61 protein-coding genes, 2 tRNA genes and 5 pseudogenes (2 of these 68 running past the window's edge) are annotated in these 57671 nt (G+C 37.6%); 50 read left to right on the forward strand and 18 right to left on the reverse strand.

Annotated features, from left to right (window positions below; translation table 11 throughout):
- The 4 genes in view from FGL31_RS01400 to FGL31_RS01415 are tightly spaced (at most 19 nt apart) and all read right to left on the reverse strand, a layout consistent with a single transcriptional unit that may run on beyond the window.
- A protein-coding gene (locus tag FGL31_RS01400) for a CapA family protein (RefSeq protein ID WP_099369456.1) crosses the window boundary here: on the reverse strand, positions 1–770 show its 5' portion. The gene continues 352 nt to the left of window position 1, outside the view; the window shows 770 of its 1122 coding nt (coding positions 1–770); its start codon is at positions 768–770; its stop codon lies off the left edge, out of view.
- Positions 748–1032, reverse strand: a complete 285-nt coding sequence (locus tag FGL31_RS01405; protein ID WP_138089495.1) for a hypothetical protein — start codon at positions 1030–1032, stop codon at positions 748–750. The genes FGL31_RS01400 and FGL31_RS01405 overlap by 23 nt, the downstream gene beginning before the upstream one ends.
- Before the next feature lie 19 nt (positions 1033–1051).
- Entirely contained in the window at positions 1052–2122 is a 1071-nt protein-coding gene (locus tag FGL31_RS01410) for an asparagine synthetase B family protein (protein ID WP_138089496.1), read from the reverse strand.
- On the reverse strand, positions 2122–3576 hold the full coding sequence (locus FGL31_RS01415) for a lipopolysaccharide biosynthesis protein (RefSeq protein ID WP_099369458.1): 1455 nt from the start codon (positions 3574–3576) through the stop codon (positions 2122–2124). Before FGL31_RS01415 ends, FGL31_RS01410 begins: the two co-directional genes overlap by 1 nt.
- A gap of 124 nt (positions 3577–3700) precedes the next feature.
- On the opposite strand from FGL31_RS01415, the gene FGL31_RS01420 reads away from it, so the two are divergent.
- Positions 3701–4624, forward strand: a complete 924-nt coding sequence (locus FGL31_RS01420) for a glycosyltransferase (RefSeq protein ID WP_099369459.1) — start codon at positions 3701–3703, stop codon at positions 4622–4624.
- On the opposite strand, the gene FGL31_RS01425 is transcribed toward FGL31_RS01420, so the two are convergent.
- Complete coding sequence (locus FGL31_RS01425; RefSeq protein ID WP_099369460.1) at positions 4621–5313, reverse strand: FkbM family methyltransferase; 693 nt, start codon at positions 5311–5313, stop codon at positions 4621–4623. The two genes, FGL31_RS01420 and FGL31_RS01425, sit on opposite strands and share 4 nt — an antisense overlap.
- A 183-nt stretch (positions 5314–5496) precedes the next feature.
- Between FGL31_RS01425 and FGL31_RS28660 the strand changes: the two genes are divergently transcribed.
- From FGL31_RS28660 to FGL31_RS01460, 9 genes are all read left to right on the forward strand, one after another.
- Positions 5497–5745 (forward strand): glycosyltransferase, encoded by a 249-nt coding sequence (locus FGL31_RS28660; protein ID WP_317130933.1) that lies wholly within the window; start codon positions 5497–5499, stop codon positions 5743–5745.
- Positions 5732–5938, forward strand: a complete 207-nt coding sequence (locus FGL31_RS28665; RefSeq protein WP_317130934.1) for a glycosyltransferase family protein — start codon at positions 5732–5734, stop codon at positions 5936–5938. The genes FGL31_RS28660 and FGL31_RS28665 overlap by 14 nt, the downstream gene beginning before the upstream one ends.
- Positions 5935–6249: a glycosyltransferase family protein gene (locus FGL31_RS28670; RefSeq protein WP_317130935.1), complete on the forward strand. Its 315-nt coding sequence runs from the start codon at positions 5935–5937 to the stop codon at positions 6247–6249. Before FGL31_RS28665 ends, FGL31_RS28670 begins: the two co-directional genes overlap by 4 nt.
- Entirely contained in the window at positions 6230–6466 is a 237-nt protein-coding gene (locus FGL31_RS01435) for a DUF3820 family protein (RefSeq protein WP_171017514.1), read from the forward strand. Before FGL31_RS28670 ends, FGL31_RS01435 begins: the two co-directional genes overlap by 20 nt.
- 90 nt (positions 6467–6556) lie before the next feature.
- Positions 6557–7528 (forward strand): oxygen-dependent tRNA uridine(34) hydroxylase TrhO, encoded by a 972-nt coding sequence (gene trhO, locus FGL31_RS01440; protein WP_099369463.1) that lies wholly within the window; start codon positions 6557–6559, stop codon positions 7526–7528.
- An 85-nt stretch (positions 7529–7613) separates the two neighbouring features.
- Complete coding sequence (locus tag FGL31_RS01445; RefSeq protein ID WP_099369464.1) at positions 7614–7955, forward strand: TM2 domain-containing protein; 342 nt, start codon at positions 7614–7616, stop codon at positions 7953–7955.
- A gap of 29 nt (positions 7956–7984) precedes the next feature.
- Entirely contained in the window at positions 7985–8365 is a 381-nt protein-coding gene (locus FGL31_RS01450) for a DUF2752 domain-containing protein (RefSeq protein WP_232046164.1), read from the forward strand.
- On the forward strand, positions 8341–8784 hold the full coding sequence (locus FGL31_RS01455; protein ID WP_138089498.1) for a magnetosome magnetite crystal formation protein family: 444 nt from the start codon (positions 8341–8343) through the stop codon (positions 8782–8784). The genes FGL31_RS01450 and FGL31_RS01455 overlap by 25 nt, the downstream gene beginning before the upstream one ends.
- Positions 8781–9590: a M48 family metallopeptidase gene (locus FGL31_RS01460; protein ID WP_138089499.1), complete on the forward strand. Its 810-nt coding sequence runs from the start codon at positions 8781–8783 to the stop codon at positions 9588–9590. Before FGL31_RS01455 ends, FGL31_RS01460 begins: the two co-directional genes overlap by 4 nt.
- Positions 9591–9598: 8 nt before the next feature.
- Here the strand turns inward: FGL31_RS01460 and FGL31_RS01465 are convergent, their stop codons facing one another.
- Positions 9599–11905, reverse strand: a complete 2307-nt coding sequence (locus tag FGL31_RS01465) for an outer membrane beta-barrel protein (protein ID WP_138089500.1) — start codon at positions 11903–11905, stop codon at positions 9599–9601.
- A 103-nt stretch (positions 11906–12008) separates the two neighbouring features.
- On the reverse strand, positions 12009–12338 hold the full coding sequence (locus FGL31_RS01470; RefSeq protein ID WP_138089501.1) for a carboxypeptidase-like regulatory domain-containing protein: 330 nt from the start codon (positions 12336–12338) through the stop codon (positions 12009–12011).
- A gap of 370 nt (positions 12339–12708) precedes the next feature.
- Here FGL31_RS01470 and FGL31_RS01475 point away from each other — a divergent pair, with 370 nt between their 5' ends.
- From FGL31_RS01475 to FGL31_RS01500, 6 genes are all read left to right on the forward strand, one after another.
- A complete protein-coding gene (locus tag FGL31_RS01475) occupies positions 12709–13248 on the forward strand; it encodes a TetR/AcrR family transcriptional regulator (protein WP_099369469.1) in 540 nt (179 codons plus the stop codon).
- Between the two features lie 89 nt (positions 13249–13337).
- A complete protein-coding gene (locus tag FGL31_RS01480) occupies positions 13338–15044 on the forward strand; it encodes a glycoside hydrolase family 3 protein (RefSeq protein WP_099369470.1) in 1707 nt (568 codons plus the stop codon).
- Between the two features lie 95 nt (positions 15045–15139).
- Positions 15140–16567, forward strand: coding sequence for an L-serine ammonia-lyase (locus tag FGL31_RS01485; RefSeq protein WP_099369471.1), 1428 nt, complete (start codon positions 15140–15142; stop codon positions 16565–16567).
- Between the two features lie 51 nt (positions 16568–16618).
- Positions 16619–17110 carry an RNA polymerase sigma factor gene (locus FGL31_RS01490; RefSeq protein ID WP_099369472.1) on the forward strand — a complete coding sequence of 164 codons (492 nt, stop codon included), beginning with the start codon at positions 16619–16621 and terminating at the stop codon, positions 17108–17110.
- Positions 17111–17255: 145 nt separating this feature from the next.
- Entirely contained in the window at positions 17256–18296 is a 1041-nt protein-coding gene (locus tag FGL31_RS01495; protein WP_197734050.1) for a peroxiredoxin family protein, read from the forward strand.
- A gap of 184 nt (positions 18297–18480) precedes the next feature.
- Positions 18481–19080, forward strand: coding sequence for an MBL fold metallo-hydrolase (locus FGL31_RS01500; RefSeq protein ID WP_232046165.1), 600 nt, complete (start codon positions 18481–18483; stop codon positions 19078–19080).
- Positions 19081–19317: 237 nt separating this feature from the next.
- On the opposite strand, the gene FGL31_RS01505 is transcribed toward FGL31_RS01500, so the two are convergent.
- The 8 genes and pseudogenes from FGL31_RS01505 to FGL31_RS01540 form a co-directional block, all read right to left on the reverse strand.
- On the reverse strand, positions 19318–19608 hold the full coding sequence (locus tag FGL31_RS01505; protein ID WP_138089502.1) for a S1 family serine peptidase: 291 nt from the start codon (positions 19606–19608) through the stop codon (positions 19318–19320).
- Positions 19609–19615: 7 nt separating this feature from the next.
- Complete coding sequence (locus FGL31_RS01510) at positions 19616–19969, reverse strand: hypothetical protein (RefSeq protein ID WP_138089503.1); 354 nt, start codon at positions 19967–19969, stop codon at positions 19616–19618.
- A gap of 227 nt (positions 19970–20196) precedes the next feature.
- On the reverse strand, positions 20197–21069 hold the full coding sequence (locus FGL31_RS01515) for a S1 family peptidase (protein ID WP_138089504.1): 873 nt from the start codon (positions 21067–21069) through the stop codon (positions 20197–20199).
- A 117-nt stretch (positions 21070–21186) separates the two neighbouring features.
- The gene (lipB, locus tag FGL31_RS01520) at positions 21187–21885 is read right to left on the reverse strand and encodes a lipoyl(octanoyl) transferase LipB (protein WP_138089505.1); all 699 of its coding nucleotides are present in this window, start codon (positions 21883–21885) and stop codon (positions 21187–21189) included.
- Between the two features lie 9 nt (positions 21886–21894).
- Positions 21895–23085, reverse strand: coding sequence for a GTPase HflX (hflX, locus tag FGL31_RS01525; protein WP_138089506.1), 1191 nt, complete (start codon positions 23083–23085; stop codon positions 21895–21897).
- A 93-nt stretch (positions 23086–23178) separates the two neighbouring features.
- A pseudogene (gene recG, locus FGL31_RS01530) lies at positions 23179–25287 on the reverse strand (ATP-dependent DNA helicase RecG).
- Between the two features lie 80 nt (positions 25288–25367).
- Positions 25368–25721 (reverse strand): hypothetical protein, encoded by a 354-nt coding sequence (locus FGL31_RS01535; protein ID WP_138089507.1) that lies wholly within the window; start codon positions 25719–25721, stop codon positions 25368–25370.
- A 459-nt stretch (positions 25722–26180) separates the two neighbouring features.
- On the reverse strand, positions 26181–26567 hold the full coding sequence (locus FGL31_RS01540) for a RidA family protein (RefSeq protein ID WP_138089508.1): 387 nt from the start codon (positions 26565–26567) through the stop codon (positions 26181–26183).
- Positions 26568–26644: 77 nt separating this feature from the next.
- Here FGL31_RS01540 and nagA point away from each other — a divergent pair, with 77 nt between their 5' ends.
- The 27 genes and pseudogenes from nagA (at position 26645) to FGL31_RS01620 (ending at position 49631) form a co-directional block, all read left to right on the forward strand.
- On the forward strand, positions 26645–27706 hold the full coding sequence (gene nagA, locus FGL31_RS01545) for an N-acetylglucosamine-6-phosphate deacetylase (RefSeq protein ID WP_232046166.1): 1062 nt from the start codon (positions 26645–26647) through the stop codon (positions 27704–27706).
- A 124-nt stretch (positions 27707–27830) separates the two neighbouring features.
- Positions 27831–29279, forward strand: a complete 1449-nt coding sequence (locus tag FGL31_RS01550; protein WP_232046167.1) for a family 10 glycosylhydrolase — start codon at positions 27831–27833, stop codon at positions 29277–29279.
- A 26-nt stretch (positions 29280–29305) separates the two neighbouring features.
- The gene (locus FGL31_RS24185; protein WP_232046168.1) at positions 29306–29476 is read left to right on the forward strand and encodes a hypothetical protein; all 171 of its coding nucleotides are present in this window, start codon (positions 29306–29308) and stop codon (positions 29474–29476) included.
- A 413-nt stretch (positions 29477–29889) separates the two neighbouring features.
- Positions 29890–30498, forward strand: a complete 609-nt coding sequence (locus tag FGL31_RS27300; RefSeq protein WP_262709013.1) for an exo-beta-N-acetylmuramidase NamZ domain-containing protein — start codon at positions 29890–29892, stop codon at positions 30496–30498.
- Positions 30459–31070, forward strand: coding sequence for an exo-beta-N-acetylmuramidase NamZ domain-containing protein (locus tag FGL31_RS27305; RefSeq protein WP_262709014.1), 612 nt, complete (start codon positions 30459–30461; stop codon positions 31068–31070). Before FGL31_RS27300 ends, FGL31_RS27305 begins: the two co-directional genes overlap by 40 nt.
- Before the next feature lie 151 nt (positions 31071–31221).
- A complete protein-coding gene (locus FGL31_RS01560; protein WP_232046169.1) occupies positions 31222–34629 on the forward strand; it encodes a SusC/RagA family TonB-linked outer membrane protein in 3408 nt (1135 codons plus the stop codon).
- 81 nt (positions 34630–34710) lie between these two features.
- The gene (locus tag FGL31_RS01565) at positions 34711–36270 is read left to right on the forward strand and encodes a RagB/SusD family nutrient uptake outer membrane protein (RefSeq protein ID WP_232046170.1); all 1560 of its coding nucleotides are present in this window, start codon (positions 34711–34713) and stop codon (positions 36268–36270) included.
- Positions 36215–36568: a hypothetical protein gene (locus tag FGL31_RS24190; protein ID WP_232046171.1), complete on the forward strand. Its 354-nt coding sequence runs from the start codon at positions 36215–36217 to the stop codon at positions 36566–36568. The genes FGL31_RS01565 and FGL31_RS24190 overlap by 56 nt, the downstream gene beginning before the upstream one ends.
- Positions 36569–36626: 58 nt before the next feature.
- Positions 36627–37478, forward strand: coding sequence for a metallophosphoesterase family protein (locus tag FGL31_RS24195; RefSeq protein WP_232046172.1), 852 nt, complete (start codon positions 36627–36629; stop codon positions 37476–37478).
- 134 nt (positions 37479–37612) lie between these two features.
- Complete coding sequence (locus FGL31_RS24205) at positions 37613–38254, forward strand: PQQ-binding-like beta-propeller repeat protein (protein ID WP_232046173.1); 642 nt, start codon at positions 37613–37615, stop codon at positions 38252–38254.
- Positions 38255–38266: 12 nt separating this feature from the next.
- Complete coding sequence (locus FGL31_RS24210) at positions 38267–38461, forward strand: outer membrane protein assembly factor BamB family protein (protein ID WP_232046174.1); 195 nt, start codon at positions 38267–38269, stop codon at positions 38459–38461.
- Positions 38462–38474: 13 nt separating this feature from the next.
- The gene (locus FGL31_RS01575) at positions 38475–40262 is read left to right on the forward strand and encodes a glycoside hydrolase family 9 protein (RefSeq protein WP_232046175.1); all 1788 of its coding nucleotides are present in this window, start codon (positions 38475–38477) and stop codon (positions 40260–40262) included.
- Between the two features lie 183 nt (positions 40263–40445).
- Entirely contained in the window at positions 40446–40724 is a 279-nt protein-coding gene (locus tag FGL31_RS24215; protein ID WP_232046176.1) for a polysaccharide deacetylase family protein, read from the forward strand.
- Between the two features lie 303 nt (positions 40725–41027).
- The gene (murQ, locus tag FGL31_RS01580; RefSeq protein ID WP_138089509.1) at positions 41028–41846 is read left to right on the forward strand and encodes an N-acetylmuramic acid 6-phosphate etherase; all 819 of its coding nucleotides are present in this window, start codon (positions 41028–41030) and stop codon (positions 41844–41846) included.
- Positions 41847–41859: 13 nt separating this feature from the next.
- Positions 41860–43345: pseudogene (locus tag FGL31_RS01585) on the forward strand (sodium:solute symporter).
- A gap of 91 nt (positions 43346–43436) precedes the next feature.
- Positions 43437–44252: a purine-nucleoside phosphorylase gene (locus FGL31_RS01590; RefSeq protein ID WP_138089510.1), complete on the forward strand. Its 816-nt coding sequence runs from the start codon at positions 43437–43439 to the stop codon at positions 44250–44252.
- A 56-nt stretch (positions 44253–44308) separates the two neighbouring features.
- Positions 44309–44608: a hypothetical protein gene (locus FGL31_RS24220; protein WP_232046177.1), complete on the forward strand. Its 300-nt coding sequence runs from the start codon at positions 44309–44311 to the stop codon at positions 44606–44608.
- Positions 44590–45177, forward strand: coding sequence for a putative porin (locus tag FGL31_RS27310; RefSeq protein ID WP_262709015.1), 588 nt, complete (start codon positions 44590–44592; stop codon positions 45175–45177). Before FGL31_RS24220 ends, FGL31_RS27310 begins: the two co-directional genes overlap by 19 nt.
- 32 nt (positions 45178–45209) lie before the next feature.
- Positions 45210–45722 (forward strand): putative porin, encoded by a 513-nt coding sequence (locus tag FGL31_RS27315; RefSeq protein WP_262709218.1) that lies wholly within the window; start codon positions 45210–45212, stop codon positions 45720–45722.
- Entirely contained in the window at positions 45673–46293 is a 621-nt protein-coding gene (locus tag FGL31_RS27320) for a putative porin (RefSeq protein ID WP_262709016.1), read from the forward strand. The genes FGL31_RS27315 and FGL31_RS27320 overlap by 50 nt, the downstream gene beginning before the upstream one ends.
- Before the next feature lie 121 nt (positions 46294–46414).
- Positions 46415–46708, forward strand: coding sequence for a hypothetical protein (locus FGL31_RS01600; RefSeq protein ID WP_138089511.1), 294 nt, complete (start codon positions 46415–46417; stop codon positions 46706–46708).
- A gap of 366 nt (positions 46709–47074) precedes the next feature.
- The gene (locus FGL31_RS01605; protein ID WP_138089512.1) at positions 47075–47317 is read left to right on the forward strand and encodes a hypothetical protein; all 243 of its coding nucleotides are present in this window, start codon (positions 47075–47077) and stop codon (positions 47315–47317) included.
- Positions 47318–48184: 867 nt separating this feature from the next.
- Positions 48185–48307, forward strand: coding sequence for a hypothetical protein (locus FGL31_RS27325; RefSeq protein WP_262709017.1), 123 nt, complete (start codon positions 48185–48187; stop codon positions 48305–48307).
- 390 nt (positions 48308–48697) lie between these two features.
- Positions 48698–49021 carry a DUF6686 family protein gene (locus FGL31_RS29545; protein WP_394366114.1) on the forward strand — a complete coding sequence of 108 codons (324 nt, stop codon included), beginning with the start codon at positions 48698–48700 and terminating at the stop codon, positions 49019–49021.
- Positions 49022–49200: 179 nt separating this feature from the next.
- Positions 49201–49278 (forward strand) — tRNA-Val (locus FGL31_RS01610).
- A gap of 11 nt (positions 49279–49289) precedes the next feature.
- Positions 49290–49364 (forward strand) — tRNA-Val (locus FGL31_RS01615).
- A 93-nt stretch (positions 49365–49457) separates the two neighbouring features.
- Entirely contained in the window at positions 49458–49631 is a 174-nt protein-coding gene (locus tag FGL31_RS01620) for a GIY-YIG nuclease family protein (RefSeq protein ID WP_138089513.1), read from the forward strand.
- Between the two features lie 193 nt (positions 49632–49824).
- Here FGL31_RS01620 and FGL31_RS01625 read toward each other — a convergent pair whose 3' ends face one another.
- Positions 49825–50541 (reverse strand): 3-keto-disaccharide hydrolase, encoded by a 717-nt coding sequence (locus FGL31_RS01625; RefSeq protein ID WP_138089514.1) that lies wholly within the window; start codon positions 50539–50541, stop codon positions 49825–49827.
- Between the two features lie 124 nt (positions 50542–50665).
- Positions 50666–51061, reverse strand: a pseudogene (locus FGL31_RS01630) (NADPH-dependent FMN reductase); the annotation flags it as partial.
- A 342-nt stretch (positions 51062–51403) separates the two neighbouring features.
- On the opposite strand from FGL31_RS01630, the gene FGL31_RS01635 reads away from it, so the two are divergent.
- From FGL31_RS01635 to lepB, 6 genes and pseudogenes are all read left to right on the forward strand, one after another.
- Positions 51404–52201: a ParA family protein gene (locus FGL31_RS01635; RefSeq protein ID WP_099372651.1), complete on the forward strand. Its 798-nt coding sequence runs from the start codon at positions 51404–51406 to the stop codon at positions 52199–52201.
- 1 nt (position 52202) lies between these two features.
- A pseudogene (locus FGL31_RS01640) lies at positions 52203–53124 on the forward strand (ParB/RepB/Spo0J family partition protein).
- Positions 53124–53492 carry a DUF5683 domain-containing protein gene (locus FGL31_RS27330; RefSeq protein ID WP_138089515.1) on the forward strand — a complete coding sequence of 123 codons (369 nt, stop codon included), beginning with the start codon at positions 53124–53126 and terminating at the stop codon, positions 53490–53492. The pseudogene FGL31_RS01640 and the gene FGL31_RS27330 overlap by 1 nt, the downstream one beginning before the upstream one ends.
- Positions 53489–53869 (forward strand): DUF5683 domain-containing protein, encoded by a 381-nt coding sequence (locus FGL31_RS27335; RefSeq protein ID WP_138089516.1) that lies wholly within the window; start codon positions 53489–53491, stop codon positions 53867–53869. The genes FGL31_RS27330 and FGL31_RS27335 overlap by 4 nt, the downstream gene beginning before the upstream one ends.
- Before the next feature lie 15 nt (positions 53870–53884).
- Positions 53885–54630: pseudogene (gene dapB / locus FGL31_RS01655) on the forward strand (4-hydroxy-tetrahydrodipicolinate reductase).
- A 3-nt stretch (positions 54631–54633) separates the two neighbouring features.
- Positions 54634–56076 carry a signal peptidase I gene (lepB, locus tag FGL31_RS01660; RefSeq protein ID WP_138089517.1) on the forward strand — a complete coding sequence of 481 codons (1443 nt, stop codon included), beginning with the start codon at positions 54634–54636 and terminating at the stop codon, positions 56074–56076.
- A gap of 61 nt (positions 56077–56137) precedes the next feature.
- Here the strand turns inward: lepB and FGL31_RS01665 are convergent, their stop codons facing one another.
- A complete protein-coding gene (locus FGL31_RS01665) occupies positions 56138–56854 on the reverse strand; it encodes a pyridoxine 5'-phosphate synthase (protein ID WP_138089518.1) in 717 nt (238 codons plus the stop codon).
- 108 nt (positions 56855–56962) lie between these two features.
- Between FGL31_RS01665 and cdaA the strand changes: the two genes are divergently transcribed.
- Positions 56963–57671 carry the 5' portion of a diadenylate cyclase CdaA gene (gene cdaA / locus FGL31_RS01670; RefSeq protein WP_171017517.1) on the forward strand. 86 nt of this gene lie beyond the right edge of the window, so the window shows 709 of its 795 coding nt (coding positions 1–709); it begins with the start codon at positions 56963–56965; its stop codon lies beyond the right edge, outside the window.

The raw sequence follows: 57671 nt of genomic DNA on the forward strand, positions 1-57671 counted from the left end.
AATGCTGATAATTTCTTTTCTTCAAATATAATTTCCAATAGCCCGCCAGTATTCCATTGAGGATGATTTGAGGGATAATCAAAATAGAAATTTCCTAAGCTGTATGCGATGAATTTGCCTTTATATTCTTCTATGCCTTGGACAACGTGCGGGTGGTGAGCAATGATAACATCAGCTCCCAAATCTATCAGCTCGTGATACCTTTCTTTCCATTCTGGAATAGGAACATCCAATAATTCAACTCCAGCATGAATTTGAACGATTAGGATATCTACCTGTTTTTTGAATTCTTGTATATCGTTGTTTACTCTTTTTGCATTTACCCAGGCATGCCCAAATTCTCGGTCACCATTCAAGGCACCATAACCATTTTCACCATAGGCTAAGAATCCATAACTCACACCATCGATTGTTTTTGTATTCAAGCTATAGGCATCCTTTTCATTTCCTACACCTAATATTTCATCCTTTGGAAATTGGTCCATTGTTTTCAATAGTGCCTCTTTACCATAATCATTGATATGATTATTGGCTAAAGAGAAGCAATTGAATCCCAATTCCTGGATCCATTGGGGTGCTTCTGAATTCTGGGAAACAAGGGGCCCGGTTTTGTCGATTGGTTTTCCAAAACCCGCTATTGGAGCTTCAAAATTGCAAGACCTAATTTCTGCAGAACGGAAAAGGTTCTGCAATTCCTCAGAAAAGTGCGGTTTTTTCTCGCAAACCACATCTCCAACAAAGATGAATTTATGCTTTTTTGATGCTTGCATTTCTTCTTAACAATAAAGTTTCGATTGGTCTAATGGTAATATAAGCAAAATAAGCTTCCAAAAGGTCGTTCTTGGCACCAAGAAGTTTGAGAACTCCTTTCACTTTTGGAGTATGCATCAAGGTTTGGAAAAGACGTTCTTTTCTGCCTATATGTTGAATCTTGGAGTTTATCCAGTTTAAATACTCGGTATTAAAGACTTCTTTCAACACATCTGTGTCTAATGGCACTAAAGATTCATTCAAAAGAGCGTAGTAGTTCAATGTGTTTTGGTAAGTGTACTTATGTTTTTCCTCTTCGAAAAGCAGGTTTTTGTTTTTTGAAGAAATCTCTTTGCCAAGCTCTGTTTTCTCTGCGATCTGCAGGGAGGTTTAGCATAGAAATGGAAATATCTTCATCTACAAATGGAGAATATCCGGGGTAGCCTAATTTTGCTGGGACGGAAATTAGATATTGTAACATCATCATTTTTGTCCTCATAGCCGTGATTATTCGATATTCAGATGATTTCAGATAATCTTTCTGTCTATCATAGATGGGCTCAACGATGCCAATATAATTCACATTCATGGCTAGTTTTGAATCGGCACTCATGCCATGGGTGTATCCCAAGGTACGATAGGAGGCAGCACTGTCTATCATTGGAACTTTTACAGCTCCAGCCCAAGCATCACCAATGATACCACTCAATAAATGCATTGGGTTTCCACCTTCTAATTGTTTGATCTTGTTATAAAATTCCATGTGATAGGTGCCAGAAGCAGCAACAGCTGGCCCAAACTGATCATACCACTGATCCATGTAAACATTGAACTTCCCTAAAGGAATGCGTTTCCATTGCGTACCCAAGCGCTTAGATAGCAGACCTGCATATACCGATTCGCGAGATTCATCTTGATTTAAGGATGTACCATAGGTGTAGGCATGAATTCTACGCTTATCCTTCAATAAAACATTCATCAAACGGGAGTCGAAACCTCCACTTGTTGGGATTAAAATATCATCATTGAAACCATCAGCCCATTGGTTGATGGCAGAACTGATCTTGTCAAGAACATCGTCTTCCTGGGTTGTTCTTCCCAATAAATTAAGAGTTTTGTCATCAGTTTCCTGAACTGAAAGCATGCCGTTCTGGAAATTTAAAACCTGATTCGGTAGAAGATAATGCACATCTTTTACTGGAGTATGCCCAAAAACACTATAGCCAAAATCTAAGTAGGCGGCCAATCCTTCCAGATCTATTTCTAGATCAGAATAATCTATAACCTCATTGATATCATGGCTGTATTTTCCATTTTTTAAATTGTAAAATAAAGTTTGATATCCTACCCAATTTCCTTTTGCAACTTCCATTAAGACTTTTTAACTAATTTCTTTTTTAATAAACTCAATATTTCCATCCATATATGATTTTTCATTATATGGTTGATGCCAATATATATTATTGCGAAGATAATGCTTTGTACGATGACTAAAGCTAAATTATGTTGCAATAGGTTGTAATATAAGGGTAAGTAAGCAACAGCAGCGGCTATGGCAGAAATAATCACTGAAGGCAGTAAATCTTTAATCTGAAGCAAAAGGTTATAACCATATACTTTTCCACTCATTATGCCAGCAATGATATAACAAAGGATGCGTACAGTTAATAAACCCACAGCAATCGTGGTTAAGCCATGTTCAATGGTAAAATAGAGCAATAGTAATGCGGATGTGACTTTAATGATTTCAAGGGAAAGGAAGAATTTTGATCTTCCTTTTATATTCAGAAAATTAACATTCAAGTCAGTAATGGATGTGAATATTCCTGCGAAACATAAGATCTGAAACAAAACTACAGATGGGATCCATGTATCTGTAAGGAAGAAAATAAAACCAGGTTTAGCAACACAGATTGCCAAAAAACTAATAGGTACCAAGATAAAAGCCAATGAAGACATGGTTTTTCTTGAAGCATTTAGAAATCTGGGTTTATCGTCCTGAATGGGAGTAAGCGTTGAAAGTGTCGTTCCTTGAATAATTGCTGTAATGGTTTGACCAGGAGTTTCGCCCCATTTATTGCCAGTGAAATAATATCCAGTGTCATCCAAGCTATAGTGTTTTCCAATGAAAAAGGAATAGAATGGAGAAAGAACCTTTCCTAACATATTGGAAACCATAAATGACAAGGAGAATGAAAAATGATTTTTTAAAGAATCAGGGCTAAATGTGAGATTAAACTTCCAATCGCCCCACATCCAGAGCATAATTGTCCTAAATAATGAATAAAATACGGGCTGAAGCAATAATGCCCATACACCATAACCCATTAAAGCTATTGCTATCACCAATATTCCAGCAAATAAGATGGATAGTACATTGACTCTCGCGGTGAGCTGAAACTGGAACTTCTTGAGGATTTTTACATATTGAACAATTCCAAAAGAATGCACTATGATCTGAAGAAATAATATCCTAGAATAGAGTGTAAGGCCTTCAATTTCATTGTATTTTTCTATTAATGGTGCCGAAAAAAATAGGATGAAATAAAGGACAACACTGATGGCGAGGTTGAAAACAAACATTGTAGAATAATCTTTTTCTTCAACGACTTTAGACCTTACCAGGGATGTTGCTAACCCACTGTCGACAAATGCGGTAGCAATAATCGAAAAGATCATAAGGACTGCCACAACACCAAAATCCTCCGGCATCAATATCCTAGCGGTGATAATACCTACTATCGTAACGATAGCTTGGTTTCCAAACCTATCTAGGGCATTCCAGAATAGTCCTTTGATGGTGATGTTTTTCGTGTTTTCGCTCATGAATTTGATTAATCAACAAATTTAGGAAAGATTCTTGTACAGCATAAGAAAAAAGCATTATACTTAATGCTTTACAAGATTTACTCATATATTTGATTTATAATACTTTGATTTTGCTTTTTTCATGTTAGCACCGATCGCATTATTTGTTTATAATAGACCCACACATACTAGGAAAACCTTAGCAGCATTAGAAGCCAATACGTTGGCGGAGGATTCTGAGATTTATATTTTTTCAGACGGTGCAAAGACGGCTCAAGATGTTGATGCAGTGAATCAAGTTCGTTCCATTATCCGTGAACCTTGGAAATTCAAACATATTTTTATCATAGAACGATCTCAAAATAAAGGTCTTGCTAACAGTATTATTGAAGGAGTAACACAGGTTGTTCAAAAGCACGGACGAATTATTGTGTTGGAAGATGACCTTGAGACTTCTGTTTATGCTCTTCAATATTTCAATGATGCCTTGAACCAATATGAAGACCAAGAAAAAGTGATGGAAATTTCTGGTTATATGTATCCTGTAGAAAAGCCTAAAAAATTGCCGCAATCATTTTTCTTCAGGGTAGCAAATAGTTGGGGCTGGGCAACATGGGATAGAGCATGGAAGCATTTCAACCCTGATATAGAAGAATTGACAAAAGGATTCACCAGAAAAGACAAGAAGGCATTCAGTGTTGACGGTTCGGAAAATTTTTGGAAACAAGTCAAACAATTTAAAGCTGGAAAGATAAATTCTTGGGCCATTCGGTGGAACCTTTCTGTTTATAATCAAGGCGGATTGGCATTATACCCTAGATATTCTTTTATCCAGAATACAGGGACAGACGGCTCCGGTACTCATTCTGATGTGGATAAAGTTTATCGAGTAGAATTGTCCAAAAAACCTGTCCGTAAGTTTCCTGTCATCATTGAAGAAGATCCATTGGCTTATGATGCCATCAAACATTTCTACAAGAATAGAAAAGGCACCTTTTTTGAAAGATTGGCCAAATTCCTTGAAAAGAAATTGTTAGAACGCAGAATGCGTAAGGTGAAACATTAGTTTTTCTCTAGATTCTTAAAGAATAATGTTCTTTTGGTCTTAGCCACAAGTGCATACTTTTTCTGTAACATCAGTTGATAGACCTCAGATTTTTCTAATTCAGCAATAGCAAGCTCTTCTTCAACCAACACAAATGTTGGTCTATAAGTTTCCCAATCATTGCTGTTTAAAACAATAAGATCAAAACCTTCGGCATCAACCGATAGAAAATCTATTTTCTTTCCTTTGGGAACATATTTATGGAGTACATCTTTTAGTGGAAGGGTTGGAACTGGGATGGTTTTAACAAGATGATATTTGGAATTTAACCCATCTCTTTTTTCTGAAACCTCCTTTGAAAATCCATTGAGTGCGGGCTCATTAAAACAATAATAAGTCAATTCCTGAGGGCTTTCACTAATACCTATATTCAAGTTTATGTCCTTGCTGCGGAACCATTTGAACCATTTCATGGCTTCGGGAGAAGGTTCAATATTTATTCCTCGCCACCCTTTTTTATAGAAATACATCGTATTGGAAAAGCGGTAAGGATGGTGTGCACCAACATCTACAAAAAAGCCCTTATAATTTTTTCTCCCTTCATAGAAGCCGCGGATTACCATATCTTCCCCTTCTTGAGAAAAAGATCGAGCATGAAAGAATTTATGAATCGGGAAGTTTTTTAAAATCGCCTGCTTTAGTTTTGACATTCGGCTTAAGTTTATACAATTGTTAATATTCAGCAGTTAAAGTACAATTAATTTTAAATAGCTGAATGGTCTCATCCAAAAATTTAAGACCTTTTTACATTTTATGCGTTTTGATTTCTTCTTTTGTTATTTTTCATTTCCTTATTTTTGTAGGGTTAACTCATATTAATAATACCCATAAGCATGGCTTATCCTAAAGTTTCTATTATTACCATTGTCTACAATAACGTTCGAGATATTGGCTATACGCTTTCATCGGTAGATCAGCAGACTTATCCCAACATTGAATATATTGTGGTGGATGGTAAGTCAAATGATGGGACTTTGGAGGTCATTGAACAGTATAAAGACACCATTAGCAAATTGGTTTCTGAGAAGGACAACGGAATTTATGATGCGATGAACAAAAGGCTTGTCCATGGCAACTGGTGATTATGTGCTGTTCTTGAATTCTGGCGATGAGCTATATTCCTCAAATACTTTAGAGAAGGTCTTTGGAAATGAAGATAACGCTGATATTTACTATGGAGAGACAAAGTTAATCAATGAAGACCGTGAAATTTTGGGAGATCGAAGGCATAAAACGCCCGAGCACTTTGATTGGCAATCTTTCAAATATGGATGAATGTATGTCACCAAGCTATCTATATCAAAAGAAGCCTGACCACACCTTACGATTTGCAATATAAATTGAGTTCGGATATTGATTGGGTTATCAGGGCGACAAAAAAAGCAGAAAAAATAGTCAATGTTAAAGACTATGTTGCTAAATATTTGGTTGGAGGCATGTCTCAACAAAGGCATAAACAGAGCTTAAAAGAAAGGTATGAAATTTTCAAAAAGTATTACGGCTTTGTTCCTAACTTGATTAACCATGCTGTCATTGCTGGCCGCTTATTGTTACATAGACTGAGGAATGGCAAAACAAGAGACTAATTTTTCGACCCTAATCTCTTGGTTGAATTGGCAAACACAAAAAATGCCATTCGGAAAATATCAGGGATATTTAATGGTTCATTTACCAGAAGCTTATTTAGCCTGGTTCAAACAAAAAGGTTTTCCACCCGGTAAAATGGGGGTTATGTTGGAGACTTTATATGAAATTAAGCTCAATGGCCTGACCTATTTATTGACTCCTTTGATCAAAAAGTGATGAATGTCAATTTTTGATTGTTCAATTTTTTTTATCTTTGCATCATAATTTTAAACATTAAACGCCGTTTGCAGCGGTATCAATGAATATATGGCACAATATCAAACATTGCTGTACTATTGTTACAGCCCTATCGAGAACGCGGAAAAATTCGCTGAAGATCACTTAGACTTTTGTAAATCACTTGGACTTGTCGGACGTATTATCGTAGCCGATGAAGGTCTAAACGGAACTGTCTCTGGAACTCCTGTTGCTGTTAAATCTTATATGGAGCATGTACATGCAGATCCAAGGTTCGCAAAGACAGAATTTAAAATCGATGATGTCGAGGAGCTCTCGTTTATAAAAATGCACTGCCGTTATAAGGAAGAAATTGTGCATTCAGGGTTGCGTAATCCATCAGAAATAGATCCTAATAAACAAACTGGTGTACATCTTGAGCCTAAGGAATTTTTGGCTATGAAGGATCAGGAAGATGTTGTTATTCTTGACGTTCGTTCAAACTATGAGCATAATGTGGGGCGATTTAAAAATGCCGTAACATTGGATATTGAGAATTTCCGCGAATTCCCTGAGAAAGTTAAAGAACTTGAACATTTAAAAGGCAAGAAGATATTAACTTACTGTACTGGAGGAATTAAATGTGAAAAAGCGTCAGCCTTATTGTTAAAAGAAGGTTTTGAAGATGTTTATCAATTACATGGCGGAATAATTAAATATGGTAAGGAAGCTGGTGGTGAGGATTTTGAAGGAGAATGTTATGTTTTCGACAACCGTGTTACAGTTCCAGTGAATTCTGTAAACCCATCGATCGTATCAACATGTAGAACCTGTGGGAAAGTTACACAGAAAATGATTAACTGCGCAAATCCGGAATGTAATGAACACTTCACCCAATGTGATGAATGTGGATGGGAATTGGATGGTTGCTGTTCCAATGAATGCCAAACACATCCTAGGAAGCGTGAATATGATGGTACTGGATATTATGTAAAAGTACCTCAACCGGTTAACATCGAGAAAATCTCAAAAAGAAAACATAAAAAGTTGATTAAAAATTAATTGTTTATTAAAATATTTCAAAAAATCCATTTATCTTTCAAATAGGTAAATGGATTTTTTTTACACCACTAAATAAATATGAAAAATGGATAGTCAAAAAGTTGACATGTTCTTAATCACTAACAACAAGTTTTTTGAATCTTATCAATTGATGGAAATCAAGGATTTGTTGACAAAAGTTGACGACAGCAAGCTGACGAATGTTCAGATACAACAGTATAAAGACCCAACAACAGTTTTGATTGTTTCATTGTTAGGTGGGACTTTTGGAATTGATCGGTTTATGATTGGTGATACAGGCCTTGGAATTGCCAAACTGTTGACCTGTGGTGGTTTCGGGATTTGGACAATCATCGATTGGTTCTTAATTATGGGGGCTACTAAATCCAAGAATTTTGAAAAATTAGTAACTGCACTAAGTTATTAGTTGTGGTCAATCAAAGAAACAGACTGTATTTGATAACAGGGATAGTTTGTTTCTTTGCCATTCTATGGCTATTGATTGATTATATCAGTTGGGCAGAAATAACAGTTTGTCCTGTAAAATTAGTGAGTGGTTATCCTTGCCCATCTTGTGGAACCACAAGGTCTATTCAAGCATTAATGCATGGACATATCGGCGAAGCATTCATGATTAACCCATTCGGGATCATTTCTGTGGCGATTTTAATAGGTGTTCTGATTTTATTGATACTAGACTTATCAACAAAAAAAGATTATTATTACAAGACCTATTGGAAAATAGAATTGTACTTGCAGAAACATAAAGTAGTAAGTGCTGTATTAATTATATTGGTTATTATAAACTGGGCATGGAACATATCCAAGGGGCTATAAACTTCAATCCAAAAGAAATTTCTGAAGATGAGCGTGAATATGCATCAAACAGCTATTTGATGTCTTTATTTGCATTATTCGTTGGCTTGCCACTACCCATATTTAACCTTATTGCAACCATAATTTTTTATTTGGGAAATAGAAAGAGACCTAAATTTGTTAAATGGCATTGTACTCAAGCGTTAATTTCACAATTCGCAATTTTCTTCTTTAATTCTGCTGCTTTTTGGTGGACTATATCTATTATTTTTAACCATAAAGAAGTAACCAATTATTATATATCTTATATAATCTTGGTGTTAGTTTTAAATACTATCGAGATTATTTCAACAATTTACACCTCAATTCAAACCAGAAAAGGGATTCATGTTCGTTGGTTCTTCTTTTCGGATTTAACTGATAAAATCATTGAGAAATGAAGATTTTTGGAAAATTACTCCTTTTAATTTGTGGGATATCCATTTTTTATTTCCTTTTAATGCAGGTGGATTGGAAAGCTGTGTTTGAATTCGAAAAGAATCACGATCGTCTTGAAGCAAAACTAGGGAAATTGGTGCTAGATCATGTAAAAGAGACTTATGAGGTTATTGATGATGAGCAACTGAATTCTACTTTAGACTCGATATTCAAACCTATTTTAAAGGAAAATTATATTTCAGATAAAAATTACGATTTATACCTCATAAAAAGTGAGGAGGTCAATGCTTTTGCTTTACCGGATGACAAAATTATTGTAACTACTGGTTTGATCAATTTTTTGGATAGTTCAAATTATCTATCTGCAATTCTGGCGCATGAAATTGCTCATTGTGAAAAAAATCATGTGATGAGGGCATTGATAACTAATTTTGGCTTGGATTTGTTACTATCTGGCTCTGGAACCGGAGAAATTACCAATTTTGTTACTGGCCAAGCATATTCAAGAAAATTAGAAAAGGAAGCTGATGAACTGGCTGTTGATTATCTTGAACAAGCTAAAATAAATCCCAATAGTATAGCTCAAGTGATGGAATTGTTTGATGTATATTTAACTTCTGATGGTGATGTAAGCTGGATATCTTCCCACCCAGCACCTGCAGACCGGAAAAAATACCTGTTACAGAAAATAAATAGATTGAATTCTGAAGATCAATTGTATAAAAACCCCATTCACACTAAAACGTGGACAGGATTTCAAAATAAAGTCACAGCATTGGATAATGAACATTCATTGCTCGACGAATAATTTTATTGTTAATCTTCTCGAGAACCTCTCCCTCCGAAATTCCTTAAATTATAGCTTACACTCAACAGAAAATATCTTGTTAGCGTATTAGAGGTGATATTTGAGATAGAAATTTCAGATACTCTTCTATTTATGTTTTTCGCATTATTGAATAAATCGAATGCTTTTAGTGATATCTCGGCATTTTTCTTTTTAAATACTTTGTAGCCAATGGAAGCATTTAATAGGTTGGTAGAAATTCCTTCTGCACCCATTACTCCACCATTGTACAGGTAAGAATAATTGTAGCTCATCGTCATATTCTTAAAGAACTCTAAAATAAAAGTATTGCTGACCCTATGATTTGTTATCTGATAATGTGAGATTTCACTCATAGGGTTGTTGGTGAAATTCATGTTCAGGTTATAGTTAAAGCCAATGATGATCTTTTTACTAAAATTGGTGTATATCCCAACATGTTGACTGAAGCCATAGCTATGGTTGGGCATCAATTCTTTGTTGAGGATGGCATAATTTCTATTGTAAAATAAGTTATTGTTTAAATTCAGATTGAACCCTAGCTTCTTTAATGGCAATCCATAATTATTGTTGGCTCTTAATTGAAATACACCATTTATGTTTTCTGGTACCGCATATTGACCTCCTGCACCTAATATAATATCATCAAACAGCGTTATTGTGCTGTCTGTGGTCATCGTATTCATAATGATTTTATCGTTGATATAATCAAAGTTTATGTTGCTTGTAAAGCTTCGGCCGTTTTTTCTATTCACATCGCGATATTGAAACCTTAATCGGTGCGATTGTTCTTGATTTAGGTTTGGATTACCGTTTCGGAGGAAAAGTTCATTGGAATTATCAATATAATCCTGAAGCTGTTCAATGGACGGGGTATTGGTTTGTTTGTTGTAGTTGAATTCTAAGTTCCGCTCTTTAGTGAAGAAATAGACCACTGTCATTTCTGGTAGAAAAGCACCAAAGTCCGCTGTGGTCTTTAGATCTATAGGAAAAGTTCGGTCATTAGTTCTTATCCCTCTTTCATAATTGATTCCGATTTGAAATCTGAAAGTGTCTTGTTTGTTGTAAGCATATGATATACCTGCACTATGATGATTGAAATCATTTCGGAACTCATTAGATAACCTTTCGTTTAATTCATCGAATTGCCCAGTTTCTGCCAAGAACTCCATGGTTTTCCTATCGGAGTAGTTGCTGGTGTTTCGAAAACCATAATTTGCCTGAAACCTTGAAATCTTAGATAAATTATAGGTGTATGAGAGCCTTCCGTTATAACCACTGCCATATCCATTGGTTGTGCTTTCCCTATTGTTGGTGTCAATTCGGTCGAGCATAGCATCTTTGTAGTATTGATTAAATGCTAATGTCCTGCCCAAGGCCTCATTGCTGCTCTTATTCCCGTCAAGGTTCAACGATATTGTTTGGCCAGATTTCCTGAATCTGTGCATATAAGTCAATGAGCCTCCAAAACTGAAATTACTGTTGTTATTGTTGAATTTTCGATCAGAATTATTCAGCGGTTCCGAACCTGCTTTCATCATATTACTAACCGATGAATTGAAAATCTCTCGGTTTGTATAAGATAAGTTCGGATTAATATCCAGTCTGTTCATGCTGTCGATATCCCATTTCAGTCTACCTCGAAGATTATGTTCTGAATTTCCGTTTTCCCCTTCTTGTTGTTGTTTTTGAAATTGGTTTGCCCGAGTTCCTGTTGTATATTCAACGTCGGAAAGCGTATTGGTAATGGTATTGCTGCTACGGAACCTATAATTTCCATTTACTTCCAATTTTTTGTCCAAGAAGGTGTTGGTGTAATTTGCAGCAGCAGCATAGGTGTCAGAAAGACCTCTATCTGTATTGTTGTTTCCTCTCCTGAACCCACCTCTACCTTGTTCTGAAAAGTCAGTTTCATTGATGTTGTTTGCCATTATGTTGATGGAAACCTTTTCATCACCTCGGAAAGCATTCACTCCAGTATTTAAGCTGAATTTATCCTCATCTCCTTTGCCAGCATTAAATTTTCCAAACAGGCCCTTTTTCTTATCAGGTTTAGTTACAATATTGATCACTTTTGACCTCTTCCCATCATCAAATCCTGAGAACTTTGATTGTTCACTTTTCTCATCGATGATCTGCAATTTATCGATGATATCCGCTGGAAGTGTCTTGAGAGCAACTTTGGGGTCTGTGCTAAAGAATTCTTTGCCATCTACCATGATTTTAGTTACTTCTTCACCATGAGCTGAAACCTTTCCATCTTCATCGATTGTTACTCCGGGTACTTGAGCGACCATCTCATCTGCGTCAGCATATTCACGTGTCGCAAAATTCCGGGAATTGAATTCTAGGGTATCACCACGAACAGCAACATTGGGTTCCGGTGCAATAGTAATCTCTTCAATTATTATTTCCCCCCGGTTCCAATTCTACCATAACAGATTGTGTTGCTTTATTAACATCTAGCTGTTGCTCAAACTTTTTGAACCCCAAGAGAGTTCCAGATATCTGATATTTTCCAGGGTTTACTCGCTCAAAGGAAAATGCTCCCTTGTCATTGGACTTTGCAGATCTCACAGTTGAGTCTTTTAAGTTCAAAAGCTGTATGCTGGCATCTTGTAAAGGATTGGCTTTAGTTTTGTCCTGCACTTTTCCAGAAACAATGCTCTGTGCTTGACTGATAGAATGACTAAATACGATGATCAATAATAATGGCAAAAGGCATTTCATGGTTAGGCCGCTGGTAAATTTTTTTCAATAATATAGCTTTTAAATGAGAGCAACTTTATAATCACAAAAAAGATACAAGATGTTCTAACAATCGTATTCTAAATCACTTATCATTGTAGTGCCACAGAAAAAAGACATTCAGAAAAAAAGAGGGCACTGAAAAACTATCCATTAAAAAAGGGCTTATGAATTTTTATGTTCATAAGCCCTTATCTTTTGTCTATTTGAATGCTTCTATATTTTTAAGTCGCAAATACTCGATTCTCAAAGGGTTTAACACATGGTTTTCAAGCATTTTGAAACCTCTAAATTTTTAAGAAGACTTTTTCAGTACCCTCGAAAAAAATGGATATATTTGCTCCATAAGTCAATGAAAGAAACAACGCTCAGTAGAAAGGAAAAGATATTGCAAACTGCTTTGCAGCTATTTGCCAGTAAAGGTTATCTTGATACCTCTACCAAGGAGATTGCTGCAAAGGCTGGAGTTTCTGAAGCGCTTATCTTTAAACATTTTGGAAATAAAGATGCGCTTTTGGCACATATTGTTAAATCTGGATATCGGAAAGTTCTTTTGCATCATAAAGGAATGATGACTTATAAAGGTGCCAAAGACTTTTTGAAAAACATGGTTCAATTTCCAAGCAAGCTTGTTGCTGATGACCCACAGTTTTGGAAATTGCAGGAGAGACTTTCACATCATAGCTTCTCAAAGTCCCAACATGAACTTTTTATAAAACCCGTACAGCCAATTGTACTCAAAGCATTCCAGGAACTCAGGTATGAAAATCCGGATTTGGAAACACAATTCTTATTGTTGATAATTGATATGCTTTGGAAAAAAGAAGCATGTGGTGAATTAGACAATGCTGCGGAATTGGCAAAATTGGTAGAGGCAAAATACAATCTCTAGACTGCGGTTTTGTGCGTGTTGTGTTTTAAAAATGCAAAATATTTTAAAAACTAACTAAAATTCCCGTATTTCGTATAAACTATATTGTGATGATTAAGAAACTATTCTGTATCGGATTGCTGTCCATTATGCTTATTTCTGCGGGATTTGCCCAAAATAAGCCCAATTTCATAAATTTTATCAACCAAAAGCATACCTGGGTCGATTCTGTATTTAATACCTTGACTCCAAAACAACGTATTGCGCAGCTTTTTTTAGTTAGAGCACATACCAATCTTGGTCAAAAATATATTGATTCTGTAAAACAAGTTATTGAAAAAGAGCAGTTAGGTGGCTTAGTAGTTTTTCAAGGGGGACCGGTTAGACATGCAAATATGTTCAATCAATATCAAAAAGTCAGTAAAGTTCCTTTGTTGATAACATTTGATGGTGAATGGGGATTAGGAATGCGTATGCCGGATTCTACAATTTCTTACCCTTACCAAATGACATTGGGAGCAATCCAAAACAACAATATGTTGTATGAGATGGGGCGCCAAGTTGCTCGCGATTTCCAAAGAATTGGCATGCATTTCAACTTTGCGCCAGTTGTTGACATCAATAACAATTCTAAAAACCCAGTAATCAATTTCCGTTCTTTTGGAGATGATAAATATAAAGTAACTGCCAAGGCTAAAGCCTATATGGATGGTATGGTTCAAGGCGGCATTTTGGCATCTTTGAAACATTTTCCAGGTCATGGAGACACAGATGTTGACTCCCACCATGACCTGCCACAGTTAAAATTTGACAAAACTAGACTAGACAGCTTAGAGTTATATCCATTCCGAGAATTAATAAAGGATGGAGCTCCATCAGTTATGGTTGCTCACATGAATATTCCTGCATTAGACGCTACCCCAAATATTCCATCATCGATCTCGAAGAAGGTTGTTACTGACCTTTTGCGTAAGGAATTAGGTTTTCAAGGTTTGACGGTAACGGATGCAATGGATATGAACGGCGTGAAAAAATACTTTCCTCGAGGAGAAGCTGATGTCATGGCTATCGAAGCCGGACATGATCTTTTGGAAGTTTCTGAAAATAGCGGCCGTGCAATTGATCTTATAGAAAAAGCAATCAAATCTGGAAGAATTTCTCAAGCATCTGTTGATGCTCGTGTAAAGAAAGTATTGGCTGCAAAATTATGGCTAGGATTAAATCAACCAAAAGTAGTTAATAAAAATAACCTTTATCAGGATTTAAATACCCCAAGTGCTCAAAGTCTTGTTCAACGTATCGCTGATGCGGCGGTAACTTTATTGAAATCTGAACGTGGTCTTAAAAGATTTGATCCAAAAAGATCTACATCCATCGTGAGTGTAGGCATTGATAAAGCTCAAGATTTTGAAAAAGGACTTGCCCTTCAATTGAGTGACTTCGAACAGTTCTTTATAAAAGGGAATGAAACCGAAGAACAACTGAAAGAGTTAATGAAAGAATCAAAAGACAATCGTCAAATTATCTTAGTTATTCATGATAATCGCAGTAGACCACGCAGTGAACTGGAATTGAATGATGCTACCAAAGAATTTATTGACAAGATTGCCGGTAGAAGAACCATATCGATTATGTTGACAAATCCGTATGCATTAAATTCAGTTGATGTGATGCGTAGTTCATCTGTTTTACTGGGCTATCAAAATGATTTCTTTATGCAAAAAGCGGTTTTAAAGGCATTGTTAAAACAAATAAAACCTGAAGGAAAGCTTCCAGTAACTATTTCAGAGAATTTAAAGAATGGAGATGGAATCTAATTCCAATCTGTTAACATAAAAATAAAGAGCCAGTAAGTTTTACTGGCTTTTTTTATTCAAAAGAAAGACTAATTTTGTTGAGTAGATTGAGTAATATGGCAAAAGAGCAGATTTCAATATTCGATATGTTTAAAATAGGAATTGGACCCTCCAGTTCCCATACTTTAGGTCCTTGGCGTGCGGCACAGCGATTTGTGGAAACTTTGGAAAAGAGAGACTTACTAAATCATATCAAGGAAGTGAAAATACTGCTGTACGGCTCCTTAGCAAAAACTGGAGTTGGCCATGGTACGGACATCGCCGTGTTATTAGGGCTTAGTGGAGACGATCCTGTAACATTCGATGTCAGTGATGTCGTACCTAAGGTCGAGCGAATTAAAGCCAATAAGAAAATGAGTATTGGGGGGAAGAAAGATATTGACTTCTCCTATCAGGATGATTTACTTTTCCTTTACGACCAAAGCCTTCCTTTTCACCCGAACGCTGTAACTTTTCAGGCATTCCTGGACAATGAAACAGCGGTTTCAGAAACATATTATTCCATTGGTGGTGGATTTGTGGTTCAAGAGAATGACACTGAAAGTGTCCTTTCTGAAATTGACCTTCCTTTCCCAATTGATACAGCACAGGAATTAATGGTTTCCTGCATGCGGACAGGATTAAAAATATCTGAACTCGTATTGGAAAATGAATGCTCTTGGAGGCCAGAACAAGAAACAAAAGAGGGTGTTCAAAAAATATTTCAAACCATAAAAGAATGTATTTACAAAGGATGTCATACTGAAGGTGTGCTACCCGGTGGGCTTCATGTTGAACGCAGGGCATCAAAACTTAACAAAAGAATGTTGAAAGGCAGATCCTACAGTGATTTTGATTCCTGGGTTGAGGCCATTCGTGCTGGGGGTAAGGATTTTGGATACATTTTGGATTGTGTAAGTTGTTTTGCACTTGCCGTTAATGAGGAAAATGCATCTTTTGGTAGGGTTGTTACTGCTCCGACCAATGGTGCTGCAGGAGTAATTCCTGCTGTTCTTCAATATTATATTGTTTTTCACGATTGCTATAAGGAGGATAAAATCATCCAATTTATTGCTACAGCATCTGAAATAGGGTCGATTTTCAAGAAAGGGGCGACGATATCTGCTGCCATGGGAGGGTGCCAAGCAGAGATCGGTGTATCTTCAGCAATGGCTGCCGGTGCTTTGACCGAGTGCCTCGGAGGATCGCAAAGACAAGTATTGATGGCTGCAGAGATCGCTATGGAGCATCATTTGGGATTGACTTGCGACCCAATCGGTGGTTTGGTGCAGATACCATGCATCGAAAGAAATACCATGGGAGCAATTAAAGCAATTACTGCTGCGCAACTCGCACTTCAGTCAAATCCAGACAAAGCAAAAGTTAGTTTAGACGCCGTAGTAAGCACAATGTGGGATACTGCACAGGATATGAATATCAAGTATAAAGAGACCGCAGACGGTGGATTAGCAATAAAAGTACCACTTAGCTTGCCAGAATGTTAGGTAAATAAATAAAAAAACTATTATTTTGCATTCTGATAGACAACCTAAAGAATGCATAACTATTTCATATTGACTGATGAGGAGCTGTTTGATTTAATCAAGCAGGATCAACAGTTGGCATTCAATGAACTCTATAATAGGTATAAAAAGCCTATGGTTGGTCTTGCATTAAAATTGGATGATGATGATGCTGTTGAAGATATTGTACATGATTTGTTTATAAAATTATGGACCAATAGAGAAAACATTCAAATCAATCAACAATTTAAATCCTATATATACCGCGCCCTGCGGAATAAAATCCTAGATTACTTCGCACATCAATTGCATGAACGGAAATACCTAGATTCATTAAGACATTTCGGAGAAACTTTTGTAGATAGTGCTGACTTTCATATTAGGGAAAAACAGTTCCTAGTAGAACTAGATAGGCTCATGGATAAATATCCGCCGCAAGATAAAATTATACTTAAAATGCGTATGGATGGATATACAAATACAGAAATTGCTGACCATTTGGGATTGTCAGAAAAGACTATCTGAAATAAATATAGCTTAATTATCAAGGCTTCAGGTGGTAAATTGAAGATTCTTACTATTTTTTATTTTTTTCTAGGGACATAAGGTTTTGACAATCGTCTTTCTATTGTTTTAACCATATTTTATCCTCGTGATAAACCGTAATTCGATGAATATTGATCAAAACATTTTGGACCGTTATTTTCTGGGCACTTGCAGTGCCGAGGAAAAGCAATTAGTTGAGACTTGGTTTGCTCAACTAGGCGATGATGATTCTATCGATACGGAAAGGATTGAAAAAATAGTCGCTCGAATAGACCATCGGATCCAACCTGTAACAGGAAATCAAGAGGAACCATTAGCTATAGATGATTATTCAGAAGAACCTAAAAAGATTAAGAGGTTCCCTATTTTGTCTATGGTAGCTTCTGCTGCTGCTATTTTATTAGTTTTTGGAATCTTATTCTTTCAGCAATTCAGAAATCAAGAACCTCAATTGGCGGATATAGCAGCTCCAACTGGTGAAAATTCAATAATTGTCTTTGAAGATAATACAGAATTGGAACTTGATAAACTAAAGGTAGAATCAACATGGAACAATACCGTTGCTAAAAACAGATTGGAATTCATTAAGAAACACCCTGAAAACACAATGAGCTTAGTATATCTGGAAAATCTAGCGAATACGAACAATCCAGAATACGATATCAAGGGTATGTTTGCTAATCTGTCAGAGGAAATCAAAACGTCTAAAAGAGCTGAACGCCTCCTGAATACTTTGAGAGCAATAGCACTTGTAGTAGGTGCTGACGCTTATGACTTTGAACAAAATGATGTTAATGGCAAACCTGTTAAACTTTCTGATTTCAAAGGTAAATATGTGCTTATTGATTTTTGGGCATCATGGTGTAAGCCTTGTCGTCAAGAGAATCCAAATGTCGTAAAAGCTTATCAAGCATATAAAGACAAAAACTTTGAAATATTGGGAGTGTCTTTGGATAGCGATAAGAAAAACTGGTTAAAAGCAATCAAAGACGATGGGTTGACTTGGACAAATGTATCTGACCTAAAAGGTTGGAAAAACGAAGTTGGCGAATTATATGCTATTAAAGCTGTTCCGACAAATTACTTGATTTCTCCTGAGGGAAAAATTATAGCTAAAGATCTTCGCGGTGCTGATTTGGAAAAATTCCTAGCCGAGAAATTATAAAATATTTGGAGTAATGATTCCTACTCCCTTGTTTGTTGTTTATAAGTAGATGAGGTCATTATCGCCCGATAATGGCCTCTTTTTTTGTCTCATTTTTCTATCTTTGCATTATGATTCGTTATGCTGCGCTGGCTTCTGGAAGTAATGGAATAGCTACTATATTGCTAAAGGTAATACGGCCGTTTTGATAGATGCCGGAATCAATAACAAGCACCTTCATCTTCGAATGGCGGCATTGGGAATAAATCCTGCATCCATCAGTGCAATCTTCGTAACACACGAACATACAGATCATATTTGTGGACTTTCAGTCTTTGCCAAGCGTTATCAAATCCCAATCTACCTGACACAAGGGACTTATGAATCATCAAGGTTACAGCTCCCAGACTATTTGGTCAATTTCATAAAGTCTAATTCTGTCGTCAACCTGGAAGACCTCTCGGTTTACGGGATACCTAAATATCACGATGCACAAGAGCCATGTAGTTTTTTGGTGTCCGATGGGCATATCAATATTTCGGTACTCACGGATTTGGGAAGGATTTGTGACAATGTCAAGAAAGCTATCCGAATAGCAGACATATTGTTTTTAGAAGCGAATTATGACGAGCAAATGCTGCTGACAGGAAGATATCCTTACCACCTAAAAAATAGAATTAAAGGTGGTTGGGGCCATATTTCCAATGATTTGTCGTTAGGGGCTTTTCTCGACCATAGATCCGAACGCCTTAAACATCTAATCTTGGGCATCTATCAGGAGAAAATAATACTGTTGACCTGGTAGAAAATTTATTTTTACCTCATTGTACAGAAATTAAGCTCTCAGTAGCAAAAAGAACCGAGTCAACAGCTTTGTTTCAAATTGCTAAACAAGTACAGGCAGAGATTCATGTTGAACATTATTCCTACCAATCTATTCAAGTAATAAATTACCAGCCATAAAAAAAACTTACTCCAGCATCGAGGGGGGTTTGATGTGGAGTAAGTAGTATAGCCGTTTTAATTTAAAGGGAAGGATAGACTAGTTGATAAGGTTCCAAATCGTACTGACTGGAACTGCTTCTTTGATAACCATCTGCAGGTTTTTCTGCTCGGATTGGTCATAATAGAATGATTTTGTTAATGACACGATACCAGCGATATTGCCTTTGTTGTCAAAGATTGGCCCACCGCTTGATTCTGCTGCATAATCAGCAGTAATTTCCATTTTTCTGCTCATGACACCCATGTCATTTTCAATCATCCTGGCAACCCTACCAGTACTGAAATAGTAATAGTAAGATCGCGGATGTGTAATCGCAAAGACATCCATGCCAGCCTTAAGATCTTGCCCTAACGGGTTTGAAGCGATCTTTTTTGCCGTTGGTGTTTGCTTTTAATATGGCGATATCGGCGGCCCTGTTATAAGTGACCACCGAATCTATAGTTAGAATAGTACCTCTGTAATCGGCTAAAATCAAGTGAATCGAAGTGTCAACCTTACTCGGATCACCCGAGCCAACACCCAAATCATCAATAATATGAAGATTGATCAAAAAATGACCATCTTCAGAAATCGGAAATGCAGTGCCAGCACCATTGATTTTTAGCTTGTTAGATTTATTGGACTCATAAACCTGTAAAAATAAATGAATATTCGGAAGCCTCTTTTCGTAGATTTCTTCCGGGTACAATACCTTTTTTCCGCCGTGGAAGGATGAAGGTCAATCTTGTGGTCCTCACGGTCAATATGAAATGTATTGTAAAACATGTTCACCTTCTTCATGTCAAACGATGGATCATTCACCTCCTGCTCAAGCTTCTCTATCAATTTGCCACTATTGATATATTCTTGAGAAAAGGTGGTGAAGCTCATCAAGATGAAAACACAAATCCCAAATAATACTTTTAATTTCATACCCTATTTTTTAATTAAAGCTTTTATCACAGAAACTGGTGCAGTCTGTCTCACGACCATTTGTAAACTCTGCTGTTTTTGTTGGTGGTAATAAAGGGATTGCGTTAGTGATACTATGCCAGCAATGTTGCCAAACTCATCGAAAATTGGACCTCCACTAGAACCAGCTGCGAAATCTGCCGATATCTCCATTTTACGAGAAAAGATATTGTCTTTGTTTTGGGTCATCCGGTTCACGATGCCAGCACTGAAATAATATAAATAGGACTTCGGATGAGCTATGATAAAAACATCATCCCCAGTTTCTAATTCATTGCCCAAAGGAAAAGCTTCGATTTTCTTGCCTTTTGTATTGGCTTTTATGATAGCAACATCGGCTTGCTCATTATAGCTACATACGGAATCAATCGGTAAAATGTTGCCTTCGAAATCAGCCAAAAAATAATATACGCTGCGGTCCACTGCCTCTGGATCTCCAGAACCAGCGTTCCATATATCAACCATATGATGATTTACACAGAAATAGCCATCTTCAGAAATAGGAAACGCAGTAGCAGCATTGTCAATGGTCCTAGCTCCAGTATTTTCATTCAGGAAAATCTTCACAAAACGATAAACATTGGCTTTGTTGGTTTTAAAGACTTCTTTTTTGCTGAGCTTTTTCTTGCGTGGAGAGATGGTCTTTACATCAACGATTTTATTCTTTTTGTCTAAATGAACAGTTTCGTAGACTTTGGTCAGTTCTTCCAATTTAAAATCGGGAGATCTAACTTGATTGACTAGTTTCATAAATAAAGCCTCCTCATCAATATACTCTTGACCATAGGAGCACGAAACAATAAGAAATGGAAATATAAGTAAAAGGGTACTTCTCATAATTTATCCGTAAATACAATAAAAGACGTACAGATTAAAAGATTGTCCCGAAAGAAATTCAAATCATAAAAAAAGCCATAAGATTTTGTCTTATGGCTTCCTTATTTTGTGGATTGGCTAATGCAGATTCATTTTAAAAAGATCTGCCAAATGCCTCTTTAGTTTTTGTTTTACTTCTTCAATATCAACTTTATAACCTAATTCCCGCTCTATAGAAGTGACATCCTTGTCGTCTATACCACAGGGAACAATATTCCCAAAATAATTCAAATCTGCATTTACGTTAAAAGCAAATCCGTGCATAGTAACCCATCTTGATGCCCTAACACCCATGGCACATATCTTTCTGGCCTTATCGTTGTCCGGATCCAGCCAAACACCAGTATAACCAGGATATCTGCCTGCCTCAATCCCATATTCTGCTAAGGTCAAGATGATTGCTTCCTCCAAAGTGCGAAGGTATAAATGGATGTCAGTAAAGAAATTGTCCAAATCTAAAATTGGATATCCTACTATCTGTCCAGGACCATGGTATGTAATATCACCCCCTCTATTAATCTTATAGAATGTGGCTTCTTTCTCTTTCAAACCTTCCTCATCCAATAAGAGATACTCGAGGTGTCCACTTTTACCTAAAGTGTAAACATGCGGATGCTCCGTAAAAATTAAATAGTTTGGAGTTGGATTCTGTTCATTATTTACTCGATTGTCATGTTTGATAGCGAGGGTTTTTGCAAAAATTTCTTCTTGCTTGTCCCACGCTTCCTGATAATCCAACAATCCCCAGTCAATAAATTCTACTTCTTTGTTTTGCATTTTAAAATCCTAATACAATAGGTTGTTATACGGATACCTGGCGTTGTGCATTTTCACAACAACCTCATAAACCTTTTCCTTGAATTCTTCCACATTAATCTTGTCGGTCGCGGAAATGAAAATTGCAGGGTCTGCATTTTTTGCCATCCACGAATTCCTGAAATCATCCAAGGTAACTTTGATCTCTTCACCGTCCTCATCTACTTCAACTGGCGGTTTGTAAGCGTCAATTTTATTGAAAACAGTAATAACGGGTTTGTCGACTGCGCCAATGTCCTTTAGAGTTTCATTAACGGCATGGATATGGTCTTCAAAATAAGGGTGTGAGATATCCACAACATGGATCAGAACATCTGCTTCTCGGACTTCGTCCAATGTAGACTTAAAACATTCTACCAAATGATGCGGTAATTTGCGGATAAATCCAACCGTATCAGACAATAAAAAAGGGAGATTGTCGATTACGACTTTCCTTACCGTAGTGTCAAGTGTTGCGAACAGTTTGTTCTCAATTAACACATCCGATTTGGAAATCATGTTCATGATCGTTGATTTACCTACATTGGTATATCCGACCAAAGCAACACGAATCATCTCTCCTCTATTCTTACGTTGGGTTTCATTTTGCTTGTCAATCGTTTTTAAACGGTCTTTTAACAGGGAAATCTTGTTTAAGATCATCCGTCTATCACTTTCGATTTGACTTTCACCAGGTCCACGCATACCAATACCACCTCGCTGACGCTCCAAGTGAGTCCACATCCTTGTCAAACGAGGTAACAAGTATTGAAGCTGTGCCAATTCTACCTGCGTTTTTGCCTGAGCAGTCTTTGCATGTTTTGCGAAGATGTCAAGGATAAGGTTTGATCTGTCGAGCACTTTAATCTCAAAATATTTTTCAATATTTCTTAATTGAGATGGTGACAGTTCATCGTCGAATACCACCATATCTATTTCCTCAGCCTTAATATATTCCTTGATTTCATCTAATTTCCCTGACCCTACAAATGTTGCTCGGTCTGGAAAAGCCAATTTCTGCGTAAAGACGCCCTTGGTTATACCACCTGCGGTGGTAACCAAAAACTCTAATTCTTCTAAATATTCTTTAGCGGTTTCATCAGAAACATCAGGAGTGATAACACTTACCAATACTGCTGTTTCTGGCTTAACTGCCGTGTCATGTATTTTAAATCTTGCCATTTATTGTTTTATGATATAACAAGTATGATTTGAAATGGTTCATACTCGTTTTAAGCTTGTTTCAGAGGAAACAAGTTTACAAAGGTACGGAATTTAGGAGATTTTGTCCCAAGAAATAGCTGGCGCACTTCGGTTAAGGTACTGAGCCAATAATTGATGCTGTGGTTCTTTTAGATTTGGATCCTCATTAAAAATCTGGATCACCAATTGCCTTGCCTCTGAAAGAATGACTTGATCTTTTGCTAGATCAGCAATTTTCATCTCCAACACGCCAGACTGTTGGGTACCTGATAAATCGCCCGGACCTCGCAGCTGAAGGTCAACCTCGGCAATTTCAAATCCGTCGTTCGTCCTGACCATGGTTTCAAGACGAGTTCTGCCTTCTTTGCTCAATTTGTTGCTGGACATCAAAATACAGAACGATTGTTCTGCGCCACGCCCAACACGACCCCGAAGCTGATGCAACTGAGAAAGACCAAAACGTTCGGAATTTTCAATAACCATTACCGAAGCATTTGGCACATTCACACCTACTTCAATTACAGTCGTAGCCACCATAATCTGGGTTTTCGCCCTTGATAAATCGTTGCATCTCGAAATCTTTATCCTTCACCGGCATCTTTCCATGAACGATACTGATTCGGAAATCCGGAAGCGGAAACTCTCGCATTAATCCTTCAAGACCTGCTTCCAGATATAGAAGATCCATTTTCTCGCTTTCCTTAATCAATGGGTAAACAATGTAGACCTGCCTGCCTTTGGCAATCTCTTCCCGCATAAATCCAAACACCCGCAGACGTTGGTTTTCAAAGAAATGAACCGTCTTAATGGGCTTTCTTCCCGCTGGGAGTTCATCGATAACAGAAATATCCAGGTCACCGTACATCGTCATTGCCAATGTTCTTGGGATAGGTGTGGCAGTCATCACCAACATATGAGGTGGGATAGTGTTCTTTCGCCAAAGCTTGGCTCTTTGTTCAACACCAAATCGATGTTGCTCATCGATAACAACAAAGCCGATGTTCTTGAATTTTACCTTATCCTCGATTAATGCATGCGTTCCTATTAATATATCTAAAGTTCCGTCCTCTAGTTCTTGATGTATGATTGCGTCTCTGTTTTGCGGGAGTCGACCCTGTCAACAGCCTAACATTGCAAATATCATCTCCCAAAAGAGATTTTAGACCATTGTAATGTTGGTTGGCTAATATTTCGGTAGGCGCCATCATACAAGCTTGAAAACCATTGTCCAAAGCTATTAACATGCTCATCAAAGCAACTACTGTTTTTCCAGATCCTACATCCCCTTGTACCAATCTGTTCATTTGAGCACCAGTATTACAGTCAAGCCGTATTTCTCTGACAACACGTTTTTGTGCATTTGTTAATGGAAAAGGCAATCTTTCATTGAAAAATGTATTGAATTTTTCGCCTACTTCATTAAAAATATGGCCCTTGTATCTTTGTGTATTTAATTGTTTGTTTTTTAAGCAGCCTCAGTTGGATGAAAAACAGCTCTTCAAATTTAAGCCTTCGTTCTGCTGCTTTCATCAGCTGTTCATTTTGAGGAAAATGAATGCTTAATAATGCCTGTTGCAAAGGCATTAAGGTATATTTTTCAAGAATATAAGGAGGGAGTGTCTCTACAACAGCTCTTAATGTTGTCTCCAGTGCTGTTTGTTGAAGTTTTTGGATTCCTTTACTGTCGAGATTGAATTTCTTCAGTTTTTCAGTTGATGAATAAACAGGCTGCATGGTCATGTTGCCTACTTTTTTTGCCTGCTGATTATATAGCTCCATTTCCGGATGAGTGATGGAAATTGTGCCATTAAATTCTGTCGGTTTACCATAAATAATATATGCAGCACCAACTTTTAATCCTTTCTTCAACCATGCCAAGGATTGGAACCATACCAATTCCATCATTCCAGTATCATCCTTGAACTGTGCTACCAAACGTTTTCCACGCTTCTCGCCAATTTCTTGAAGACTCATCAATCTTCCCAAAACCTGTGCTCCAACCATATCAGGATGCAACTCGCGGATTTTGTAAAACTTGGTCCGGTCAATATATCGAAAGGGATAGTCCTGAAGCAAATCTCCAATCGTAAAGATTTGAAGTTCTTTCTTCAGCACATCGGCCTTTTGTGGGCCTACGCCTTTCAGATATTCGATGGGAGTAATTAAAGATAAATCTGCCATAGGAATAGATAATCCCACTAAATTAATAAAATTTGGAATTCTCTAGCATGGCAGATTTATTTTCGTTGTCTATGGCAAGCCTAATTGTTGTAAATAAACTCTAGTTTACCGTCTTTACAGATAACTCCATTGGGCGCTTGAACAACAGAACAGTCAGATACGATTTTGTATTTTATATTAAATTCTTCTTCTGCCTGAGAATAATCTTCCACCATATCTTTGAACTTGTCTACATCAATAGATTTTGAATAAGCGATGTAACCTTGTGGACCTCCACACGCTTTGGAACCGTAGGGAATAAATTCCCAATCATTAGAGTCTGTACAAGGAACGGAGTTTGCCAAATCCGTGATTTCGTCAAACATGTTTCTCAATTCAAGTTCGTCCTGAGCTCTATCGTCATCAGTGTTTTTTTTCGCACGAAGTGAATCCAATAAGTAGGGTAATCAATAAAAAAAATGTCGTTCTCATAATGTAAAATGTTTAAAGGTTTATCGTCAGTGTATGGAATTATAACGTGATTAATAAGTATTGCGCTACTTACAGCAATCATAACGAGAACAATTCATATTCCCATTTCGTTGAAATTATAAACAAGGAACCTGTTTAGGTTGGAATTTATGAGAAGAAGTTTGAAAATTAAAAGTTGTTTTTTGACTAAAAAAACGAAAGGTCTCTTGATAGAGACCTTATGAGCATGATTATCTTAGGTAGATGTAGGGCAAGATTAAATATTGGATAAACATTCAATTTTATCCATTTAAAAATTGGCTTTTGTTACCTTTTCTAGAGAAATCTTGAATCAGGCGCGAAAAGTTGATTGAATCATTGATGAACAGTCGAAATTAAAAATAGTTTAAAAAAAATTTCGACTCTTTGACATAAGGTCCTGATTATGATTTCCAAGCAATTACAGAGATTTCAACATTAACCTCTTTGGGAAGAGTCTTAACTGCTACGCATTCTCTCGCTGGTTGATTGTCTTTAAAGTATTCTGCATATACTTCGTTTACAGTTGCGAAGTAATCCATGCTGCTCAAGAAAATTGAAGTCTTTACAACATCTGAAAAATCATAGCCTGCATTTTTTAAGATTGCCCCAACATTTTTTAATACTTGATGTGTTTCGTCTGCGACACCTGTTGTTATTAATTCCATCGATTCAGGAATCAAAGGGATTTGGCCAGATACATATAAGGTTTTGTCAGCTTTAACTGCTTGATTGTAAGGGCCAATCGCCGCTGGTGCTGTGTCAGTGTTTAAGATTTCTTTTTGTGCCATATTAAAAATATTGATGGTCTAATATACGATTAGACAATTGGATTTTCAACAAAAGAGAACAATAACTAACTTGCAGTATGAATCAGAAACTAGCCCTTGTAAACGGTAAGATTTATACCGAGTATCAAATTTATGATCAACATGCACTTCTAATAGATGGCGATAAAATTGAAGGAATTGTTCCACAACATGATGTCCCAGGCAATTTTCAGGTGATCGATGTACAGGGTGCGAATATATGTCCAGGATTGATAGACCTGCAGATTTATGGTACTGCTGATGATCTATTCTCAGCGGAGCTTACAGTTGAATCAATCCATAGAATTGAACAGAACCTGTTAAAACAGGGATGTACATCTTTTGTATTGTGTTTAGCAACCAATACACTCGAACTGTTTAAGCAAGCTATTCGAGTTTTTGGAATTGCGAACCCTAAGGTGGCATTGGGGTTGCACCTTGAAGGACCTTTCTTAAACGCAGCAAAAAGAGGAGCCCATCCTGCAGAGCTAATCCAAAAAGCAACCGTAGATCTTTTGAAATCAGTCGTGGAAGGGAATGAGCATATCGTGAAGATGATGACCGTAGCCCCTGAACTAACTTCACAAGCTTGTATAGACTATTTAAATGAAAACGACGTTTTAGTTACGGCGGGACATAGTGCAGCTACTTTTAAGGAAGCAACAGAAGCATTCGACAACGGAATTCCTGCAGTAACACATTTATGGAATGCGATGTCATCACTTCATCATCGTGATATCGGTCTGCCTGGAGCAGCATTTAACCATGATGAGGTATGTGCATCCATAATTGTAGATGGGATCCATGTAGATTTTGAAGCGGTGAAAATTTCAAAAGAAATGATGAAGGAACGATTGTTTCTCATTACAGATGCAGTTGCAAAATGTGATAAAGGGATCTATCAGCATGTTTTCAATGAAGACCATTACACCATGCCCGATGGAACATTGTCAGGTTCTGCGCTTAGCATGTTGAAAGCCGTAGAAAACTGTGTCAATAAAGTGGGAATTAGCCTTGATGAAAGCCTGAGGATGGCAAACACTATTTCCTTCGAGATTGATCAAAAGGAACGATTTGGGCAATTTGAACTCAGGTTCTGTGGCAAATGTACTCGTGTTTGATCAAGATTTTAAAGTGCAAAGTGTTGTTTTTCAAGGAGAACAGATTATTTAATTTATAAAGAATAAGTTACAATTAGTAGGAAACCTCACAAAAACCTTAGTTTTGTGGGTTAAGAACGAATTTATGATGAGAAGATTTATTAATCTTTGCCTTTTTGTGCTGATGGTGGCGGTAGTGCTGTCATGTAATTCCAGAAAAAGAGGGAAAGTATTGCAACAGCCAACAACTGCTGTTAACAAAGATGTACCTGCAGAAACTCCAAAACCAGTTGAAAAACCTGTAGAGCCTAAAACGAATACCAAACAGCATACTGAAAAAGCGCCCGTGAAAAAACCAGTTGAAAAACCAGTTTTCAAAGCTAATCTTCCAAATGTTCCAAGAGAGTTTAGAGCAGCGTGGGTAGCAACTGTTGCTAATATAAACTGGCCAAGTAAAAACAACCTGACTACGGAGCAACAGAAAATAGAAGCGATCAAATTGTTGGATCTATTGAAGAACAACAATTTTAATGCAGTTATTTTTCAAGTTAGACCATCTGCAGATGCATTGTATAAGTCAAGCTTAGAACCTTGGTCTTATTTTTTGACCGGAACAACAGGAAAAGCTCCTAATCCATACTATGATCCATTGGAATTTTGGGTGGAAGAAGCTCATAAACGTGGCCTAGAACTTCACGTATGGCTAAACCCTTATCGCGCACACCACAGTAATGGCGGAACAGTAACCAGTGAGTCTTTGGTCCGTAAATCCCCAAATAATGTCGTTCGTTTGAGAAATGGAATGTATTGGTTCGACCCTGCAAGCCAAGAAACTCAAAACCATGCTGCAGCAGTTGTTATGGATATCGTAAAAAGGTACGATATTGATGGAGTTCATTTTGATGATTACTTCTATCCATATGCAACCTACAACGGTGGTGCTGATTTTCCGGATGACAAAACTTGGTTTGCCTATAAAAAATCAGGCGGTAATCTTTCAAGACCTGATTGGAGAAGAGATAATGTCAACAAATTTATTAAAAGAGTATATACTGAAATCAAAAAAGAAAAACCTGCTGTTAAGTTTGGTTTGAGCCCATTCGGCATCTGGAAACCTGGATATCCTTCTGGAGTAACAGGATCTTCTCAGTACGATGAACTTTATGCTGATGCTAAATTATGGTTGAATGAAGGTTGGATAGATTATTTTACACCGCAACTATATTGGCCTATTGACCCTCCAAGACAAAGCTTTACAAGCTTATTGAAATGGTGGCAATCAGAAAATAGACATAACCGTCACCTTTGGCCTGGATTAAACACTGTAGAAGTAAGAGCTGCGAATAGGGCTGATGAAATTAAAAGACAGATTGCAGTAACTAGGGAAGTTATCCCTAATAGCGTGGGTGCAGTTCACTGGAGTATTGCAGGCTTGACAAAAAACCCTGCGTTATTAAAAGCATTGCATGATGGGACCATATTCTCAAAAAGCATTGGTGCCAGCTTCACCATGGTTGTCTTCAAATCCAATTCTGAAGCCAACGCTATTGTTGACGAATCAGCCAAGCAGCGTTTTCGTGAAATGGCTTCATAAGCAACCAGAGCAAGTGTTTAAGTGGGGTGGCATATGCTCGTTATGGCAATTCTTGGGATATCCAGATTCTGGATGGACCACAGTCTGAATTAAGTTTGCCTAAAAACAAGGATGGACATAAATTGAATGCAGTGGCCGTAAAACCAATCGACAGATTAGGTAACGAAGGCGACTATGCAGGTGAAGCTATTGAATAATAGAAAAAATTTGAAACATTGAGAATCGGCAGGATGAGAATATCATTCTGCCGATTTTTTTTACACTCGATACAAACTAGCGTAAAAGTCACATAAATGTTACTTATAGGTGTACTTTATACACATTTACGTGCAATCGGTTGCGGAGCTAAACCCATTAATCAGCTAAATTTCAACGATTCTAAGGAAATTTATTCAGAAGACCCGAACAACTTCTCTTCTGATTTAATGCGTGTTTCATGCGTATTTTTTGCCAAGTCTGACAGAATTTGCTATTCAGTTTGCTTTATTATGCGGTATTTGTTTTTAAATTTATGCAGGTTTTATAGCCAAACTAAATGAACCAAGCAATTAATTAATGGGAAACATACTCTTATATTCTGCCGTCTTAGGTCTTTTGTTAACCAGCAGTTGTGGAGCCAACAAAAACACAAATGCTGGTGCTGCTCAAAGCCAAAACTGTTGATTCTATTCAGCAACAAGCGATTGTTCCAGCTGCGGACCAACTTTCTGCCTATTTACCTTTGCTAAAAGGCAAAAAAGTAGGATTGATGGGCAATCAAACTTCTGTAGTGGGTAAACAGAATGAACACCTAGTTGATGTTTTATTAAGAGAAAAAGTTGACCTGAAATTTGGTTTCGCACCAGAACACGGTTTCCGTGGTGATATCGAAAGAGGAGAAAAGGTGAGCAACGATGTGGATTCTAAAACCGGACTTCCATTATTCACCCTGTATGGCGGCAATGAAAAACAAGATTCTATCGTACAATCCATCGATGTCATGATTTTTGACCTTCAAGATGTGGGAGCACGTTTCTATACGTATATAACTTCTTTGCATCGCGTAATGGAGCTTTGTGCAAAACACAATAAAGAATTGATCGTGTTGGATAGACCAAACCCTTGCGGTGACCAAGTTGATGGTCCCGTGCGCAAAGACGATAAATTCAAATCCAATGTTTCTTACCATATAAAATCGCCATGGTTCATGGACTTACAGTCGGCGAATTGGCAAAAATGATCAATGGTGAAAAATGGTTGGAACAAGGTAAACAATGTAAACTAACCGTTATTCCAGTTCAGAACTATACACATTCTAGTATGTATGAGCTGCCTGTAATTCCATCTCCAAGCTTGCCAAACCACCTTTCTGTCCGTCTTTATTCATCTTTATGTTTATTTGAAGGAACAGACATTTCTGTTGGTCGTGGTACAGACTGGCCTTTTCAAGTAGTAGGATACACGAATCCAGTGTATGGAGATTTTACTTTTACTCCAACAGAAAAAGCCGGTATGGCAAAACATGTGGAAGGAAAAGGAGCTGTAAACTATGGTTTGGACCTTCGTGGACTAGATGCTGACAAACAAAAATTCACTTTAAAATACGTACTCGATTTCTATAACAAAATGCCAGATAAGTCTAAGTTTTTTGCAAGAGCAGAATTCTTCGATAAACTTGCTGGAACAGATGAATTGAGAAAACAGATCCTTGCAGGAAAAACCGAAGATCAAATCCGCGAAAGCTGGAAACCTGAATTGGATGAGTACAAGAAAATGAGGAAACAATATTTGATCTACCCAGATTTCGAATGAAAAACAAGCATGTGAGGGCTCAATATTAATTGAGCCTATTCGCATTAACGAGATCTCTTAGATCCTAGAATGAATAAAACCGGTAGCCCAAAGTAATGGTGTAAAACCGAATTATGATAACAAAAATTATAAATTATTAACTATTAAAGCAATGCGAAGACTTCTACTCTTTTCTATCGCTCTAGGCTTAACAATGCCTACTTATGCGTCTTTTAACGCAAACAAAGGTGTTGTTGCACTAGGAAACCATGCTGGCTGGACAAAGGCTTCATCGGTGCTGCAAAATACCGTAACGGGTACTGTAAGCGGACCGGACGGACCTATTGCTGGAGCAACCGTATCTGTTGTTGGTACATCTGTTAGTACAGCTACCGATGACAGCGGTAAATTCTCCATTTCTGCTGCTGTAGGATCTACATTAAGATTCTCTTTCGTAGGTTTCGAATCCAAAGAAGTTACCGTAGCAGGTAACACAATGAATGTTACACTTCAATCAAGCAGCGACTTACTGGATGAGGTAGTTGTGGTTGGTTATGGTACACAAAGGAAAGGTAACTTAACAGGTGCCGTTTCGACTATTAGCGTAAAGGATAACTTGGAAGGTCGACCAATCGCTGACGTGGGTCGTGGTATTCAAGGGGTAACCCCAGGTTTAACCGTAACCATCCCTAGTGGTGAGGTCGGATCAGATCCTAAAATAAAAATTCGTGGGGCCATCGCGTCTTTGCAGGCTCAAGGAGATCCATTAATCCTTTTGGATAATGTGGAGATTCCAAGTATACAATATGTAAATCCGGATGATATCGAGTCTATCACAGTGTTGAAAGATGCTGCTTCTTCATCAATCTATGGTGCTAAAGCAGCCTTTGGTGTTATCTTGATTACTACAAAAACAGGTTCAAAAACTGAAAAAATAGATATTAGTTATTCCAATAACTTTTCGTTCCAAAACCCATTTAAGAAATATGACATGGGTAGAATAAATGCTCTAAAATATACTAAAGATGCAATGGAACGTGTTGGTTCTAATATTTCAGGAGCTTTTTATTATGTAACTCCTGAAAGTTATGAATTAGCGAAACAATGGGAAGAAACTTATGGGGGTTCGATTGGAAAGGATGACCCTACAGTTTTTGGACGTGACTGGATTGTTGACCCAACTAATCCAAATCGTAAGTTAGGTTTAAGAACTTATGACCCATATGAATATATGGTTAGAGAATGGGCGCCAACAATTACCAATAATGCCTCTTTAAATGGAAGTGTTGGTAGAACTAAGTATACAGCTACATTTGGTCATATCTCTCAAAGTGGTATGTTGAAAGCTGGTGATTCTGATAAGTTCAAAAGAGCAAATGCTGCAGTGAGGATATCAACTGACGTAAATGATTATTTGACATTGCGTGCAGGAGCTTTATTCGCTCAAAGGAACAAGACTTATCCATATGCAACAAACTCAACAACCGCTGACCCTTGGTACTACATGTACCGTTGGAGTTCTGTATATCCAATGGGTTTGGATGAAAATGGAAGCCCTATCCGCAGTCCGTGGTCAGAATATGAAGCTGCTAATGAAGCTTCAATGAAACGTAACTACATCAATTTGAATGCTGGTGCAACAGTGAACATGACTAAGGATTGGAAACTTGATGTAGACTACAACTTTACGAATGAAGATTATGATTGGTTCAGGCCAGGAACACGGTTTACAGCTGCTGATAGCTGGATTGCGCCAGTAAAACGTTTGGATGCAAACGGTAACCAAGTGTATGTAGACAATACAGGTGCGGTTGTTTCTGCAGGTGCACCAGGTGCAATTGCAGCCTATGATCTTAATACTTATCAATATACTGGGCCAGGTGCAAATCCAGACCATGTATATGCTAGGGCAGCATACGAATACAAGCATACTTTGAATGCATTCTCAACTTATAACCTAAACCTTGATCAAGGTCATGAATTCAAGTTTATTTTAGGAGCGAATTTGGTTTCTGACAATGGCAAATACAACTGGACTCAGAAAACTAACTTGCTAGATATTACAAATCCACAATTTGATCTTGCTTCTGGTGTTATTACTGGTAGCGGTGGTACGTATTGGACCAGTCAAGTAGGTTTCTTTGGACGTGTCAACTATGCGTACAAAAACAAATATTTATTGGAGGCAAATGCACGTTATGATGGTTCCTCAAAGTTCATCGATCGTTTGAAATGGAGATGGTTTACTTCTGCTTCTGCAGGTTGGGTGGTTTCTGAAGAAAACTTTATGGAATGGGCTAAACCAGCATTATCGCATTTGAAATTCAGAGCTTCTTATGGTATCATCGGTAACCAAGCTGTTCCACCAAGCCTTTATAGTCCTACTATGGAAGCATATGAATCAACATGGGTGGGTGGATCTAATAAATTCTACTCAGTTGGATCTCCAAAATTTAGTTTAAGAGAAATTAGCTGGGAAGATTTAGAAACCAAAGATATCGGTTTAGATGCTAGATTCTTGAACAATAAATTAGGGTTAGTATTTGATTATTATATCCGTACTACTAAAAACATGTTTGCACCATTTGAAGGTACAACATGGACCCTTGGTGGTGCAGCTCCTCAAGGTAACTTCGGAGATTTGAAAACCAAAGGATATGAAATTGCCGTAGATTACAACCACAGATTTGAAAATGGACTTGGCATTAATCTTCGTGCAAACTTTGATGATGCAGTATCACGATTCTATAACTACACAGCATCTCGATTGATGAGTGCTAACTATGATGGTCGTGCATATGGCGATATTTGGGGATATGAAACGGATAGATTATTTCAAAAGGATGATTTTGTACTAGATGCTGATGGTAATCCACAACTGATCAAGTTGACTGAAGATATGACTAAATATTTTTCAGATGGACAAGGTGAAACTTATCAATTATCCGATGCGAATGGCAAGCCTGTTTATCAACCTCGTTTAGAAAATTCGGCGACATTCAATTTTGGGCCTGGAGACGTGAAATTCAAAGATTTGAATGGTGATGGCGAAATTGATAACGGTGACGGAACAATCGATAATCCAGGTGACATGAAGATCATAGGTAACTTTACTCCTCGCTACAACTATGGATTCCGTATTGGTGCAGACTTTAAAGGATTTGATTTCTCTATTTTCTTCCAAGGAACCGGAAAAAGAGCTCTTTGGGGACAAGGAGGATTGGCAATTGCCGGTTTCAATACAGCTGATGGGGCAATGCCTTCAGCAATCGTGGATGATTATTGGACTCCTGAAAATACAGGCGCTTACTATCCTGCTGCATTTAATAATGCAGGAAGTAACTCTGCCAACAATATGCAAGTTCAATCCAAATATTTGTTGGATTTATCCTATACTAGGATTAAGAATATAACATTTGGGTATGTATTGCCTAAATCATTCATCGCTCCAGCGAAATTGAGCAATGTACGTGTATATGTTGCCTTGGAGAACTTCTTTACTTGGGATAAATTAAATGGTTTGCCTATTGATCCCGAGGTAGAAAATGGATTCTCAATGTTTAATGAATCAAACTTATAATGGTGGTAGAACTGGTGTTGGTACACCTACCTTCAAATCCGCTTCATTCGGGTTACAGTTGAACTTCTAATTCTAAAAACAATGAAAAAATTATCATATTTAATTTTAGGTTCGGCATTGCTTTTTACCAGTTGTGAAAAGTTATTGGATAGACCAGATCTAAATGTAATGGTAGACTCTGAAGCTACCTATTGGAGAAATGAAAACGATTTGCGTCTTTATGCAAATGATTTTTATCCAAATTACTTTGTTGGCTACAATTCAGCTTGGGGAACTGCCTATGCTCCAGTAATCGGATATAATTTTTCAGATGATTTAACATCAGAAAACCAACAATTGGCTCTTTTAGGGTCAGTGCCTACCAATTTAGGCTCAACTGCAACAGCAACTTCAACCCTAAGACCAGAGCATCCTGGGCCTAACTGGAACTTCTATTGGGTAAGAAAGGCTAATATTATGATCGATAGAATCGAGACTTTTGCAAAGCCTAAATTGACTGATGATGAATATAAGCATTGGTCTGCAGTAGGAAGATTTTTCCGAGGATTTGAATATAGCCGTTTAGTGAGCAACTTTGGAGATGTTCCATATTACGATGCGCCAGTTTCACCAGATGACTTTGAAACTCAATATAAACCACGAACAAATCGTGGCGAAGTAATGGACAAAGTATACGATGACTTTAAATATGTCATGGAAAATATGCGCGAAAATGATGGAGTAGGCTATGTGCACCGTTATGCCGCAGCTGCTCTAATTTCCAATATGATGTTATTTGAAGGGTCATGGCAACATTATCACAACCTTGATAAAACAAGAGCTAAAAAATATTTAGAATTAGCACGTGACGCTGCTCAGTATGTAATGGATTCTGGCAATTACACTTTTGACGCTGATTTTAAAAGCCTATTTGCATCTGAAAGTTTATCTAGCAATAAAGAGGTGATATTTTACAGAACTTATGACGATGCTTTAGCTATTCGTCATTCCGTAGGTTCTTATAGTAATGGTACTGAAAATCAAGCGCGTTCAGCGAATTTAAATCTAATAGAGGCATTTATTTGTAATGATGGTCAAACCTTTCAAAGCTCCACTGTAGAAAATGCCAAAAACTTTAGACTTCAAGAGTTGATTAAAACTCGTGATCCACGTTTCGAAGCAACATTTATGGACACAGTCAACGCTCCTGCTATCGGAACATTGGTATATGCTTATAAATTTGCGTCACGAGAGGCGTTGACTTATTTGAACAGTGGTAAACCATATCCACCAAAATGGGGTTCAAACACAAATACGAATGATGCTCCTGTTGCTCGCTTGGCAGAAGTGGTGTTGAACTGGATTGAGGCTAAGCAGATCTTAGCTGAGAATTATGGTGGTGCAGCCGTTTCTCAAGGAGATCTTGACAAATCGATTAATGCAATCCGTTCTAGACCATTAGATGCTGAAGCTGAAGCAAAAGGCGTGAAACAAACTGCTCCGTTGATGCTTAGCGCATTGCCAAACGATCCACTTAAAGATGCTGATGTTTCTCCTTTAATGTGGGAAATCCGTCGTGAACGCCGTATGGAATTTGTATTCGAATATGCAAGAATTCAAGATATACGCCGCTGGAAAAAAATTAACTTATCTGAACTTTGAAAAAGAGAGCTATAAATTAGGGCCATGGGTAATTGGACTGAAAGATTTCGGTGATAAAAATAACCCTGGTAAAATTTTAGCTGCATTTAAAGACAGGTTGAAAGTAAAAACAGCGGATGGTAAAATCATTACTTATGATGGTACAAATGATGCGGATATGGTCGGTTTCTATGTGGTTAGAAACTTCACTAACAGGCTCCCTGTTGAAAATAAACATTATCTAGCGCCAATGAGCATCAACTTGATGCAAGAGTATGCTGATAGAGGTTACACCTTAACCCAAACTCCTGGATGGTAGTTTAATATTACTTAAGCAAAAGGTCGAGAAATTGACCTTTTGCTATCATATCTATGCTATGAAAAGAATTCTATTTTTGCTGTTCCTATTACCTTTTACCTTATTTTCTCAAAATTTCAAGTTCGCTCAGGTAACCGATACACATGTGGGCGGTGCTACAGGAGCTGATGATTTACGCAGAACCGTTCTGGACTTAAATCAACAGCAGGGCATTGACTTTGTGATTCTCTCCGGAGATGTTACTGAGTTCGGATCTGACGACGAGCTGGCATTGGCCAAACAGATCTTGGATAGTTTGAACTTGCCGCTGTATGTGATTCCTGGAAATCACGACAGCAACTGGTCGGAAAGTGGAGCAAATAGTTTCAGGAAGGTTTTTGGAGCTGAAACGTTCTTTTTTGAACATAAAGGAATACAATTTATAGGAACCACCTCAGGTCCCAATATGCGAATGAGTCCGGGTCAAGTGCCTCGGGAAAACCTCGTCTGGATGGATTCTGTGTTTCAGGCTAACCCTGACCAGGGAAAGCCATTGATTGCCGTCAACCATTACCCCCTAGATTCTTCACTCAATAATTGGTATGAAAATATCAATCGTATCAAAACTCGGAATGTACAATTGGCTTTGTGTGGACACGGCATAACAAACCATCTATATGATTGGGAAGGGATACCGGGCGTCATGTCTCGATCGAACCTTCGTGGTAAAGAAGAAGTTGGAGGCTATAATATCATTACAATTTCTCCAGATTCTGTGTTCTTTCAAGTTAGAAAACCGCAAGTCGCTACTGAAAACTATTGGTTGAAATTGCCGCTGCAAAAGATCAATCCGAATGCTTCCGAAAATGTCAAAAGACCAAATTATGATCTAAATAACAACAGTCAGGCTAAGGTGGTTTTGGGAATATGAAGACCATGGCGATATCGGCGCAGGAATATCTACCGATGGCAGATCCATGTTCACCGCGAATACAGTCGGCGAAGTTTATGCCTTGGACTTAAAATCGGGTCAAAAGAAATGGTCATTTAAAAACAGGCGGGAAAGTGTATTCTACACCTGCTTACCATAAAGGGGTTGTGATTGTAGGTTCTTCTGACCATTTTATTTATGGGCTGAATGCGAAAACAGGGGAGCTTATTTGGAAAACAGAGGCAAATAAAGCCGTTTTGGGATCTCCTGCAGTTGCAAAAGGCAAAGCTTATATTGGAGCTTCAGATGGAATATTTCGTGCTATCGATGTTAAATCGGGCAAAACCATATGGACTTTTGACCAGGTAAAGGGATATGTATCCACTTTGCCTACACTTGCGGACGGAAAAGTAATTTTCGGAAGTTGGCAAAATGGTTTTTATGCATTAGATCAAAAGTCGGGCAAATTAATCTGGGAATGGAGTAATGGTCATGCCAACCGTATGTTTTCTGCTGCAGCATGTTATCCGGTCGTAGTGAATGACAAAGTATTTATAGTAGCTCCAGATCGGTTTATGACAGCTATTGACCTGAAGACAGGCAAAACTATATGGCGCGAAAAGAAAGATGATTACCGAGTTAGAGAGTCTATGGGCTTATCGAAGGATAAGAAGCTGGTTCTCGCGAAAACAATGGATGGCGAGTTGATTGGAGTGCCTAACAATGCTGATAATAATGGACATCAGCTCGAAGGCAAAATTAAAAATTACATATGAATTAGCTCCGACTTGCTATTTATAGCAATTCAAAATATATATTTTGTACCTAGCGATAAGGGATTGTTGACTGCCGTAGATCCAAAATCTGGTGAAACAGCTTGGCAGTACAAGATATCCAATGGTATGATCAATCCGCCTCTGGTGCTGAAGGACAGAGTTGTTGTCAGTACAATGGATGGAAAAATCGTAATGTTAACCTATTAAACCTGTATTAATAATGCATAAATTATTGTCCATAATGGTTTTTGTTCTATGTGCAATTCAAGTATTTGGACAAGAGAATTCCTGGATCCGTATCAATCAATTGGGTTATTTGCCACATAACAAAAAGGTTGCGGTCTGGGTAACAAAGTCCAATAATGGAATCAAAAAATTCAATATCGTAAATAAGGCTACCAATAAATCTGTGTTCACTGGGAAAGCTGGCAAAGAGTTTGGAAAATATGGCCCTTTCACAAAAGGCTATAGGTTAGACTTCAGTAAATTCACTAAGGATGGTGAATATTTTGTTTTGGCTGATGACGGCACGAAATCACCAACCTTTAAGATCAATGCTGATGTATACAAAGGTACTGCTGATTTTGCCCTTCGCTATATGCGTCAGCAAAGAACATTGTTCAATCCCTACTTAAAGGACAGTTGCCATACGCATGATGGATTTACCATGTATGCCAGTTCGGTTGGAATGCCTGATAGCACAAGAGTAGAAGTTGCCGGTGGATGGCACGATGCTTCTGATTATTTGCAATATGCGACGACTTCGGCAAATGCAACTTATCATCTATTAGCTGCATATCGCGATTTCCCATCTGTATTCACTGATGAGAAGTTAGCGAATGGATTGGATGGTAAAAATGGATTTCCCGATGTGTTGGATGAAGCCATTTGGGGTTTGGACTGGTTGGTAAAGATGCACCCGCAGCCCAATATCATGTTCAATCAGATTGCAGATGATCGTGACCATACCAAAATGAGATTGCCGGGACAGGATTCCGTATATGGAAGAGGTCATGAAAGACCTGTGTATTTTATTGATGGAAACCCTCAGCAAAGAGGCAAATTCATGAACAATACTACCGGAACAAGTTCAACTGCGGCCAAATTTGTCAGTGCCTTTGGACTAGGCCATCAACTATTAAAAGAACAGAACTCACAATACGCCGATTTACTGAAAGAAAAAGCTGGTACGGCGTATCAATATGCTTATATCAAGCCGGGAGTAACCCAAACGGTATCTGTCAAATCTCCTTACATCTATGCTGAAGACAATTGGGTAGATGATATGGAATTGGCCGAAGCAACCATGTTCAACCTAAACAATAATCAGGACCATATCCAAAAAGCCCTGGATTTTGCAAGACAGGAAAAAATAACTCCTTGGATGCAACGTGATACGGCCAATCATTACCAATATTATCCTTTTATTAATCTTGGTCATTTTGAATTGGCTAAATCATCCGATGGAAAAGTAAAGAAAGAAGCGCTTCAATATTATAGGGAAGGAATTGAGGAAGTAAATGCACGTGCCCAAGAAAATATGTTTTTGCGTGGCGTGCCATTTATTTGGTGCAGCAATAACCTAACAACATCCTTTGCCATTCAATGCCTATGGTATAGGGACGCATCGGGTGACAAACAATTTGAAGAACTAGAACAGGCTAATATTGATTGGTTGTTTGGTGCGAATCCTTGGGGAACCAGCATGGTTTATGGATTACCTGAGCATGGTGACACACCAACGGAGCCACATTCAGCGTTTACATATTTACACAACTATCCCATAGACGGTGGGTTGGTCGATGGACCGGTTTATTCTGCCATATATAATAATCTGATAGGGATACAACTGTATAAGCCTGATACGTATGCACAATTTCAAAGTGACCTTGTAGTTTATCATGATGATTTTGGGGATTACAGTACGAATGAGCCTACAATGGATGGAACAGCATCCTTGATTTATTTACTTTCCGCGAAGGAGGGTGAATCAAAAAAAAAAGAATAATTGATTCGCAAGGAGCGATTATTCGTGGTGACAGCAGTAAAAGGCAGATAAGCCTGATTTTTACTGGCGATGAATTCAGGGAAGGTTTGCAAACTGTTGCACAAACCTTGGAAAAAACAGATGTCTCTGGCAGCTTTTTCGTGACCGGGAGATTCTTAGAGGATAAAAAAGGCCGCTAAGATTTTGAAAAAATTAAATGCAAAAGGGCATTATGTAGGGCCACATTCAGATCAACACCTACTATATGCGCCTTGGGAGAATAGAGATAGCTTATTGTTGAGCAAGAGTGAATTTGAAGCAGATCTCATGGCCAATATTCAGAAACTGAAGGCAATAGGAGTCACGGAGATCAATAAATTTGTTGCACCGTATGAGTGGTACAACAAACAGATAGCAGAGTGGAGCAATGATTTGGGACTTGAGCTCTATAATTTTACTCACAGGCTTAAGGACTGCAGCTGACTATACGTTTCCTGAAATGGGGTAAGCGGTATATATCATCAGAAGCGATTGTGAAGCAACTGCTTGATCATGAGATTGATAATGGGCTGAATGGATATATTGTGATCATTCATCTAGGTACAGATCCTAAAAGAGTAGATAAATTATTTAATCAATTAGAAAGACTAATTGATTTATTGAAGAATAAAAATTATAAATTCGTCCCTTTAGAAGAAATATAAAGGATGCGTGTTTTTGCGTTTTTTATTAAAAAGTCGCATATTTACGAAAAGTTATTGAAAAGTATTGCAAATGCAGAAGGTTATGATCAACACAACGGAGAAAGATTCCAATTATCAGGACTTGGATAAAATGTCAGTTCAAGAGATCCTGGCGAATATAAATAATGAAGATAAGACTGTTCCAGTAGCTGTTGAGAAGGTAATCCCTCAAATTGAGGCTTTGGTAAAAGTTGTTGTTGATAGGATGAAATCCGGAGGCCGTTTATTTTATATCGGTGCGGGTACTTCAGGGCGTTTAGGGATTTTGGATGCATCAGAATGTCCACCTACTTATGGTGTTCCATTTGACTGGGTTATAGGTCTTATTGCTGGTGGGGACACTGCGATCCGCAAAGCTGTTGAATTTGCTGAGGACGATGTTGAACAAGCGTGGAACGACCTTGAAGAATATGCAATTAATGAAAATGACTTTGTAATCGGCATTGCAGCATCAGGGACTACACCTTATGTAATCGGAGGGTTGGAGAAAGCCAATGAAATGGGAATTGCAACAGGTTGTTTGGTTTGCAATGGAAATTCTCCTATTGCTGCGAGAGCTCAATATCCTATAGAGGTAATCGTTGGTCCTGAATTCGTAACAGGTTCAACCCGAATGAAGGCAGGGACAGCACAAAAACTTGTGCTTAATATGATCAGTACGGCGGTGATGATCCAATTGGGACGAGTAAAAGGGAACAAAATGGTCGATATGCAACTTTCTAACCATAAGTTGGTCGGCAGAGGTGTTCGAATGGTAATGGCTGAAACAGGAACGGATGAAGAAACTGCAACAGCATTGATTGAAGAGTTCGGAAATGTCCGCAAAGCGATCGATAACTATAACCTTAAAAAACTTAATTAATCTCGACCTACCTATGTCACCAATTATCCTTCTAACCTTTATTGTGGTGTATTTTGGATTCTATTGGCTGTATCTCATTTTACATCCAAGAAATCATCAGATAACTCTACATTCTTTGTGGCAAACAGAAATGCCAAATGGTACATGGTTGCTTTTGGTATGATCGGTACCGCCTTATCTGGAGTAACTTTTATTTCCGTTCCTGGAGATGTAGGAAATGCCCCAGCTGGACTGGAACCAAATAATTTTAGTTATTTCCAATTTGTATTGGGGAATGCAATAGGGTTTATAATTATTGCTTATGTGCTCCTGCCGCTCTATTACAGAATGAACCTTACTTCTATCTATACCTATTTAGAGGAAAGATTGGGGCATAAATCCTATAAATCCGGAGCTATGATCTTCTTGATCTCCAGGACAATAGGGTCCGCGTTTAGGCTTTATCTTGTTGCAATCGTATTGCAGCGTTATATTTTTGATGCTTGGGGTGTGCCATTTATTCTGACCGTTGCGGTCTGTTTAGTTCTGATATGGCTATACACCAACAAAGGTGGTCTTAAAACAATCATCATCACAGATACGCTCCAGACTACTTTCCTTCTCTTGGCGGTATTGTTGTCCATTTATTTTTATGGCGGATGGTCTTGGGTTGACGCTATTCGAAGCATTTGAAAAAGTTAAAGAAAGCTCTTATTCCAAAATATTTATTTGGGAGAACCTATTGGGCGACCCTAGAAATATTTGGAAACATGTGATTGGAGGTATTTTCGTAACTATTGCAATGACAGGTCTAGATCAAGACTTGATGCAAAAAGAACCTGAGTATGAAAACCATTAAGGAAGCTCAAACCAATATGATGACTTTCACAGGTATATTTGTCATTATCAATATCTTTTTCTTGTGCGTTGGGGCATTATTGTATTTCTATGCAGATGCGAACGGTATTAGTGTTGCTGATCTGGGTAAATCTGATTATTTGTATCCAGAAATTGCATTGAGACATCTATCTATCTTTACCGGGTATTATATTTATGATGGGTCTTACTGCAGCTACATTTGCTACAACGGATTCTGCCCTGACTGCTTTAACAACTTCATATTGTGTGGATTTCTTGAACTTTAATAAGAAAGAAAATCCTAATGATCCAAAATTGGTGAAACAACGTAATATTGTGCATTTGGCATTTTCAGTGGTCATGCTTTTGGTTATTCTACTGTTCCATGTCATCAATGATGAATCTGTTGTTTCTGCAATTTTCAAGATCGCGGGGTATACTTATGGACCTTTGTTGGGTTTGTTCTCATTCGGTATTTTGACCAAAAGACGAGTGAACGACAACTTGGTTCCTTTTATCTGTGTGATCTCTCCAATTTGATTTTCTTGTTGACGCAATATGTATTGCCTCAAACAGCATACAAGATCGGTTTCGAACTGATCGTATATAATGGCTTGATTACGTTTATCTTGTTGTGGTTGACTTTCCCCTGGGAAAGTTAGAAAACCAATGACAGCAGTTAAATAAGCCATTTCATTGATTTGTGTGTGCAAAAAAATAACAGTAAGTTTGATTAAATAGTTTTTTGCACACATGTATCATATGATTGAAGAATCTATCCAATCTATACGCCGTAAAATCGGCGATTTCACCCCCGAATTCGGTATCATCTTAGGCACTGGCCTTGGAAAACTTGTAGAGGAAATCGATGTGGAATCTCAAATGATGTATTCCAATATCCCAAATTTCCCAATTTCTACCGTTGAATTTCATACAGGAAAACTGATTTTCGGAACATTAAATGGCCGCAAGGTCGTTGCCATGCAAGGACGGCTTCATTATTATGAGGGCTATACGATGCAGGAAATAACCTTCCCTATTCGCGTCATGAAAGGTCTGGGCATCCAAAAATTATTTGTATCCAATGCATCTGGATCCCTCAACCCGGACATCCGAAAGGGTGATATCGGTATTATTGAAGACCATATCAACCTGTTGCCGGACAATCCGCTTCGCGGAAGCAATGATGATGACTTAGGTCCAAGGTTCCCAGATATGAGTCAACCTTATAATTTCAAAATGGTAGACCAAGCTATGGACATTGCCTTCAATCTTGGAGTTAGGGCGCATAAGGTAGTCTATGTTTCAGCACCGGGGCCAAATTTGGAAACACGTGCCGAATATAGGTACATGCGTATCATTGGTGGCGATATCGTAGGAATGAGCACCGTTCCGGAGGTCATTGTAGCAAATCACATGGGGATTCCCGTTTTTGCCATATCTGTCATTACAGACGAAGGTTTTCACAGAGATTTAAAACCAGTTTCATTACAAGAAATTGTTGACGTAGCCTCAAGTGCAGAACCTAAAATGACAAGTATTTTAAAAGAATTAATTGCAATGCAATAATTTTGGTTTTTTGCGCTATTTTTGATGGCATAAAAAATTGTACCGATCTGTTGAGTATGCTTAGAAGGTTACTGTTTGTTTTGATATTGTTTAGCCTTGTTCCTAAACTCTATGCCCAGACTGAAGATGAATTCAGCTCTGCATTGGACTCTGCACGAAATGCTGAAGACAACAAGAAGGATTCCGTAGTGTTTACAGCTAAATATGTGCGCTTTACAAATCTCGCAACCATGAAGAAGGGAACCAAAACCTTTCAGATAGATACTTCGCATGTCAATTTTCAATATTACAATAAGCAGAAACCTGCCTTGGAATCCTTCCATTCATTTAGGGGCATATGGATTGGCAACCCGTGATTTATTGTTTACTCCCAATAAATCCATTTGGTTTTCAGTCTGGGTACCATGCCTTGGAAAGATACCTGGTACATCCCGATTCAATTCTTTATTATAGAGCTCGAGCAAGATATTCGGAACTCTACGCCGTGGGATTTTTCTTCGATGACCAGGTATTTCGTGCTAAGCTTGCACAAAATATAAACCCAAACCTGAATATCGGAGCAGAATATCATGCAACCAATACGGATGGTTTTTATAACAACCAGCAATATAGCGATCGTAAAGGTGCAGTGTTTGCCTGGTACGAATCTCCGAGCAAAAGATATAACCTCCTTTCAAATTTCACTTTCAATACGCTGGATGCTACCGAAAATGGATCTGTCAGGAATGATACCCTCTTTAGGGATACCTCAAGTAATACCTCGCCTTCAAGATATCCAGTTCGGTTGGACGGTATTCAATCCAATCGCCCTTATAACAAATGGAAAGACCTCGGTTTTTTCTTGAGGCAATCATATTATTTGGGAAGAATTGATACAGTGAGCGGCAAGGTCCGGATGCTGAGATTCATCCAACCAATATCTTAGCTCACAATTCTAGCATTCGCCAACAAAAGTTTATCTTTTTCAAGAATCAAGCGGATCTATACAATGCATTTCCATACAATAACTTGATTCGCGTAGACGATACCACAAAAATTACTACCATTAGCAATGATTTCACCTATGGTTTTTACCTCCGTGGAAAGAGCTTAAAGAATGAGGCGAAGGTCGAACTAGGGTTCCAGAATGATCTGATATGGTATGCTGACAGTGTGTTGAGCAAGTTTTATCAAAACAGTATGGTGAAAGGGGCTATTGGATATAAGTTCTCTGACCGTGTTGATGTGAATTTCATTGCCAACCAGATTGTCGTTGGTCGTAACATGGGTGATTTCCTTTACGAAGCCCATGCTGATGTTCATCTGAGCGATGTGTTGGGTAAATTGAGGATTGGTGCCTATTCACAGAACAAGTCGCCAGAAATGATAATTCGAAAATGCCAATCTTGCTTATCATTCCTGGAAAGAGGAAGACCTAAACTTGGAGAAGATCAAGACTCAAAATCTATCCTTTCAATATGCAAACAATAAAGTTGGGTTCTCAGGGAAACTGGAATATTTCCTGATCAACAGCTACACCTATTTCAAAGAATTGCCTAATCCAACAAACAATCTGCTTATCAGCAAACAAATCGAACCTGCCCAAGAAGGTAATTTGAATCTGTTAAAACTAACTGTAGAACAGAATTTCAAGTTCCGCAGGTGGCATTTGGATAATAGAGTGGTTTATCAGAAATCGGATAAAATGGATGTTTTGGCAACCCCCGAGCTTTATACATGGCACAGTTTATATTATGCCAATATATTGTATAATGTTATGGACTTTAGGATCGGTATGGATGTGAGGTTCAATACTCCATTCCGTACACCTTCATATTCCATTAACTCTGGACAATTCTACAATGACAACCTTGGCATTGAGTTCTCAACCTACCCAGTTGCCGATGTTTGGTTTACAGGAAACATAGACCGCGTGAATCTTTTTATAAGTTATAACTTCGCCAATCAACATGTTTATCCTCGCGGATATTACTCTGTTAGAAGATATCCAATGACTCCAGCATACCTGAGATTCGGGGTGTCTTGGAAGTTTTATGATTAAGATAAGATTTGAGATATAAGACGCGCAACTTGATAAATAAGGAGTTTAATGGCTGGTAGAGATACCGGCCATTTTTTTGTTCAGACTTTTGTTTTGGGGTTAGGGATTTTGTTTCATTTCTATGAGCTTTCATACGGACCTTCCGGATCTTTTTGTTTCCAAAGCATTGCTTGCCAATTTAGCACCTTGGGTTCTGCATTCTGACCTCTCTGCTGAAAGTCCACTTTCTTCAACCATGGACAAAGTAACTGCCACGAGTGTAGAAATGGCAGGGCTTCCTTTGGTAAAAGGCGGGAGTTATAAGATTGTTGAGGCTTTAAAGTCCATTATGGGAAATGCGACTCTAATTTTTAAATTACTGAAGAAAAAGCTTGTAAGGTTGTTGCTTTCTCTACCGCGCTTTCTAAAAAGGTAGAAATAGTTTATGGTAATATGGGGATGGTAACAGAATACATTAATCAGGACCCTCTTTACTTAAAAACTGCGTTGAGTTATGAGAAGAATTCAATTAAGGCTATTTACTCTGCCATTATTGAGGGTAAGTGTTGTTTTTACGGAACTTGTGATTATGAGGTGGGTCGGATAACTAGTTAAACCTTAGATGGATATTCCTGTTGCAAATACGAATATAATGCAGAAGGCTATTTAAGCAGGGTAATGTGTTATTTGGCTGAAATAAATAAAGTGAAACTCGTTTATGCAAACGGAAATATATGCGCAGTTGATTTAAACAGGATTGATGGTGCTACTACCTTTGGGAATGATAACTTGAAACTTTTACATGCCTTTTGGTTTTGCAATCACGGACGTGCTGGAAGGAATCATGCATGATGCAGATATTGCGCTTTATGATTCTGGATTTTTTGGAAAGTTACCTAAAAACAGGTTTTTGAAAATTATAAATTATCCAATGGAGGGAATAAAGGAGGTGAATATTTCTTATAAAGAAGACTTGAATGGAAAGGTTGTTTTATTTAATAATGGATTTTATGAGAGTGCTCTTGGTTTGGAGTGCAAAGGTTGAGGTTTAAGATATTCGATTGTAAAGGGGGTAAATAAATGGATTTTTTTATGGAATTTGTGCATGAAATTATTCATTTATATATAGTCAATCTTTAAACGAATAATTATAAAAAGATTCATTTCAATTCTAGCACTAACAATTGGTTTATTTCTATTTTGTTCTATCAATGTCCATTTTCACAGGAAGCTGATAAATTAAGCGAAATAAAATCTTTTGATGATAAGTGGAAGGATTTGAAAAGTGTTAGTTATGGCTCGAATGTAATCGAGAAGCCGTTTTTTTCTTCTGATACACTCCCAAAAATTGTTAAAGTAGAAATTTTATTTGGACCTAAAAAAGAGGTCGTAGCTTCAAAAAATTATTTGAATAATGAAGAGTTTGAAGCCACAAATCTCTAGAATTCAGAAAAAACTTATGGTCTTATCCGGATAACAAATATTATGAATATTCTAAGAATTATCCACATCACCCAATATTTAGTCAAGGAAGATTAATAGATTCAATAACTTATTACTTAGATAAAGATCTTTCAGGGATTCAAATTACACGATACAATCATTGATGGTTTGGAGTGTGTTTATTTTAAGTTTAATGATCATGACAAGGATGGTATGTATAGGGTACTATTCTTCAGGAATTTAAGATTCTTATTCTGAAATACAATTTAACAATGTTGTGAAAGATAAATTAGATTTTGATTTTGCTAATTTTTCATTACCATCAGATGCCATTCCCGCTGTTGAGGATACGACGAAATTGTTAGGCAAGGGTGATGATAATACTATTTAGAATGCTAAAGAACTGAATGGGAAAGATCATTTTTCTAAAGATTTTAAGGTTAAAATAACCTTGCTTTTCCTAACTATTATGGATTGTCCAGCAAATGAGATTTCCATTAAATTGCTGAATAAATTGAAAGAGAAATATACTGCTGAAGAAATCCAATTGAACGGCGTCTTTTCAGAAAGTCCGAAAAGATTTGAAAGTTAAATTTAATTTTAAAATATAGACTTTTCTATTATAGGAAATGGAAGGCCAATTGAGAAATTGTACCATGCTAAGGGTTCTCCTATTTTTTGCCTGATTGATAAGGATGGGAAAATCTACTTCGGTCAGTTTGGATATAATGACAAGTTGCAGGAAGGATTAATCAGGAATATTGCGGAGATGACAATTCAATAGTTATGAATAAGTGATTGATTAATTTAAACGATAAATTATAATCCAAATGTCATAAACTTACGATTGTTTATAATCATTCTAAATAATATATATCTTTACTACCAAAGAAAAAGCAGTTTCAATTATACAGAAGTCCTGTTTACCCGCATGAAGATAGGCGTGCGGGTAATGCAGGCACAATATTAAGATTGCCGGTATATGAATAAATGTAGCCTAAAAATTCTTTCTAAAAATGACTTAGGTTTCATAAGTATGCCTGAGGATCAAAATATCATCCACCTTTGTTTCAACAATATTCTTATAAATTTCAGCAAAGAAGATTTTTTCACTTTTAGGAGGATTGTAAAAGATATATTTAAAGAAAATGAACCCATCCCATTTCCCGATGGCAGAGAGCGAATTCTTCTTAACAGTCCATATCAGGGGATAAATTTTTCCTTCAACCAATTTGAAATGGGAGAATTGGTCAGGTCTTTAGATGAAGCATATTATATGGAGAGAATCTATTCATATCTTCAATAGAACCAATTTATAGACTTGACAATTATATTTTTCAGCTTTGATAAATCCACTTTATTCACATAGTTGTAAAATTAAATATTTGGCTTTGAATTGTTTGCTGAAGATCATTCAAAAAATATCTATAAAATATTTTGTAAATCAGAATTAACCCCTATATTTGCACACCGCAACAGCGAAAAGGAGAATTAGCTCAGCTGGTTCAGAGCATCTGCCTTACAAGCAGAGGGTCACTGGTTCGAATCCAGTATTCTCCACCAAAAATAAAAAAGGAGGCTTAGCTCAGCTGGTTCAGAGCATCTGCCTTACAAGCAGAGGGTCACTGGTTCGAATCCAGTAGCCTCCACTACCGAAAGAAAAGCATCAAGAAATTGGTGCTTTTTTATTTTTGGTAAAATCTCATTTTCGCCCAAGTTTGGGGTCCGTTTCAAAGCAATGTATGTTATACTCATTATATTCCTCCAAAATGGACCATTATTATATCGGTTTTACCAAAGACATCACAAACAGGTTACGAAGACACAATACCAAAAACAAAGGTGTTACAAATAAAGCCGAGGATTGGGAAATTGTGTATAGAGAATATTTCGATGATAAGTTAGATGCTATGTAAAGAGAAAAAGAAATTAAGAGTTGGAAAAGCAGGGGCTTAATCGAGAAATTAATTGCCTTAGCTAGTTCAGGTAAATTCTACTAAAAGTCGGAAGTGGTCAATGTTCGAAACCAGTAGCATCAAATTTCCTTGGAAAGCAATATTTTGTTAGGATTAAAGGTTGGTGAGGACACCAACCTTGGCAAAGTCCTCTCTACAATTCTTTGATTGCAATATTCCTGAAACTAACAGAGTCTGTATGGTTTTGGAAGGCAATTTTTCCTTTAGGGTATGTTCCAAAGTCGGGGTAATTCTTCATATTGCTGTTTGCGATTTTTTGTTTGAAAGCCGATGTGTTGATACTGTCCTGAAAGGTTATTTTATCGTTGAGCCAGAATGTTACCTGTCCGCCTTGCTGTTTTATCTTGCCTTTGTTCCACTCGCCGTAAGGGTTTGGGTATGAATTTGAGCCGATGCATTCTACCGAGTACAAGCATCCTGCCCAATGGGTTGAATCAACTTGGTGCCTTGGTTCTGCATTGGCATTGTCGAGAAGTTGCATTTCTAGCCCTGTTGCAAATGTCGCCGCATAAGTGCTGTCTTCTTTAACATTGATAAATACACCGCTATTGCCTCCTTTTTTTACTTTCCATTCAAAGTCAAGTTCGAAATTTTCATATTCTTTGTCACTTATCAAGTCTCCAAATTCTCCTTTACCTTTAGGGTCACAGATCAACTCGCCATTTTCGACTTTCCATTTGGACTCTAGAATGCCTCTGTTGTACACATGCCAGCCATCCAGATCTTTGCCATTGTAAAAAGTAGTAGAGTCATTGGAGGTTTCCGTGCTTTTATTCGTGTTGGGTTGGTTGCAGGAAGCAATTCCCAATGATAGTGAAATTGCATAGATTGAAAGGTTCTTGATTGACATGCTGATTGATTTTTATGTTATAAAATTAAATGTAGAAATAAAAATCAATAATATCTGGGTACGAACCTCAGTTATGGGATGTATAAAGAAATTATGACAAACGATGTGGTAGAATTGAATTATTCTAATACCTTGCTATCTCATCTATTTGTTCCAGGATGAATTTTAATGAAAGGGGGTCGTGAAATTCCTCCTCTGTATTCAATTCAGTTTGGATCAGTGGGATATGTATTTTTAGGGGCAGCACATGCATTCTCAGGTAATTGCACACTCCTGTGAAGTGGTCTACACCGCGAACATTTCCATATTTCCCGGTTGCTACTCCCACTAATGCTGCTTTTTTATGGTAGAATGATGCTGGAAATGCGCAAGCATCAATAAAGACTTTTAGGACTCCGGGATAGCTGCCATTATATTCGGGTATGATAAAGACAAAAACTTTGGCCGCGGATACTTTTTCTTGGATCTCGGCGAATGCTTCACTACGTTTTCCATAAAGGTCTGTTACAATAATATCAGAAGGAAGATCTTCGAGGGAAGAATTTCAAATTCTTCACCACGTTTCATCAATTCTTTTTGATAGAATTTAGCAACTTTTAGGGAGTTTGAGTGTTTTTCTGTTTGTGCCTGAGATAATTAAATTCATTGTTTGTTGTTACTTGTGAAAAGCAATAGTGTTCGGTATAAATACCTAAATCTATTTTTCGTATCTTAGCATCCTGAGTTGGCAGAATGTGTTTCGCTTCAAAATTAACAAATTTAACATCATTTAAGTGTCTAATATCAATAAGGTGTGTTAATTTGCATGTCGAAGCGGAGTAATGCCAATTTGAATTATTTTCAAAAAATTTGAGGAATCACAATGGGAAAGATTATTGCCATAGCCAATCAAAAAGGAGGAGTTGGTAAGACAACCACCTCCATCAATCTTGCTGCGAGTTTAGCTGTGTTAGAGTATAAGACCTTGTTGGTGGACGCGGATCCGCAAGCAAACTCAACATCTGGTATTGGATTTGATCCTCGAGCAATCAAAGCGAGCATTTACGAGTGCTTAGTAAATGACGTAACAGCCAAAGAAGCTATACAACAGACAGATACTCCGAATCTTGATTTATTGCCAGCGCATATCGACTTAGTTGGTGCTGAGATTGAGATGATCAACTTGGATGAGCGTGAATATAAAATGAAACGTCTTTTGGACGAAGTTAAGGATGACTATGATTTTATCATCATTGACTGTTCTCCTTCCTTGGGTCTTATTACAATCAATGCTCTTACAGCGTCGGATTCAGTTATAATTCCTGTTCAATGTGAGTATTTTGCATTGGAAGGATTGGGTAAATTGTTGAATACCATAAAAATTGTTCAAAACAGGTTGAACACTGAGTTAGAGATTGAGGGGATTTTGTTGACGATGTATGATGTACGTTTGAGGTTATCGAATCAAGTTGTGGAAGAGGTACGCACTCACTTCAATGATTTAGTTTTTGACACAATTATTCAGCGTAATACACGTTTAAGTGAAGCTCCAAGTTTTGGAATCTCAGTGATTATGCATGATGCTTCATGTAAAGGTGCGATCAATTATTTGAATTTAGCACGTGAGATTCTACAAAAGAATGGATTATTAAAAGAGAATAAGCAAACTGTAACAGTATAGTATGGCAGCACAACAGCGGAAAACAGGATTAGGTAGAGGTTTGGGGGCATTGCTTCAGCAAGAAGCAGTTGAAAGTCCTAAGAAACAGACTGCTGAAACTCCTGCAAGTAAAACACCGAGCTCTCCTGCCGGTAGCATAAACTTCATAAAAGTAGATCAAATATCGATAAACCCATTTCAGCCACGTACAGATTTTGACGAAACTGCCTTGCGCGAATTATCAGAATCCATTGAAGTTTCAGGGTTTAATACAGCCTATCACTGTGCGTCAAGTTGGTAAAAATGAATATCAATTGATTAGTGGTGAGAGAAGGTTAAGGGCGTCTAAACTAGCTGGTATTACTGAAATTCCTGCATATGTTCGTACAGCGAACGACCAACAGATGTTAGAAATGGCATTGATCGAGAATATTCAGCGTGAAAACCTGAATGCTATTGAAATTGCACTTAGTTTCCAACGGATGATTGAAGAGTGCAGTTTGAAGCAGGAGGAATTGGGAGATCGTGTTAGTAAAAACCGTTCTACGGTAACCAACTATTTACGTTTATTAAAACTCCCACCTGTCATTCAGGCGGCTATTCGTGATGGGGATCTTTCCATGGGTCATGCTAGAGCATTGATTAATGTTGGTGAGATCGAGAAGCAATTGTTTATTTTCAAGGAAATCGTTGAGAAGGGCTTGTCTGTTCGAAAGGCAGAGCAGTTGGTTCGTGAGGTGCAACAAGCGAAAGATAAAAAACAAAAGGGCAAGAAGGAGGCTGCACTTAATTTTCAATATCAAAAGATTGAAGATGATTTGGCTTCAAAATTTGCCACTCGCGTTAAATTGAACGTGAAATCTACTAAAGGAAAGGGAGCGATTGAGATTCCTTTCAACTCGGAAGATGATCTGAGCCGAATTTTAGAGTTGCTAGACTGGTAATGTATAAATATTTATTGCTCTTTGGGATGATTTTATCTTTTACTTGCTCAAAGTGCCAAGTAAAGGATACTATTCCTGACTCTACAAAAATGGTTCAGGTTCAGGATTCTCTTAAAAAGGGAGAACAGGATACCACAAAAAAGGAAACTCGCGCTGAGCGTCGGGCTCGCAAAAAGGCCGAAAAGGAGCGTGAGAAGTTTTACTATAAGGATATTTTGAAGGATTCTGCTCGATTGGAAATTGAAAGATTAAGTCGAGTAGCCTGGAAAAGATCATTGATTTTGCCGGGATGGGGACAATACACTAACGGAGGTTTATGGTGGGTTAAAGTACCGATTATCTATGGTGGTTTTGTTGGGGAGCCTTGACTTTCAATTATTGGCAATGGTACTATAAGGAATTCTTGGGTGAGCTCCAATATCGAGAGGAATTTGGTCAACCTTCAAACCATGAATCTTTGGGGATCAACAGTAATTGGACTGTCCAAGGATTGGTTCAACAAAAAGATTACGCGCGAAGGAACCGAGATTTGACTATCTTAATTAGTGTGGGGTGGTATGGGTTGAATGTTGTTGAAGCCTATGTAGATTCAATTTTGAAAAATCGTTGGAATATAAGTAATGACCTAAGCTTTAAATTATCACCTACTTTTATTCCTAATTATGCATATACACCAGGTGTTGGAGCATTCTCGGGTGGAGGTTTTGCCTCTCCGGGGGTAAAGATGACCATTACCTTAAAATAAAAACCAATTAACTGTATGAAAATCGTTTTATTAGGATACGGAAAAATGGGGCAATTGATTGAACGCTTCGCCATGAAAAGAGGGCATGAAGTTGTTTTGATCGTTGATGAAAGCAATAGAAGTTCCATTACATCCGAGGATTTGGAAGATGCTGATATGGCCATTGATTTCAGTACTCCTGATGCTGCCCTAGAAAATATTAGTTTATGTTTTGAGTCAGACCTTCCACTTGTTGTTGGTACCACTGGATGGTATGAGCACTTGGAGGAAGTAAAGGAAACTTGTCTGGACGCTGATCAATCTTTGTTTGTATGGCTCAAACTTTAGTATTGGAGTTAATATTTTCTTCCATATCAACAAGATGTTGGCTAATGCTATGAATCCGTATAAGCAATATGATGTTCAAGTTGAGGAAATTCATCATATTCACAAATTGGATGCTCCAAGTGGAACAGCGATTACAATAGCTGAGGGAATTTTGGAGAATAGTGATGATAAAAAATCTTGGGTTAATTCTGTTGAGGGTTCTGGAGAAGAAATTATTCCTAAGGCGGATGAGTTGTTGATTGAAAGTTTGAGGATAGAGGAAGTTCCGGGCACCCCATACTGTGTTATACAGTTCTGAGGTTGACCAAATCGAGTTTAAGCATACTGCTCATAGCAGAGAGGGTTTTGCTTTAGGTGCGGTTATTGCGGCGGAATGGCTTTTTGGTAAAAAAGGATTTTACCAAGTGACGGAAATGTTTGATTTTAATAAATAATATATGTGGTATATCATTTTAGCCATATACATCATAGGGTCTGCTTACGGTCTATTTTTATTATATAGAAAAGCGGGGAAACAAGGCTGGGAAGCTATCATTCCTATTTATGGACAATATGTGATGGCTCAGCTGGTTGGAAGGCCAACATGGTGGATAATTTGGCTTTTCATTCCGATCGTGAATGTTTTTATTTTTTACGATCTGTTCTTGAATTTTATAAAGGCGTTTGGTAAGAGACGATTTTGGGAGAATGCCGCTGCGGTTTTAGTTCCTTTTATTGTATTGCCGATGTGGGGAAGAGATCCTAATGTTAAATATTTGGGTATCTCTACATCCGAGGAGTTCAAAAAGAAATACCCTTATAAAAAGTCTGTTGGCAGAGAATGGGCTGATGCAATCATCTTTGCGACAGTTGCTGCCACCTTAATCCGTGGATTTTTAATCGAGGCATACATGATTCCAACCGGATCAATGGAAAGAAGTTTGTTAGTTGGGGATTTCTTGTTTGTAAGTAAGTTAAATTATGGTCCAAGAATTCCAATGACACCAATTGCGTTTCCTTTTGCGCATCATACCATGCCAATTACTGGAGGTAAAGCCTATTCAGAAGTTATCAAACTTGATTATAAGCGATTACCTGGATTTCAGGAAATCAAGCGCAATGATGTCGTTGTATTCAACTATCCTATGGAAGCAGATGCTCCATTTAATAGACCTGTAGATAAACGGGAGAACTATATCAAGCGCTGTGTTGGTATGCCAGGTGACATTGTTTCTATGGAAAGAACAAAGTTATTCGTAAATGGCCAACCTGCATTTACTGACGATGATTTTCAGACCAACTATCTTGTTTTGTCAGATCCTAATGGTTTGAATTTACAGCGGATAAAGGAAATGCGCATTGAGCTTGATCCTTTTTATACTGATCCAAATATGGGTCAATATGGAATGCATATGACGAAGGAGGAAGCTGAAATAGTGAAGAAATGGAGTAGCGTTAAGGAATTCAAAGAGATAATCTATGAACCTGGTGATGCGAATCCTAATTTCACAGCATTTCCATTCTATACAAATGGTATTATCTGGAATTATGATAATTTCGGGCCAATTCAAGTGCCTAAGAAAGGCTGGACAGTCAAATTAGACAGTCTAACAGTTCCTCTGTATGAAAGAGCAATTACTGTTTACGAAGGAAACACATTTGATAAAAGAACTGATGGATATTATCTGAACGGCAATAAAGTAGATAGCTATACTTTTAAAATGGATTACTACTGGATGATGGGAGACAATAGACATAACTCTTTGGATTCAAGGGGATGGGGTTTTGTGCCAGAAGATCATATTGTTGGTAAAGCATTATTTACCTGGTTGAGTTGGGATGAGGATGGTTCTTTCCTATCTAAAATCAGATGGAATAGAATTTTTAGGCCTATTCATTAGGTACCAAGAATAAAAAAACGGGAGTCAATCATAAATTGACTCCCGTTTTTTTTGCTAAAAGCTATTTAAGGCAAGCTAAATATCTTTTTATAGTTTCTTCTAATCCTAAGTATAAAGCATCAGCAATAAGTGCATGGCCGATACTTACCTCCAGAAGGCCTGGGATATTTTGTTTGAAATATTGTAGATTGTTAAGGTCAAGATCGTGGCCAGCATTTAGCCCTAAACCAACTTCTTGTGCTTTGATTGCAGCCTTAACATAAGATTCAATTGCTTGTTCTTTGTTTTTAGGGAAATCTGTAGCGTACGCTTCAGTATACAGTTCTATTCGATCGGTTCCTGTTTCAGCAGCTGCCTCTACCATATCTTCAACAGGGTCAACAAAGATAGAAACGCGAATGCCATGATTTTTGAACAACTTTACCATTTGTGATAGATAATCACGGTTATTTATGGTGTCCCAACCATGGTTAGAGGTTATTTGACCTTGTTCATCAGGGACTAATGTGACTTGAGCTGGAGTGTTCGCCAGCACAAGGTCTACGAACTTTTGTTCTCTACAATTTCCTTCAATATTAAATTCAGTTGAGATTTTTGATTTCAGATCATAAACATCTTGATACCTAATATGTCTTTCATCTGGTCTTGGGTGAACAGTTATACCTTCTGCACCAAATCTTTCACATGCTAAAGCTGTCTCCAGGACATTTGGGACATTTCCTCCACGAGAGTTTCTCAGGGTTGCGATTTTATTGATATTTACTGATAGTTTAGTCATAGTTTAGTTCATTTTTACAAATTTACAGTTTTAGGGAGCCATATTCCTTATAAATTCTGATTTTAAATAGGTCTATCAATGGATAATATTTTTTAAATTGCAGGAAGTATGGATGGATTGGACTTTAATCTATTGAGAGGCTTTAGGCTGCTGGATTTTATTGATATATTGCTCGTTGCAATTATCATTTACTATGTCTATAGCTTAATCAAAGGTACTATTGCGGTCAACATCTTAATTGGAGTTGGTCTGTTTTATGGTATTTATTTGGTTGTAAAGCAAATGGAGATGCGCCTTCTGACCGAGATTTTCGGTGGTTTTATTTCCGTAGGATCCATTGCGTTGATTGTCGTATTCCAGCAGGAAATCAGGCGCTTTTTACTCCATATTGGTAAGAATATTTCCCTTAGACGTAAAAAATTCCTTTGGTCTATTTTTGGTGGCAAGAAATCTTCTCACAGGGATAATTCTGAATTTATTAAGCCTATTGTCGAGGCATGTCAAAATATGTCAAAATCTAGGACCGGTGCCTTATTGGTTTTTTCTAGGTATTTTGATGAAGAATACTATCAAACCAGTGGAACAATGATTGATGCGCCAGTATCTAAACGTTTGCTGGAAAGCATATTCTTTAAAAACTCCCCACTTCATGATGGAGCAGTTATTATTGTTGATGATCGAATAATGACCGCAAGTTCTGTTTTGCCATTGTCAGATAGTGAAGATCTTCCTCCACAATTTGGTTTGCGTCATAGGGCAGCGATTGGGGTTACAGAAGTATCAGAAGCTGTTGCTGTTATTGTATCTGAAGAAACAG

It is taken from the genome of Sphingobacterium daejeonense, assembly GCF_901472535.1.
In the GTDB taxonomy this organism is placed as follows: domain Bacteria; phylum Bacteroidota; class Bacteroidia; order Sphingobacteriales; family Sphingobacteriaceae; genus Sphingobacterium; species Sphingobacterium daejeonense.

Excerpts from the sequence above, each read along its gene's own strand:
- FGL31_RS01410 (WP_138089496.1), bottom strand. The coding sequence starts at position 2,122 with ATGGAAGTTGCAAAAGGAAATTGGGTAGGATATCAAACTTTATTTTAC.
- FGL31_RS01415 (WP_099369458.1), bottom strand. The coding sequence starts at position 3,576 with ATGAGCGAAAACACGAAAAACATCACCATCAAAGGACTATTCTGGAAT.
- FGL31_RS01420 (WP_099369459.1), top strand. The coding sequence starts at position 3,701 with ATGTTAGCACCGATCGCATTATTTGTTTATAATAGACCCACACATACT.
- FGL31_RS01425 (WP_099369460.1), bottom strand. The coding sequence starts at position 5,313 with ATGTCAAAACTAAAGCAGGCGATTTTAAAAAACTTCCCGATTCATAAA.
- FGL31_RS28660 (WP_317130933.1), top strand. The coding sequence starts at position 5,497 with ATGGCTTATCCTAAAGTTTCTATTATTACCATTGTCTACAATAACGTT.
- FGL31_RS28665 (WP_317130934.1), top strand. The coding sequence starts at position 5,732 with ATGGCAACTGGTGATTATGTGCTGTTCTTGAATTCTGGCGATGAGCTA.
- FGL31_RS28670 (WP_317130935.1), top strand. The coding sequence starts at position 5,935 with ATGAATGTATGTCACCAAGCTATCTATATCAAAAGAAGCCTGACCACA.
- FGL31_RS01435 (WP_171017514.1), top strand. The coding sequence starts at position 6,230 with ATGGCAAAACAAGAGACTAATTTTTCGACCCTAATCTCTTGGTTGAAT.
- trhO (WP_099369463.1), top strand. The coding sequence starts at position 6,557 with ATGGCACAATATCAAACATTGCTGTACTATTGTTACAGCCCTATCGAG.
- FGL31_RS01445 (WP_099369464.1), top strand. The coding sequence starts at position 7,614 with ATGGATAGTCAAAAAGTTGACATGTTCTTAATCACTAACAACAAGTTT.
- FGL31_RS01455 (WP_138089498.1), top strand. The coding sequence starts at position 8,341 with ATGGAACATATCCAAGGGGCTATAAACTTCAATCCAAAAGAAATTTCT.
- FGL31_RS01460 (WP_138089499.1), top strand. The coding sequence starts at position 8,781 with ATGAAGATTTTTGGAAAATTACTCCTTTTAATTTGTGGGATATCCATT.
- FGL31_RS01465 (WP_138089500.1), bottom strand. The coding sequence starts at position 11,905 with ATGGTCGCTCAAGTACCCGGAGTAACAATCGATGAAGATGGAAAGGTT.
- FGL31_RS01470 (WP_138089501.1), bottom strand. The coding sequence starts at position 12,338 with ATGAAATGCCTTTTGCCATTATTATTGATCATCGTATTTAGTCATTCT.
- FGL31_RS01475 (WP_099369469.1), top strand. The coding sequence starts at position 12,709 with ATGAAAGAAACAACGCTCAGTAGAAAGGAAAAGATATTGCAAACTGCT.
- FGL31_RS01480 (WP_099369470.1), top strand. The coding sequence starts at position 13,338 with ATGATTAAGAAACTATTCTGTATCGGATTGCTGTCCATTATGCTTATT.
- FGL31_RS01485 (WP_099369471.1), top strand. The coding sequence starts at position 15,140 with ATGGCAAAAGAGCAGATTTCAATATTCGATATGTTTAAAATAGGAATT.
- FGL31_RS01490 (WP_099369472.1), top strand. The coding sequence starts at position 16,619 with ATGCATAACTATTTCATATTGACTGATGAGGAGCTGTTTGATTTAATC.
- FGL31_RS01495 (WP_197734050.1), top strand. The coding sequence starts at position 17,256 with ATGAATATTGATCAAAACATTTTGGACCGTTATTTTCTGGGCACTTGC.
- FGL31_RS01505 (WP_138089502.1), bottom strand. The coding sequence starts at position 19,608 with ATGGATGTCTTTGCGATTACACATCCGCGATCTTACTATTACTATTTC.
- FGL31_RS01515 (WP_138089504.1), bottom strand. The coding sequence starts at position 21,069 with ATGAGAAGTACCCTTTTACTTATATTTCCATTTCTTATTGTTTCGTGC.
- lipB (WP_138089505.1), bottom strand. The coding sequence starts at position 21,885 with ATGCAAAACAAAGAAGTAGAATTTATTGACTGGGGATTGTTGGATTAT.
- hflX (WP_138089506.1), bottom strand. The coding sequence starts at position 23,085 with ATGGCAAGATTTAAAATACATGACACGGCAGTTAAGCCAGAAACAGCA.
- FGL31_RS01540 (WP_138089508.1), bottom strand. The coding sequence starts at position 26,567 with ATGGCACAAAAAGAAATCTTAAACACTGACACAGCACCAGCGGCGATT.
- nagA (WP_232046166.1), top strand. The coding sequence starts at position 26,645 with ATGAATCAGAAACTAGCCCTTGTAAACGGTAAGATTTATACCGAGTAT.
- FGL31_RS01550 (WP_232046167.1), top strand. The coding sequence starts at position 27,831 with ATGATGAGAAGATTTATTAATCTTTGCCTTTTTGTGCTGATGGTGGCG.
- FGL31_RS27305 (WP_262709014.1), top strand. The coding sequence starts at position 30,459 with ATGGTTCATGGACTTACAGTCGGCGAATTGGCAAAAATGATCAATGGT.
- FGL31_RS01560 (WP_232046169.1), top strand. The coding sequence starts at position 31,222 with ATGCGAAGACTTCTACTCTTTTCTATCGCTCTAGGCTTAACAATGCCT.
- FGL31_RS01565 (WP_232046170.1), top strand. The coding sequence starts at position 34,711 with ATGAAAAAATTATCATATTTAATTTTAGGTTCGGCATTGCTTTTTACC.
- FGL31_RS24190 (WP_232046171.1), top strand. The coding sequence starts at position 36,215 with ATGCAAGAATTCAAGATATACGCCGCTGGAAAAAAATTAACTTATCTG.
- FGL31_RS24195 (WP_232046172.1), top strand. The coding sequence starts at position 36,627 with ATGAAAAGAATTCTATTTTTGCTGTTCCTATTACCTTTTACCTTATTT.
- FGL31_RS01575 (WP_232046175.1), top strand. The coding sequence starts at position 38,475 with ATGCATAAATTATTGTCCATAATGGTTTTTGTTCTATGTGCAATTCAA.
- murQ (WP_138089509.1), top strand. The coding sequence starts at position 41,028 with ATGATCAACACAACGGAGAAAGATTCCAATTATCAGGACTTGGATAAA.
- FGL31_RS01590 (WP_138089510.1), top strand. The coding sequence starts at position 43,437 with ATGTATCATATGATTGAAGAATCTATCCAATCTATACGCCGTAAAATC.
- FGL31_RS24220 (WP_232046177.1), top strand. The coding sequence starts at position 44,309 with ATGCTTAGAAGGTTACTGTTTGTTTTGATATTGTTTAGCCTTGTTCCT.
- FGL31_RS27310 (WP_262709015.1), top strand. The coding sequence starts at position 44,590 with ATGGATTGGCAACCCGTGATTTATTGTTTACTCCCAATAAATCCATTT.
- FGL31_RS01600 (WP_138089511.1), top strand. The coding sequence starts at position 46,415 with ATGAGCTTTCATACGGACCTTCCGGATCTTTTTGTTTCCAAAGCATTG.
- FGL31_RS01605 (WP_138089512.1), top strand. The coding sequence starts at position 47,075 with ATGCCTTTTGGTTTTGCAATCACGGACGTGCTGGAAGGAATCATGCAT.
- FGL31_RS27325 (WP_262709017.1), top strand. The coding sequence starts at position 48,185 with ATGGATTGTCCAGCAAATGAGATTTCCATTAAATTGCTGAATAAATTG.
- FGL31_RS29545 (WP_394366114.1), top strand. The coding sequence starts at position 48,698 with ATGAATAAATGTAGCCTAAAAATTCTTTCTAAAAATGACTTAGGTTTC.
- FGL31_RS01620 (WP_138089513.1), top strand. The coding sequence starts at position 49,458 with ATGTTATACTCATTATATTCCTCCAAAATGGACCATTATTATATCGGT.
- FGL31_RS01625 (WP_138089514.1), bottom strand. The coding sequence starts at position 50,541 with ATGTCAATCAAGAACCTTTCAATCTATGCAATTTCACTATCATTGGGA.
- FGL31_RS01635 (WP_099372651.1), top strand. The coding sequence starts at position 51,404 with ATGGGAAAGATTATTGCCATAGCCAATCAAAAAGGAGGAGTTGGTAAG.
- FGL31_RS27330 (WP_138089515.1), top strand. The coding sequence starts at position 53,124 with ATGTATAAATATTTATTGCTCTTTGGGATGATTTTATCTTTTACTTGC.
- lepB (WP_138089517.1), top strand. The coding sequence starts at position 54,634 with ATGTGGTATATCATTTTAGCCATATACATCATAGGGTCTGCTTACGGT.
- FGL31_RS01665 (WP_138089518.1), bottom strand. The coding sequence starts at position 56,854 with ATGACTAAACTATCAGTAAATATCAATAAAATCGCAACCCTGAGAAAC.